Below are 53,565 nucleotides of genomic sequence, written 5' to 3'. Positions count from 1 at the left end.
TGCAAGGGGGTGGCGAGAATATTCCTCACTTCCGGGTAAGAGCCTCCAACGGCACCGCATTCGCCATCGCCGCGTAGCCCGCGTCGCTTGGGTGGATGTGGTCGCCGCTGTCATAGCCGGAGCGCAGTCGCGCCGGATCAGCCGGGTCCCGCAGCGCCGCGTCGAAGTCGACCACGCCGTCAAACGCCCCGCTCGTCCGGATCCACTGGTTCACCGCCGTGCGGATCGCCTCGCGCTCCGGCGGCAGCGAAGCCGGCGTGAGCGTCGCGCCGAGAATGCGTACGCCGCGCCCATGCGCCTGCGCGATCACGCGGCGGTACCCGGCGATCAGGTCGTTCGCGTCGACGTGGGTATGAGGAAAGTCGCAGTCGAGGCCCGATCGCACCGGCATCGCCTGGAAGTTGATGTCGTTGATGCCGATGAGCAGCACCACGGTCTTCACGCCTGGGTGGCCGAGCGCGTCGCGGCCGAAGCGCCGCTCGAGCGCCTCGCCGTAGCAAGGCGAATCGCTCAGCAGCCGGTTGCCGCTAATCCCGAGATCGATCACGGCGAGATCGGTGCGCTGCGACTGCGCAAGGCGGCGCGCCAACGCGTCCGGCCAGCGACGGTTCTGATTGAGCGAGGAGCGCATGCCATCGGTAATGGAGTCGCCGATCGCCGCGACTGTCGACGCCCCCGGCGCCTCGACCGCCAGCCCCGTTACCCACGCGTACTGCGTAAAACGCTCGGTGAATGCGCCAATCGACGGATCCGCAACGTGATTGCCCGGACGCGAGACGTAATTCACCTGATTCGCCACGCGGTGCCAAGCGACCATCTTTTGCTCGGGTCCCATATAGGAACTGATGGCGTAGGGCGCGTGCGCCTTTAGCTCGACCTGCACCGGGTCGCTATCGAGTGCAGCGCCCGGGGGCACCGACACCGACGCCCGCCCACCGAAGGTCACACGCGCCATACCCGGCTCACTCGCCGCCGCGCCACCCGCCGACGGCGCAATCGCCATCGCCTCGATCACGAGCGGCGTGCGCCCATAGAGGTTGCTCACATGCACTCGCGCAACCGTGCCGCCCAGCGTCGGATATACGATCTGCCGAACGGTACGCCCGCCGACCTCGGGCGCGCGGTACAGCGCCGGGAGTGCGTCGCGCTCGGGAATCGACTGCAGCGCTGTCGCCCAGTTCGTGACCCAGGGGCCCGAAGCTTGATCTGCGAATGCCGAAGGCGCGGCGCCAAGTGAAATGAACACTGCGGCCGCAGCCGCGAGAGGAGCAAAAGAAATTTTCATCCGGAAACGAGGGCGCAGGTAAAGGCGCATTGTGCCCCATGGCCCGGTGCGCAGCCTTCCATCCGCCTGACAGTCCAGTGCACTAATCCACGCAAAAGCTCCCCCCAAGCCGCCCACGCGTATCAATCCCAGGTAATCCCGCTTCCGCCCCACTAAAACCTGGCTGTAGGCTCAAATTTCTTTGCCCTACCTCAAAAAATTCATTTACCGACCGGTCGGTTGATTTATACTGCACACCGTACCCAAACCCGATATCCAACTTCGACGAGAGCGTCTCCATGTACACGCAATCCCTCGACATCCCCGGCAACGTGGCTCCGCTCGACGCGGACGCGACCTCACCGGAGCAGGCGCAGTTCGACGCCATCATGGCCGCCGACGGCAAGATCGAGCCGCAGGACTGGATGCCCGAAGCCTATCGCAAGACGCTCGTGCGCCAGATTTCGCAGCATGCGCACTCGGAAGTCGTCGGCATGCTGCCGGAAGGCAACTGGATCTCGCGCGCGCCGAGCCTCAAGCGCAAGGCGATCCTGCTCGCCAAGGTGCAGGACGAAGCGGGCCACGGCCTCTATCTCTATAGCGCGGCGGAAACGCTCGGCGTTTCGCGAGAGCAGCTCATCGACGCCCTGCACGCCGGCAAGGCCAAGTATTCGAGCATCTTCAATTACCCGACGCCCACGTGGGCCGATGTCGGCGTGATCGGCTGGCTCGTGGACGGCGCGGCGATCATGAACCAGATCCCGCTGTGCCGCTGCACGTACGGCCCGTACGCGCGCGCCATGATCCGCATCTGCAAGGAAGAGTCGTTCCACCAGCGCCAGGGCTTCGACGCCCTGCTCGCCATGATGAGCGGCACCGAAGCGCAGCGCGAACTCGTTCAGCAAGCCGTGAACCGCTGGTGGTGGCCGGTGCTGATGATGTTCGGCCCGAGCGATGCCGATTCGGTCCACAGCAACCAGTCGGCCAAATGGGGCATCAAGCGCATCTCGAACGACGATCTGCGCCAGAAGTTCGTCGATGCCACGGTCGAGCAGGCGAAGGTGCTGGGCGTGACGCTGCCCGATCCCGATCTGAAGTGGAACGAAGCGCGCGGCCACTACGACTACGGCACGATCGACTGGGAAGAATTCTGGCGCGTCGTGAACGGCGACGGCCCGTGCAACCGCGAGCGTCTCGGCACGCGCGTGAAAGCGCACAACGAAGGCGCATGGGTGCGCGAAGCCGCCCTCGCGCACGCCGGGAAGCAGCGTCAGCGCGCCGAAAAGCACGCAGCTTGAGCGCACCTCACACATGAATCAGGAAGGAAGGAGATCCACGATGAACAAGGAATGGCCGATCTGGGAAGTGTTCGTGCGCAGCAAACAGGGCCTCGACCACAAGCACTGTGGCAGCCTGCACGCCTCCGACGCTTCGATGGCGCTGCGCATGGCGCGCGACGTCTACACGCGCCGTCAGGAAGGCGTGAGCATCTGGGTGGTGCCCTCGTCGGCAATCACGGCATCGGATCCGAACGAAAAGGCTGAGCTCTTCGAGCCGGCCGGCGACAAGATCTATCGCCACCCGACGTTCTACACGCTGCCCGACGAAGTCAACCACATGTAAGAGCGCACATGAAGCCCACGCCTGAACAACTCGCTTACGTGCTGCGCCTCGCCGATACGGCGCTGATCCTCGGTCAGCGCAATACGCAATGGTGCGGCCACGGCCCGATCCTCGAAGAAGACATCGCGCTCGCCAACATGAGCCTGGACCTGATCGGTCAGGCGCGCCTGCTTTACACGCACGCCGCCACGCTCGAGAAGGCGCTCACCGGGCGCGAGCGCACCGAGGACGACTACGCCTACTTCCGCGCCGAGCGCGAGTTCGCGAATTACACGCTCGCGGAGCTGCCGCATTTCGGCCCGCTCGCCGGCACGACGCATTCGGCCAACGACTACGCCGTGACGATCGTGCGCAACTTCCTCTACGCCACGCTGATGGAGCATCTGTGGACCGCGCTGCTGCGCTCCGCCGATCCGCAGCTGGCCGCGATCGCCGAGCGCTCGGTCAAGGAAACACGCTATCACGTGCACCATGCGCGCGAGTGGCTGATCCGCTTCGGCGACGGCACCGACGAATCGCACCGCCGCGCCCAGGCAGCCATCGACTGGCTGATGCCGTACACGCGCGAGTTCTTCAGCACCGACGCCGTGGAAACGGCCGTGGCAGAAGCCGGCATCGCGCCGCTCGCCGCACAGCTCGAAGCCGCATGGCGCACCGACGTGCAAGCCGCGTTCGACGAAGCCACGCTCGCCATGCCCGCGCCGGTGTTGCACGTCACGACCGGCAAGCACGGCGAGCACTCGGAGCACATGGGGTTCGTGCTGGCCGAGATGCAGAGCCTCGCGCGCCAGCATCCGGACGCGCGCTGGTAAGCCGCCCCCGCAGGAACAGAGGAAGTCACGATGCAAGCAACGGCAGATCACGCGCTCGAGCGCGCCTGGGAAGTGCTGGAATCGGTGCCCGATCCGGAGATTCCGGTCGTGTCGATTCGCGAACTGGGCATCCTGCGCGACGTGCGCCGCGCCGGCGACGGCCAGATCGAAGTGGTCATCACGCCCACCTACTCCGGCTGCCCGGCAATGTCGCAGATCGCGGAGGACGTCGCGCGCGCACTCGACGCCGCCGCGCTCGCGCCCTACCGCATCGCGACGACCCTCACGCCCGCGTGGACCACCGACTGGATCACCGACGAAGCGCGCGAAAAGCTGCGCGCCTATGGCATCGCGCCTCCCGCTGTCGACCACTGCGGCAACTGCGGCTCCCCCCCTCGATCGGCCGAACAGCCGATCACCTTCGTCGCGAAACCGAAGCCGTTGCCCGCGCCGGCCTGCCCGCATTGCGGCTCGAAGCATACCGAACGCCTCGCGCAGTTCGGCTCGACCGCGTGCAAGGCGCTCTACCGCTGCATCGACTGCCGCGAACCCTTCGATTACTTCAAACCGTACTGATATGGCCACTCCGCAATTCCATTCGCTGCGCATCCGCGAAGTGCGGCCCGAAACCGCGGACGCAGTGTCCGTCGCTTTCGAAGTCCCGCCCGAGCTGCGCGAGGCGTTTCGCTTCACCCAGGGACAGTTCGTCACGCTCAAGACGCACATCGACGGCGAAGAAACGCGCCGTTCGTACTCGATCTGCGTGGGCGTGACCGACTACGACCGCGATGGCGAGCTGCGCATCGGCATCAAGCGCGTGCGCGGCGGGCGTTTTTCGAACTTCGCGTTCGAGCAGCTCGCGCCCGGTCACGAGATCGACGTGATGACGCCCGATGGCCGCTTCTTCACGCACCTGAACGCCGGGCACGGCAAGCACTACGTGGCGTTCGCGGGCGGCTCGGGCATCACGCCCGTGCTCGCGATCATCAAGACGACGCTCGAAACGGAGCCGCGCAGCGCGTTCACGCTCGTCTACGGCAACCGCAGCGTCGACGCGATCATGTTCGCCGAGGAGCTGGAAGACCTGAAGAACCGCTTCATGAGCCGCCTGCGCCTCTATCACGTGCTTTCGGACGACCTGCAGGACGTCGAGCTCTTCAACGGCGTGCTCGATCAGGCCAAGTGCGCGGCGTTTCTCGACACGCTGCTGCCAGCCGACGAGATCGACGAAGCCTTCATCTGCGGCCCCGGCCCGATGATGGACGCCGCCGAAGCCGCGCTCAAGGACGCGGGCGTGCCGCCGCAGAAGGTGCACGTGGAACGCTTCGGCTCGCCGCTGCCGCAGGCGGGCGTGCCGAACGTCGAGATCACCGAAAACACGCCGGCCGCCGACCTCGAAATTGTCATCGACGGCAAAAAGCGCAAGATGCGCCTGCCGTACGAGGGCGTGAGCCTGCTCGACGTCGGCCTGAAGGCCGGTCTGGCGCTGCCTTACGCGTGCAAGGGCGGCGTGTGCTGCACCTGCCGCGCCAAGGTGCTCGAAGGCGAGGTGAAGATGGACAAGAACTACACGCTCGAGGAGCAGGAGGTGAAGGACGGCTTCGTGCTCACCTGCCAGTGCCACCCGGTGAGCGAGCGTGTAGTCGTGAGTTTCGACGAACGCTAAGGCGTTAACGCAACAGCACGCTTTCGGCCTGCAGGCGATCCGCCTACACTAGGGGCCGCCCGTCGGTGTTGCAGCGCAGCGCTGCGACACCCGCGGGCGGCTCCTTTTGTCATTTGCGTGCTTTCGGGCTTACAGGGCGTTCAGCATGAACGCAACGAGTTGTCGATGACCACGATTCACCTCATTTACGGCGAGCCGGCCCCGCTACGTCAGGCTCTCGAAGCGGCGGGGCGTTCGGACCGCGTGATCGCCCTGCGCGATGATCTGACGGTAGGCCCGTTGCGCGACATCGATGTGGCGGGCGACCCGGGCGTCGCGCAACGCGCCGCCTTCTGGGAGCGCCTTGGCGATGCGCCGCCGGCCGTCGCCCACGACGACTGCGCGGCACTGAATGCACTCGATGCCGACGACTCCCACGTGGTGATCTGGCACACGCATGACGCCGCACATCAGCTCGCGCTGCGGCGTATCTGCTACCGCTTGCGCGATGTCCCGCAGCGCCTGAACGAAGTGCGCCTGGCTACCGACGAAATTTCGGGTCCGAACGCCGCAACCCGCATCGAGGCACGCTTGCCCGACGCCGCGCCGATTTCGGTGCTGCGCATCACGCGTCTCGCTCTGGAGTGGCAGGAAGCCAAGTTCGCCAACGGCGAGACGCGCCGCTGGCACGACAACACATTTACAAGCGGTACCTGGAACGACCTCGACGCCATGATTCTCCACGTGCTCGACGCCCATGAAGATCGCCCGGCGGGCGCATCGTGGCTCCCCAGCGACGCACTCGGCGCGGCGCTCACGCGTGGCGGTGCCGGCTTCACGGTTGGCGAGCCGGTCGTGCTGTGGCGCCTGCGCGAACTGTGCGCAGCACAAGAGCTGCGCCTGCGCGACGATATGTGCGCCGCCTGCGCCCCGCTCGCCGCTGCCGCGCGCGCCGCGCGTCCGCCCCTGCCGCAGACTGCCGCGCATCTTTCCCTCCCCCGCTGAATTCCCATGGCACGCACAAGAGCGCCCGACCACGAAACCCAACGCGACCAGATCCTCGAACTCGCCGCCGCCAAATTCGCGCAGACGAGCTACCCGAGCACCTCGATGTCGGACCTCGCGGCCGCCAGCGGCACTTCGAAGGCGCGGCTTTACCACTATTACGAGAGCAAGGAGGCGATCCTCTTCGACCTGCTCGACCGGTACACCAAGCGCCTCATGCTGATCATCGCGGAGGTCGAAGGCGCGAGCCAGCGGCGCGGTCACGACGAGCGCGAGAGCTTCGCGGAGCTGATTCGCGCGTTTCTCGCCGAATACGAAACCTCGCACAGCCGCCACGTGGCGCTCCTGAACGACGTCAAATACCTCGTCGACGCCCAGCGCGAGATCATCCTGAACCGCCAGCGCGACGTGGTCGCCGCTTTTACGCGCCAACTCGCGCGCGCGTACCCCGGCCAGGTCACGAGCGAAAACCAGACCGCGCTGACGATGATGGTGTTCGGCATGATCAACTGGACGTTCACATGGCTCAAGCCCGGCGGCCGCATGGGCTATCGCGATTTCGCCGAGCAGGTGATCGCCATGGTCGATCACGGTCTGAAGGGCGCCTGAAGGTGGCCCGGATGGCGTCCGGGCGGTATAAATTTTCGGGCCGGATTGCTGCGATGCGACATGATGCATCAAGACAACAGTTGACGCGTCAAACGACCCGTTTTTAATAAACGTTAATAATCAATTGCTTATCGGCACATTTTTATTAATTAGGCACAACACTCAAATTTTCACTCCGGGTTTTCCCTAGAGTGCATCCAGGGTTTCCGCTAGAATGCGTTTTGCGCTGCATCATGCGGCATGCATTTTAAGGAGAACCCACCATGAACCCGCTTTCGACCCAAGCCAACGTGCCGATCATGTCGTCCGCTCGCGCGCTGACGTTCGGTCATGCGCCCGTCATGGTGCGAGTGCTCACCTCGGCAGACCGCGAACGCCTGCTCGCGCACTTTCTCTCGCTCGACACCGATGACCGCCTGCTGCGCTTCGGGCAGGCTGCACCAGACCACGTGATCGAAAAGTACGTGCGCTCGATGGACTTCACGCGCGACACCGTGTTCGGAGTGTTCGACCATCAGCTGCAACTCGTGGGCGTGGGCCATCTGGCCTACCTGCCGGCGGACGGCAACGGCCGCACGGCCGAGTTCGGCGTGTCCGTGCTGGAAAGCGCGCGCGGCCAGGGCATTGGCTCGAAGCTGTTCGAGCGCGCCGCCATCCGCAGCCGCAACACGCACGTCACCACGCTTTACATGCATTGCCTGTCGCGCAACTCGACGATGATGCACATCGCGAAGAAGTCGGGCATGAAGATCGAATACGCCTACGGCGAAGCCGATGCCTATCTCTCGCTCGAGCCGGCCGACCAGAGCAGCATCATCGCCGAAATGCTCCAGGAGCAAGCCGCCGTGTTCGACTACGCGCTCAAGCGTCAGGCGCGTCAGGCCAGCGAGCTGATGGAAACGATCCTGCCGCAAGCTGTCGCGGCGTGACTCCTGCCCTTCGGGACAGACTGATGCACTGAAAAAGCGGCTTCGGCCGCTTTTTTTACGCCTGCTGCACGCAGGCGCGCGCTCAGCGGATCGGCAAAGCCGTCGTTTCCTTGAACGTGTCGAGCGAAAAACTGGACTTCACGTCGATCACCGAAGGATGGTGCAGCAACTGGTCCTGCACGAAGCGCGAGAAGTGCGCCATGTCCTCCACCTGCACGCGCAGCAGGAAGTCCATGTCGCCCGTCATCGCGTGACAGGCCACCACCTCCGGCCAGGTCTGCACCGCCGCACGAAACAGCTCGGCGTGCGTCACGCCCTCGCGCCCCGCCGCCGTCGGCCCGCGCTTTTCCAGCCGCACATTCACGTAGGCAAGCAGGTCGAGCCCCAGCTTCTGCGCATCGAGCAGCGCCACGTAGCTGCGAATCACGCCGCTTTCCTCCAGCCGCCGGATGCGCCGCAAACACGGGCTCGGCGAGAGATTCACGCGCTCGGCGATCTCCTGGTTCGAGAGTCGGCCATTCTCCTGAAGGATCGCCAGAATGCGCCTGTCGATTGCGTCCAATTCGATGCCTGCCATTTTCTGCCTTCCAGACACTCAATCAAGGCAGTTTATAGCGCATATCGACGGCAATGCGACCCAACTCGCAAGTTTTCTCCCAATACGGCCGACTACACTGTGCAGCACGAAATCTGATCTACATCAGCCAGGAGACAACCATGCAGGTCCCCAACTGGGAGAACCCCGTCGGCACCGACGGCTTCGAATTCATTGAATACACCGCGCCGGACCCCAAGGCGCTCGGCAAGCTGTTCGAGCGCATGGGCTTCACGGCCATCGCCCGCCATCGCCATAAGGATGTGACGCTCTACCGCCAGGGCGACATCAACTTCATCGTCAACGGCGAACCCGATTCGTTCGCCCAGCGCTTCGCGCGCCTGCACGGTCCGTCGATCTGCGCGATCGCCTTCCGCGTGCAGGACGCCGCCAAGGCCTACAAGCACGCGCTCGAACTCGGCGCGTGGGGCTTCGACAACAAGACGGGCCCGATGGAGCTGAACATTCCGGCCATCAAGGGCATTGGCGACTCGCTGATCTATTTCGTCGACCGCTGGCGCGGCAAGAACGGCGCGGCGCCGGGAAGCATTGGCGACATCGGCATCTATGACGTCGACTTCGAGCCGATCGCGGGCGCCGAGCAGAACCCGGTCGGCCACGGCCTCACCTATATCGACCACCTCACGCACAACGTCCACCGCGGCCGGATGGCCGAATGGGCGGAATTTTATGAGCGCCTCTTCAACTTCCGTGAAATCCGCTACTTCGACATCGAAGGCAAGGTCACCGGCGTGAAGTCGAAGGCGATGACATCGCCCTGCGGCAAGATCCGCATCCCGATCAACGAGGAAGGCGGCGAGACGGCGGGCCAGATCCAGGAATACCTCGACGCCTATCACGGCGAGGGCATCCAGCACATCGCGCTCGGCACGAACGACATCTACCGCACCGTGGACGGCCTGCGCGCGTCGAACATCGCGCTGCTCGACACGATCGACACGTACTATGAGCTCGTGAACCGCCGCATTCCGGGCCACACCGAGCCGCTCGACGAACTGAAGAAGCGCAAGATCCTGATCGACGGCATGCCCGAAGACCTGCTGCTGCAGATCTTCACGGAGAACCAGATCGGCCCGATCTTCTTCGAGATCATTCAGCGCAAGGGCAACCAGGGCTTCGGCGAGGGCAACTTCAAGGCGCTGTTCGAGTCGATCGAGCTCGATCAGATCCGCCGTGGCGTGGTGCAGGACAAGGCCTGACGTACCCGCGCCGGTAATTTCGGCCCAAGCCAGACAAAAAGGGCGAAGATCGCACGATCTTCGCCCTTTTTGACTTTTGAATCCGCCGCCGCACACCCCGGCGCCGGATTCGGGTGAATGGAATGCTGCGCGGATCAGCGCGGCATCAGGACTTGCGTTCGGCCTTCGCGGCTGGCATGGCGTTCGTATCCGCCTTCATGCTCAGTGTGTACTGGGCGCATCGGGTCGTCGCGCTCTCGCCGCCCTTTGTGCTGGCGTTGGAATGCAACGGCGCGCTCATGGCGAAGAACGCGGCCGAGACCGTCAGGAAGGTCTGGATATGTCGATTATTCATGCTGGACTCCTTTTTTTGGACTGCCTTTCGCAGTAGTGCCCCTTTTAATAACTGTTAACAGCCAGGGAAGCTGCGCGGTTCGCACAGGTGAGGGAGTTAGACAGGATATTCAAGACCGGTTCCCAGGTAGTGCAAGTTTTACAGGTTGTTACTCCTCAGAGGAATTCGACACATCCCTTATTACACAGCGGTTTCAGGCCGCTTGCGTGACACGGCGCCACGGGCCCGAAACATGCAGCGCAGTGCGGCGCGGCGCTCCGAGGCCCGAAGCGGCGGGTTTATCCGAGTGCTACTATCGAAAAAAAGAAGCCAATATGGCGACCCCGGCCAGAGCATTCACAAGATGCCGAGGCCCTGAAGTTCTGGCGATCCCACAACGGATTGGTTGGATGGAGGAAGACACATAATGAATGCCCCGCTAGACGCAGGTCAGCGCGCAACGCTTACAGCCGCACTCGCTTCCGTCACGCTCGACGACAAATACACCCTCGAACGCGGCCGCGCGTACATGAGCGGCATTCAGGCGCTGGTCCGCCTGCCGATGCTGCAGCAGGAGCGCGACAAGGCCGCCGGTCTCAATACCGCGGGGTTCATCTCGGGCTATCGTGGCTCGCCGCTCGGCGGTCTCGATCAGTCCCTCTGGAAGGCGAAGCAGCATCTCGCCGCGCATCAGATCGTCTTTCAGCCCGGTGTGAACGAAGACCTCGCCGCGACCGCCGTGTGGGGCTCGCAGCAGGTGAACCTGTACCCGTCCGCGAAATACGATGGCGTGTTTTCGATGTGGTACGGCAAGGGCCCGGGCGTCGACCGCAGCGGCGACGTGTTCAAGCACGGTAATTCAGCCGGCTCGTCGCGGCACGGCGGCGTGCTCGTGCTCGCCGGCGACGACCATGCGGCCAAATCGTCCACGCTCGCCCACCAGTCGGAGCACGTCTTCAAGGCCTGCGGCCTGCCGGTGCTGTTCCCCTCGAACGTGCAGGAATACCTCGACTTCGGCCTGCACGGCTGGGCGATGAGCCGTTACTCGGGCCTCTGGGTCGCGATGAAATGCGTGACCGACGTGGTCGAATCGTCGGCTTCGGTCGAGCTCGACCCGCATCGCACGAACATCATCCTTCCCGAAGACTTCGCGATGCCCGAGGGCGGGCTGAACATCCGCTGGCCAGACCCGCCGCTCGTGCAGGAGGCGCGGCTGCTCGACTACAAGTGGTACGCGGGGCTCGCCTACGTGCGCGCCAACAAGCTCGACCGCATCGAGATCGATTCGCCGCATGCGCGCTTTGGCATCATCACGGGCGGCAAGGCGTATCTGGACGTGCGCCAGGCGCTCACCGACCTCGGCCTCGACGACGAAACCTGCTCGCGCATCGGTATCCGGCTCTACAAGGTCGGCTGCGTGTGGCCGCTCGAAGCGCAGGGCGCGCACGCTTTCGCGCGCGGCCTCGAAGAGATTCTCGTGGTCGAGGAAAAGCGTCAGATTCTCGAATACGCGATCAAGGAAGAGTTGTACAACTGGCCCGACGCCCAGCGTCCGCGCGTGTACGGCAAGTTCGACGAGAAGGACGGCGCGGGCGGCGAATGGTCGGTGCCGATGGGCAACTGGCTTCTGCCCGCGCACTACGAGCTTTCGCCCGCGATCATCGCCCGGGCCATCTCCACGCGGCTCGACAAGTTCGAATTGCCCTCGGACGTGCGCGCGCGCATCGCCGCGCGCATGACGGTGATCGAGGCCAAGGAAAAGGCGCTCGCGAAGCCGCGCGTTCAGGCGGAGCGCAAGCCGTGGTTCTGCTCGGGCTGCCCGCACAATACCTCGACGAACGTGCCCGAGGGCTCGCGCGCGATGGCCGGCATCGGCTGCCACTACATGACGGTATGGATGGACCGCAACACGAGCACCTTCAGCCAGATGGGCGGCGAAGGCGTGGCGTGGGTCGGCCAGGCGCCGTTCACGAACGACAAGCACGTGTTCGCCAACCTCGGCGACGGCACCTACTTCCACTCGGGCCTGCTCGCCATCCGCGCGGCGATCGCCTCGAAGGCGAACATCACCTACAAGATTCTCTACAACGATGCGGTCGCGATGACGGGCGGCCAGCCTGTCGACGGCACGCTCACCGTGCCGCAGATCACGCATCAGGTCGCCGCCGAAGGCGCGGCGAAGATCGCGATCGTCACCGACGAACCCGGGAAGTACGAAGGTGAACCCGCCACGAAGCTCGCGCCGGGCGTGACGATCCACCACCGCGACCAGCTCGATGCGATCCAGCGCGAACTGCGCGAGATTCCCGGCACGACGATCCTGATCTACGACCAGACCTGCGCCACCGAAAAGCGGCGCCGCCGCAAGCGCGGCACGTATCCGGACCCGGCGAAGCGCGTGGTCATCAACGAGGCGGTGTGCGAAGGCTGCGGCGATTGCTCGGTGCAGTCGAATTGCCTGAGCGTCGAGCCGCTCGATACGGAATACGGCACGAAGCGCCAGATCAACCAGTCCACCTGCAACAAGGACTTCTCCTGCCTGAAGGGCTTCTGCCCGAGCTTCGTGACGGTGGAAGGCGGCCAGCTGCGCAAGCCGAAGACGAGCAGCGTGGCCAACGATGCGATGCCAACCGTCCCGACGCCCGACGTCCCCGCCATCGACCGCCCCTACGGCGTGCTCGTGACGGGCGTGGGCGGCACCGGCGTGGTGACGATCGGCGCGCTGCTCGGCATGGCCGCGCACCTCGAAGCCAAGGGCGTGACCGTGCTCGACGTGACGGGCCTCGCGCAAAAGGGCGGCGCGGTGATGAGCCACGTGCAGATCGCCAACCGGCCCGCCGACATCCACGCGACGCGCATCGCCATGGGCGAGGCGAACCTCGTGATCGGCTGCGACGCCATCGTGACGGCCGGCGACGACTGCGTCTCGCGCATGCAGGAAGGCATGACGCACGTGGTGCTCAACAGCGCGCCCACGCCGACCGCCGAGTTCATCAAGAATCCGCAGTGGCAGTTCCCGGGCGCCAACACCGAGGCTGACGTGCGCGCCGCGGCGGGCACGGACAACGTCGCGACGGTCGATGCGAACCGCTACGCGCTCGCGCTGCTCGGCGACGCGATCTACACGAACCCGTTCGTGCTCGGCTACGCGTGGCAAAAGGGCTGGCTGCCGCTCACGCACGAGTCGCTCGTGCGTGCGATCGAGTTGAACGCGGTGCAGGTCGAGAAGAATCTCGCGGCGTTCGAATGGGGCCGCCGCGTGGCGCACGATCGCGCCGCCGTGGATCAGCTCGTGAAGAAGCCGGTGCCCGAGCCGAACGCCGCGGGCCTGGAAACCGCCGCCGGCGCGAAGATCGTCTCGCTGCACACGCCCAGGGCACTCGACACGCTCATCGAAAAGCGCGCGCAATATCTCGCCGCGTATCAGAACGAGGCTTACGCGCGGCGCTATCGTGCGTTCGTCGAAAGCGTGCGCCAGGCCGAAGCGAAGCTCGAGCACGTGGACGGCCAGTCTGCGCTCACCGAAGCGGTGGCGAAGAACCTGCACAAGCTGATGGCGTACAAGGACGAATACGAGGTCGCGCGCCTCTACGCGGATCCGGCGTTCATCGAGAAGATCAAGGCGAGCTTCGAAGGCGACTGGAAGGTGAACTTCCATCTCGCTCCGCCCTCCTTCGCGAAGCATGACGACAAAGGCCAGCTCGTGAAGAAGCGGTATGGCCCGCGCATGCTCACGGCCATGCGCGTACTCGCGAAATTCAGGTTCCTGCGCGGCACGGCGCTCGACCCGTTCGGCCGCACCGAGGAACGCCGTCACGAACGCGCATTGATCGGCGAGTACGAGACGCTGATGCGCGAAGTGGCCGACGGTTTGAGCGAGGGGAATCTGCCGCTCGCGGTGGAACTCGCGAACCTGCCCGACGCGATTCGCGGTTACGGCCACATCAAGGAGAACAACCTCAAGGCCACGCGCGCCAAGTGGGCCACGCTGCTCGCGAAGTGGCGCTCGCCGGAAAACGCAGCGGCGCGGCACGCGGCTTGACGCTCGCTTGAATTGGAGGCCGTAAAAACGAAGGGCGCTCCGTGCCGCTCTGTGCAATCCGGAGCGCCCTTTTTACATCAGGCGATTCAAGCCGATTCGATTGACTTCGCCGCCGCCTTCGCGACCGTGGCGTTCGCCGAAGCCACCGCCGTCATGTTGATGATGCGTCGCACGGTTGCCGCCGGCGTGAGGATGTGCACCGGCTTGGACGCGCCCAGCAGGAACGGGCCGACCGTCACGCCTTCGCCGCCGATCACCTTCAGCAGGTTGTAGGCGATGTTGGCCGCTTCCACGTTCGGCATGATCAGCAGGTTCGCTTCGCCCGTGAGCGTCGTGCCCGGGAACGACTGCTTGCGGATCAGCTCGGAAAGCGCCGCGTCGCCGTGCATTTCGCCGTCCACTTCGAGCTGCGGATCGCGCGCGGCGATCAGCTCGCGTGCAGCCTGCATGCGCTGCGAGGTCGACGAACGCACGCTGCCGAAGTTCGACGAAGAAAGCAGCGCGACCTTCGGCGTGATGCCGAACTTCTCGATTTCGCGCGAGGCGAGGATCGTCATGTCGGCGAGCTGCTCGGCGCTCGGCACCTCGTTCACGTAGGTGTCGCTGATGAAGATGTTGCGGCCCGGCAGCATCAGCAGGTTCATCGCCGCGTAGTTCTGGGCTTCCTTCGCCTTGCCGAACACCTGATCGATGAACTTGAGGTGATAGTCGAAGCTGTTCAGCAGGCCGCAGATCATGCCGTCGGCGTCGCCCAGATGCACGAGGATCGCGCCGATCAGCGTGTTGAACTTGCGCACCGAAGCCTTCGCCACGTCAGGCGTGATGCCCTGGCGCGCGCCGAGTTCGTGGTACGCCTGCCAGCTCTTCTGGAAGCGCGGATCGTCTTCGGGATCGACGATCTCGAAGTCGGTGCCCGGACGCAGCTTCGAGCCCATCTTCTTCAGGCGCATTTCCACGACCGACGGACGGCCCACGATGATCGGCTTGGCGATCTTCTCGTTGAGCACGAACTGCGCGGCGCGCAGCACGCGCTCGTCTTCGCCCTCGGCGAACACGATGCGCGCGCAATTGGCCTTCGCCGCCGCGAACACAGGGCGCATCACCATGCCCGAGCGGTAGACCGTCGCGCCAAGCTGCTCGCGGTAGGCTTCCATGTCCTGGATCGGACGCGTCGCCACGCCCGAATCCATCGCGGCCTGCGCCACGGCCGGCGCGATCTTGATGATGAGGCGCGGGTCGAACGGCTTCGGAATCAGGTATTCCGGGCCGAATTCGAGCGTATGGCCTTCGTAGGCCTTCGCCACTTCGTCGCCCTGATCGGTTTCCTCGGCGAGTTCCGCGATCGCGCGCACGCACGCAAGCTTCATCTCTTCCGTGATGGTCGTCGCGCCCACGTCCAGCGCGCCGCGGAAGATGAACGGGAAGCACAGCACGTTGTTGACCTGGTTCGGATAGTCCGAACGGCCCGTGGCGATGATCGCGTCCGGGCGCACCTTCTTCGCGTCTTCCGGGCGGATTTCCGGCTCGGGGTTCGCGAGTGCGAGGATCAGCGGCTTGTCGCCCATGTCCTTGACCATTTCGGGCTTGAGCACGCCCGCGCTCGAACAGCCGAGGAACACGTCGGCGGCCTGGATCGCGTCGCCGAGCGTGCGCGCTTGCGTGTTGGCCGCGTAACGCGCCTTCGACGGATCGAGATTGCCGCGGCCCTCGTAGATCACGCCCTTCGAGTCGGTGACGAGGATGTTCTCTTTCTTCAGACCGAGCTTCACGAGCAGGTCCAGGCACGCGATGGCCGCCGCGCCCGCGCCCGAGCACACGAGCTTCACGCTGTTCAGATCCTTGCCCACGACCTTCAGGCCGTTGAGGATCGCAGCGGAGGCGATGATGGCCGTGCCGTGCTGGTCGTCGTGGAAAACCGGAATCTTCATGCGCTCGCGCAGCTTCTGCTCGATGTAGAAGCACTCGGGCGCCTTGATGTCTTCGAGGTTGATGCCGCCTAGCGTCGGCTCGAGCATGGCGACGGCGTCGACGAGCTTGTCCGGGTCCAGCTCGTCGAGTTCGATGTCGAACACGTCGATGCCGGCGAACTTCTTGAAGAGGCAGCCCTTGCCTTCCATGACTGGCTTGGCCGCGAGCGGGCCGATGTGGCCGAGGCCAAGCACGGCCGTGCCGTTCGTCACGACGCCGACGAGGTTGGCGCGCGAGGTGTACTTCTGTGCGTCGAGCGGCTCTTCGTGAATCGCCATGCATGCGGCCGCCACGCCGGGCGAATACGCGAGCGAGAGGTCGAGCTGGTTCGAGAGCGGTTTGGTCGGTGTGACCGAGATCTTGCCGGGCCTCGGATTCTGGTGATACGCGAGCGCGCTTTGCTTCAGTTGTTCATCCATTTTCAGGCCTGCCTGGACGTGAGAGACGTAAGAGAGAGAATCTTTTATGGTCGTAGGCCCGCCGGTTCGCACGGCACGAGCGCTCCAGCAGGGCCGATCAGTGTACACCTGGCGCCGTTCGCATCCACGTGGGTCAAAGACTGATACCGGGAATTCGCAGGGCCGATAGTGCGGGATAGTGCGGGCGCTTTCGTCTGACCGATGCACGCGGCTCATTCGAGCGCCGCGCCGCGGCGTTCGGGAATCAGGAAGAGGGTCGCGAGGATGTCGAGCACGTAGATGGCGGCGAGCATGCCGAGCGCCGCCGTGAAGGAATAGCGCGCGGCCAGCGCGCCCACGGCGAGCGGCCCGAAGCCGCCCACGGCGCGGCCGATGTTGAACAGCACGTTCTGCGCGCTCGCGCGGGCCGCAGTGGGATACAGCTCGGAGATGAGCGCGCCATAGCCGCCGATCATGCCGTTGACGAACACGCCCATGGCCGCGCCGCCAATCAGCAGCGCGAACGGCGTCGAAAGCTGCGCGTAGACGAACACCATCACTACGGCGCCCGCCTGATAGAACAGGAACGCCGGCCGGCGCCCGAACCGGTCGGCCGCGACGCCGAAAAGCCAGATGCCGAGCGCCATGCCGGCCACCGTCGCGGCGGTCCACAGGCCCGACTTCGTGAGCGAATAGCCGAACGACTTCGAAAGGTACGCGGGCAGCCAGATCATGAGGCCGTAATAGCCGAAGTTCTGCACCGAGCACAGCACGGCCACACCGAGGCTCGCGCGCGCGGTGCGCGCATCGGCCACGAGCAGGCGCAGGGCGCGCGGACGCTCGGCCCTGGCGGCGGCAGCCATGCGCCGCGCGTGCGCGAGGAAAAGCTCGGGCTCCTCCACGCGCCGCCGCACCGCGAACGAAACGACCGCCGGCAGCAGCCCGATGGCGAACATGCCGCGCCAGCCGATCAACGGGAGCAGCAGCGGCGTGAGCAGCGCCGCGGCCAGCACGCCCAGTTGCCAGCCGAGCCCGACGTACGACGACGCCCGCGCGCGCAGGGCCGCGGGCCACGCCTCGGCAACGAGCGCCATGCCAATGCCGAACTCGCCGCCCAGCCCGATGCCCGCGATGGTGCGGTAGACGAGCAGGTCGCCGTAGCCGCGCGCCAGCGCGCACATGCCGGTGAAGACGGCGAACAGCAGAATGGTCCACGTGAGCACGCGCACGCGGCCGTAGCGGTCGCTCAACAGCCCGAACCCGATACCGCCCGCTACCGCGCCGACGAGCGTCCATGTGACGAGCGCGCCCGCCTGCGCGCCGGACAGATGCAAATCGGCGCCGATCGCGGGCAGCATGAAGCCGAGCATCAGCAGATCGAAGCCGTCCATGGCGTAGCCGAGCACCGAGGCAACGAGTGCACGCAGGGCGTGGCCGCGCGTGGCGGCGGGGTTGGCAGAAACGGCGGTCATGTGGGCAATCCTGAAAGACGTGCGCGTACGGGAAGCGCAAACCGGCGTGAGTGTAAAGGCGCGGCCGGACCGTCACAACCGCGCCGCAAATCGCGCGCAACGCGCGACCGCCGGCGGTCGCGCGCCACATCGCTGCCGGTCGTTGCCAGCGGTTGCCCGCGGGTTGCCCGTGCAACTCGTCGGCGGTCGTCAAGTCGGGTAAAATACCGGCCTACGCGCGCAAGAGAAGCCGTCCGGAACGGGCGAGTCGCCTTGACCCCATGCAGTGACGCAGTCGAAAAACGGGGCAGACGATCCACGCCTGCCGGCCGCGCACCGCAGACACCGAAGCCACGCTTCGCGCCCGCCGTGCCAGCGCCACCGGGCCATGCGCCCACCCTCCTCCCGCACTCATATCCAAGGATTCGCCCATGACAGGCTACGATCGCCAGACGATCTCGGACGCAACCGCGAAAATGCTGCTCGAAGTGAAGGCCGTGCACTTCAACGCCGAAAAGCCCTTCATCTTCACTTCCGGCTGGGCAAGCCCGGTCTATATCGACTGCCGCAAGCTGATCTCGTATCCGCGCGTGCGCCGCGGCCTGATGGAAATGGCCGAAGCCACGATCCTGCGCGACGTCGGCTACGAGCAGATCGACGCCGTGGCCGGCGGCGAAACCGCGGGTATCCCGTTCGCGGCCTGGCTTTCCGACCGCCTGATGGTGCCCATGCAGTACGTGCGCAAGAAGCCGAAGGGTTTCGGCCGCAATGCGCAGATCGAGGGTCTGCTCACGGAAGGCCAGCGCGTGCTGCTCGTCGAAGACCTGACCACCGACAGCCGCAGCAAGATCAACTTCATCAACGCGCTACGCACGGCCGGCGCGCAGGTGAACCACTGCTTCGTGCTGTTCCACTACAACATCTTCAAGGAAAGCGTCTCGGTCCTGAAGGACATCGACGTCGACCTGCATGCGCTCGCCACCTGGTGGGACGTGCTGCGTGTCGCCAAGGAATCGGGCTACTTCGAAACGAAGACGCTCGACGAAGTCGAGAAATTCCTGCACGCACCGGCCGAGTGGTCGGCGGCGCACGGCGGCGCGACGTCGGCACCGCAGTAAGCGCGCACGAGCCGCGCAAGCGCGGGTATATAGCAAAAAGGGCCATCTGCCTCCTGGGGCAGATGGCCTTTTTTCTGGCCGGCGCAAAGCGGCGGGCTCAATGCGCCACTTGTGCCTCATTGTCCTCGTCAGGCACATTGGGCGCGTGCGAAGACAGATTAAGCAAGCCATTGCTCTGCGCGTACTGGAAAAGTCCGGAGTCTCGATCGAGTCCGAGCTTGCGCATCGCCGTGTTCTTTTGAGTACTAATCGTCTTGATGCTCCGGTTCAACTTCTCGGATATTTCTTTAATCGTCATGCCCGAAACAAAGAGTCGCACGACTTCGAGTTCCCGCTTTGAGAGAATCACCTCGTCGGTTTTCCCGCCGCTGTTGATGCGCAATTGATCGAGCGCAATCTTCACTTGTGGGCTCATGTATTCGAAATTGCGGCTCACACGCTGTACCGCGAGGCCGATGTGGCTCAGGTCGTCGGATTTGTGCACTACCGCGAACACGCCAAGTTCGCCCAGGCGTTTGAGCAGCGCGGGATTCTCGAGCATCGTGAGGACAACGATGGGAACGTTCGGGAAGTTGCGCCGCAGGTAGCCGATGAGCGGCAGACCATCGCCATATTGGCCGCCCGGCATGGCAAGGTCGGTCACCAGCACGTCGCAGGGGCCCGTTTGCAACGCCTTGACGAGTTCGGTGGACTGGCGGGCGCGGCCAACGACCTGGATCCCGGGAAAGTTGAGCAGTGCATGTTCCGCACCAAACAAGATCACCGGATGATCGTCGGCAACTACGACCCTGATTGGTTGATGCATTAGCCCTCCCTGTAGGCAATCCTGCTTCTCTCTGCGGCGCGAGGCCATCCGCTATTTCGCTTCTTGTTTCTGGCGCCCGGCGGCTTCGCGTGCCCGAACAGGAGAATGTATGACTATAGCGGAATCTTTCCGCTCATTCTGTACGTGTGCAGGCCAAGGCTCGCTCGCTTATACCGCTATATTGAAGCTTGAAGCAAATTCGGACCAGGGAACCCATCAAACCCTTCCTTCATGACCGCGTGACCCGAATTTCGCAAACATACAGGAGAACTCGCTGATGCGTACTCCCTACGACTTTGAGCCAGGTCGCATACGCCGTGTGAGCGCACTGGCGTGGCTCGCCATGACGAGCATGGTGATGACCGCCAACCTGGCCTGCGCAGATGAAAATTTCACGGTATCGAGCGCCGACTTGAGTGACGGCGGAAAAGTCGGACCACGCCAGATCTTCAACGATGCAGGCTGCAAGGGGCCTAACCAATCGCCAAGCTTGACGTGGCGCAATGTTCCTGCAAATACGCGCAGTTTCGCCATTACGATCTTCGATCGCGACGCGCCGGGGCGCGGCTGGTGGCACTGGGCCGTCGCGAATATTCCCGCGAGCGTGAAGAGCCTGCCGGAGAACGCCAGCGCTTCGGGCGCGCTGCGCAAGCTCGGCGCGATCGAGGCGCGCAACGATTTCGACATCGACGGCTATGGGGGGCCATGTCCGCCGCCGGGCAATCCGCATCGCTACGTCATCACCGTCTACGCGCTGAACGTCGATACGCTCCCGCTCGCGCAAGGTCGCCCCGCCGCGCTGTTCGATCGCGAGATCAGCGGCTCGACGCTCGGAAGCGCGCAAATCACCGTGACATACGGCCGCTGACCGGGAGCGGTTGCGCACGGCTCGCTGCCGATGCGCCACGCGGCGCATGCTGCAGCACGGAAAAGTTTAAGATGATGCGTCCCGTTGCTGCGACGCGCGGGTAGCGACGCAGCGCCTCGTCCCCCTTGAATGGAGTTGTCCATGTCCCGGATCGTCATTGCGTATCACAGCGGCTACGGCCATACGAAGAAGCTTGCGGAGAGCGTCCTGGCGGGGCTCGAGGGCGCGGGCGCCGACGCGAGGATGATCGCCGTGAACGAGATCGACGATGCGGGTTGGGCGGCGCTCGATGCCGCCGACGCCATCGTATTCGGCGCGCCCACTTACATGGGCGGGCCGTCCGCCGACTTCAAGAAGTTCGCGGACGCGAGTTCGAAGGCGTGGTTCACGCAAAAGTGGAAGGACAAGATCGCCGCCGGCTTCACCAACTCGGCGACCATGAATGGCGACAAGTTTTCGACCATCCAGTATTTCGTCACGCTGTCGATGCAGCATGGCATGGTCTGGACCGGCACCGGCATGCTGCCCGCGAACACGAAGGCCGCCACGCGCAACGACGTGAACTTCGTGGGCGGCTTCACCGGGCTGCTCGCGCAGTCGCCGGCCGACGCCACGCCCGAAGAAGCGCCGCCTGCGGGCGACCTCGAAACGGCGCGCGCCTTCGGCGTGCGCGTTGCGGCCGTCACCGACCGGTGGCTGGCCGGCCGCGCGGCGAGCGCCTGAGCCCACGGCCTTATGGGCTTGCCCCGGGGTGAGCCACGGGTAAGCCCCCGATTTTTTCCAGGCGCGTTCACACGTGTGCCGGTATGACGTCTTAAAATACCGTTCCAGCGCCGCCCTGGGTGATGGCGCCCCGCAATCCCCCCGCGTTCAGAGAGACTGAGATGAGCACGAAAGTTTTTGTCGACGGACAGGAAGGCACAACCGGCCTGAAGATTTTTGAATACCTGTCGCCGCGCACCGACGTCGAGATCCTGCGTATCGACGACGCGAAGCGCAAGGACGTCGAGGAACGCCGCCGTCTCATCAACGCTTCGGACGTAACGTTCCTGTGCCTGCCCGATGTCGCCTCGCGCGAATCGGCCTCGCTCGTCGAAAACGACCGCACCGTCCTCATCGACGCTAGCACGGCGTTTCGCACCCAGGCCGACTGGGCCTACGGCCTGCCCGAGCTGACCCAAGCCCAACGCGACAAGGTGCGCAAGTCGAAGCGCATCGCGGTGCCCGGCTGTCACGCTTCGGCGTTCATTCTCGCCATGCGTCCGCTCGTCGAAGCGGGCCTCGTCGCGCCGGATTTCGCCGCGCACAGCTACTCGCTCACTGGCTATAGCGGCGGCGGCAAGAAGATGATTGCGGAGTACGAAGCGGGCGGCAACGCGAAGCTCGCGAGCCCGCGCCCGTACGCGCTCGGCCTCACCCACAAGCATTTGCCGGAAATGGCGGTGCACGGCGGCCTGAAGTCGGCGCCGGTGTTCACGCCGATTGTCGGGCCGTTCTACAAGGGCCTCGCGGTCACGACCTATTTTTCGCCGAAGCAGCTCACGCGCGGCGCAAAACCGCGGGACGTGCAGGCGCTCTTCGCCGAGTACTACGCGGGCGAGCCATTCGTGCGCGTGGCGCCTTTCAATGCCGATGAAAACCTCGACGCCGGCATGTTCGACGTTCAGGCGAACAACGACACGAACCGTGTCGACCTGTTCGTGTTCGGCAACGACGAGCAGTTCGTCACCGTCGCGCGCCTCGACAACCTCGGCAAGGGCGCTTCGGGCGCGGCGATCCAGTGCATGAATCTCGCGATTGGCACGGCTGAAAACACCGGCCTGCATGCCTGAAGCATGCGCAGTTGCCGCGCAAACAAAAAACCGGCTCGCTGAGCCGGTTTTTTTTTCGCCCCTCCGGGCCTGCCTTGCGCCGATGCAAAATCTCCAGACGAAAAAAAGCCCGCCAATGATTGGCGGGCTGAATCCATATCAGAGGAGACATGGAGGAGACAAGAGGAAGTATATCGACTAGCGTGATGCAATGCAACATGTAAAGTAGTGCGCACCCTGAATGTTGCGCCACAACAACACATTCGTCATTGCCCTGTCATCGACAGGATGAACATCAGCTGATCGAGCCCCACCGGCCGCACGAGATGCACATCGAAGCCCGCTGCCAGCGCCTCGTCGCGGTGGCGCGATTCGCCCCAGCCGGCGAGCGCGATCAGGAGCGGCGCACGCTCGCCGCCGACCGCCCGCAATTGCCGCACGATCGTTGCGGGCTCGTCCTGCGCGAGCGAAAGCGCCACGATCGCCACATCGGGCGCGCCGCGCGCGGCGAGATCGAGCGCCTCGCCGAGCGTGCGGGCCACCGATACGCCGTAACCGAGATCGGTCAGCAAGGTGCTGAGCCCGTCCAGCGACTTTTCGTCGTTATCGGCGATCAGGATGCGCGTCTCCATCCGCCGTTCTCCTACCCTGAAATGGCTTGCAACCGGAGTTCCCGGTGGATCCGTTGCGGGCCCTGTCGTCGTCATCGGTTCCCCGTCCCCACGTAGCGGGCGGCGCCGCAAAACCGGCCGCCGTCCGTCGAGATGCGTCATATTGTGCTCAACCGCCAGCTGGGTCTTTGTGCGTCACCGAGCGGTCGTCTGAAGATTTTGATCGCCAAACGCCCGCGAACGTTCGCCGCGCCTCATTGCGCCCCTTCATTTCACGCAGACCCGTCAGCCGCGGCCCGCGCGCCGCGCGGCCACCTTGCCGAGCACGGCGAAATCGCGCTCGCCGTCGCCGTGCGCCACGGCTTCGAGCAGGCTGTCGCGCAGCACGCTCGCGAGCGGCATCGGCGTCGCGGCGGCGTCGGCCGCGGCCAGCGCGAGCCGCACGTCCTTCAGGCCGAGGCGCGCCTTGAAGAGCGCGGGCTCGTAGCGCCGCTGCGCGATCATGCCGCCGTAGCCCGCATACACCGGGCCCGGGAACGGTCCGCCCGTCACGACGTCGAGGAACTCGCGCATCGCGACGCCGTAGCCGTCGAGCAGCGCCGCGGCCTCGCCGAGCGACTCGACAGCCGCAGCCAGCATGAAGTTCGCAGCGAGTTTCATCACGTTCGCCTGCTGCGGCACCGTGCCCACGCGCCACGTTTTCTGGCCGATCACGTCGAACAGCGGTTGCACGCGATCGATCGCCTCGATCGCCCCTGCCGCCATGATCGTGAGTTTCGCCGCCTGCGCGGCGTCCGGGCGCCCGAGCACCGGCGCCGCCACGTAGTGCAGGCCGCGCCCGGCATGGGCATGCGCAAGCGCTTCGGCCAGTGCGACGGAAATGGTCGCCATGTTCACGTGCACGAGGCCTTGTGGCGCATGGTCGAGCAACGTCGCGTCGATGACCTCGCGCAGCGCAGCGTCGTCGGCAAGCATCGAGACCACGGCGTCGCCCGCGAACGCCTCGCCCGGCGTGCCGACGATGCGCGCGCCAGCGTCGGCAAGCGCCTGCGCCTTCGCGGCCGTGCGGTTCCACACGCGCACCGTGTGGCCCGCCTTCAGCAGATTGCCGACCATCGCGCCGCCCATTTCGCCAAGACCGATAAATCCGATGTCCATCGCCTGCTCCTTCCATGAAAAACGAGGGGAAACCCGGAGGAAAGGTGCAGTACAGCACAAGACAGGCCGGGCTGCAGGCAGACGCTCACGCCGCGCGAACGCACGCGCGCGCTGGCGGGCGGTGCGATACTGCTTTGCATGGTCACCGCCACCTTCCGCTTCTACGAGGAGCTGAACGACTTTCTTGCGCGGCCGCTGCGCCGGCGTGCGTTCAGTTGCGCCTGCGCGCGCAACGCCACGGCGAAACACATGATCGAAGCGCTCGGTGTGCCGCACACGGAAGTCGAGCTGATCCTCGTGAATGGCGAATCGGCCGGTTTCGATCATCCACTCGCGGACGGCGACCGCGTGGCCGTTTACCCGAAGTTCGAGGCGCTCGACATCCGGCCGCTGCTGCGCGTGCGCGACACGCCGCTGCGTGAACCGCGCTTCGTCGCCGACGCGCATCTGGGCGGCCTCGCGCAACTCCTTCGGCTAGCCGGTTTCGATACGCTCTACGACAACCATTTCCCCGACGACGAAATCGAGGCACTCGCCGCCGCCGAGCACCGCATCGTCCTCACGCGCGACCGCGAGCTGCTCAAGCGGCGCAGCATCACGCACGGCTGCTACGTGCGCGCGCTCAAGCCGCGCGCCCAGGTTCACGAGATTTTCGAGCGGCTCGATCTCGCGTCGAGCGCGCGGCCGTTCCGGCTCTGCCTCATGTGCAACGCGCCGCTGCGGCCGATCGAGCGCGCCGCGGTGCGCGAGCGTGTGCCCGCCGGCGTCTACGACCGGCAGACGCGCTTCGTGACCTGCGACGTCTGCCGGCGGGTGTTCTGGGAAGGCTCGCACTGGCAGCGCATGCGCACGCTGATCGACGGCCTCACAAGCCCGGCGGACGAAGCGCATGCGGCCCATAACCGGCGCGAGCGGCGCAACGGCCATGAGGGGCCAGACCGCGGAGGCGGCGCGTAGCGGAATTCACGGATGATCGATGCGGCTGAATGCGTTCGAGAGGCACATCGCCGCGATGGACGCACGCAGGCGTTTGCGTACAATGCGCGCCACCGCCCAACACGGAGCACGACATATGGCCATGAAGAAAACCGACCTTGAGAAGAACAAGGCACTGAAACTGATGCAAGCGACGCACAAGAGCGGGCCCGAGCGTTTCGGCAAGGGTTCGGTGCAACCGGCGCTGGACCGCCGCGAACAACGCAAGCTGGACCAGGCACAAGGGCTCGTGCCCTTCGCGTGCAAGCTCAACGCCGATCTCGTCGAGAAGCTGAAGGCCCGCGCCGAGGACCACCCAGGCGGGGTGAATGGCCTGCTCGCGGAATTGCTGGAGGCTGGGCTCGCGCGCGACGCGTCCTGAGCACACAGCCGCCGCGAGTGCGCAAAAAAAAAGCCAGAGCGGACGCTCTGGCTTTTTTACGGCTGAAGGGCGTTTAGTTAGCCTGGCCCTTGTCCGCCGTACCGGAGGCCGATGCGCCTTCCGACACAGCGGCGCGCTTGCCGTGGTGCTTGAGTTGCTTGTGTTGCTTCTTGGCCTTGGCCGGTGCGCTGGCTGCCGGTGCGGTTGCAGCGGGAGCCGAAGCGTCTTGGGCGAATGCGTGAGCCGTGACCAGTGCGAACGATGCTGCGATAAGCGAGGCGAGAATCTTTTTCATCTGTTGTTCCCCAAAACCTGACAAATAATGACCGGCACGTTGTGAATTAGGACAGCGTGAAACCGCGAAACGGTCCGCTTGCCGATCTGGGCGGGCGTTTCGCGCGAAGCAGTATTACGCAGCGTAGGGCATTTGTCATCCGCTAATGCCCGGGTGTATTTTCCGGGAGACAATTCCCTTTCAATTCGGATACGATCGGCATTTACGCGTTCGTTTTCCGGAAGTTCGTTGTTTTTTCACGTAATACGCTGAATCGGCCTGCCTCGCGCGAATTCGGGCCAGATTGATACCCGATTCAGATGCAATCGCGAAAAAAGGGCAACCCAAGCGGGCAACCGCCCCTTGCGCAACAGGACATCAGGCCGGCCACCGCGCGCCGCGCGCCAACCGTCGAAAACGCTGTCGCGCCCGTTCCCCGCGAAAAGAGATCTCCGCTTGCAATCCGCCACCCGCCGCCACCTGCGCGCCAATCTGCTGATGCTGACCGCCGCCCTCATCTGGGGCTCGGCGTTCGTCGCCCAGCGACTGAGCCTCGACGCCATCGGCCCGTTCCTGTTCACCGGCCTGCGCTTCCTGCTGGGCGCCGGCGTCGTCTCGGTCTTTCTGCTTGCACGCCGCGGCGCCAGCGAACGCGGCGCCGCGGACAGCGGTAACGCCGCGGCGCCAGCGCTGTTCGACGGCACGCTGCTGCGCTCGGGCACCGTGCTCGGCCTCGTGCTGGCCGTCGCCATCTCGCTTCAGCAGATCGGGCTCGGCTACACGAAGATCGCCAATGCCGGCTTCATCAGCTCGCTCTACGTCGTGATCGTGCCGATGCTCGGCGTGCTGCTGCGCCATCGCACGGGCGTCGGCACATGGCTCGGCGCCGCGCTCGCTGCGGTTGGGCTCTACTTCCTCAGCATCAACGAACACTTTTCGGTGATGTACGGCGACTGGTACCAGCTCGGCTGCGCGCTCGTCATTTCGATCCAGGTCATGCTCGTGGGCCATTACGCGCCGCGCCACGATCCGCTCGCGCTGTCGATCGTGCAGTTCGTTGCCTGCGGCGTAGTGTGCCTCGCGATCGGGCTCGCGTGCGAACCGCTGCGCGCGGCCGACATCGCGCGTGCCGCGCCCACCATTCTGTATGGCGGCGCGCTTTCGGTGGGCATCGGTTATACGCTGCAGGTCGTCGCGCAGCGCGACGCCGCGCCCGCGCACGCCGCGGTGATCTTCAGCATGGAAGGCGTGTTCGCCGCACTCGCGGGCTGGGTCGCACTCGGCGAAACGCTCATGCCGCGCGCACTCGCGGGCTGCGCGCTCATGCTCGCCGGCCTGCTCGCCTGCCAACTTCTGCCGGCCTGGCAAGCGCGCACGCTCGCGAAGCAGCGCGCCGCGACGCAACCTGCCGAAACGGCATAAACGCGCGCCAGGATTTCCCTCGCGTTGATATCGTGCTCTTCACTGTTTCGATAAATGGCGTCGCTCGAGAGCGACGCCATTTTTTTCGCGTGGATAACGCGTGATGGCGCCGCGCCGAACCAGGTTATCCACGCCCGCCTCTGGACAACCTGGGGACGACCCGGCGAACGACCTGTGGACCACTTCTTGATAACTACGCACCTGGCGTTGCGGTCCGAAAAGTTATCCCGCCAGCTCGCAACGCGTACAAGCTTTGTCCGCATGGCTATCCGTTTTGCATCGGTATGAGCCATCAGGCAATTTTCGCGTTGTCCACAGTTAATGCCAGGACTTGTTAACTGTTATTACTTATTAATATAAATACTGAAAAGACTATGGGGAAAATCGCGACGCTCGCTGCGCTCGCGTGCTGCGCATTCGCGCAACGCCATTGCATGCTGTGTTTAATCGCGCGCATGCGCACATGAAAAAGGGCGTGCCTCCCGAGGAAGCACGCCCTTGCTCAATGCATCGCGCGAGAACACCGTGGAACTAATCGCCCGCCATCATCCGCTCGATCGTCGGCTCGAGATCGAGCAAACCGATGGTCGCGGGCTTGGCCTCGACGACGCCGAAGCATTCCGTGCGCCGAGGCGCCGGATCGACGAGGAAATTGCGCGCGTAATGTCCGCAACGCGCAGACGGCAGAAGCCGCTCGGGCGGGACCACCTCGAATGCCGTCCCCACGGCGATAAAGAGATCGTCAGGCGACATGTCGCACTGAATGCGCCAGAGCGTCTCGTACTCGGGCGCGGCCTCGTTGAAGAACACCACGCCGGGTTTGACGCCCTCCACCTGGCCGCACGACGGACAAGCGGCTTGCGGATCGAGCGCGCGGCCGGAGGCTGGAAAGCGATAGTCGCAGTCGGTGCACAGAAGCGAAATCATGTCGCCGTGCAGATGCGTCACCTGGCGCGCGCCGGCCTGCTCGAGCATGTCGTCGATGTTCTGCGTGACGAGATGCACGCGCTCCGTGCCCCAGGCGTCCTGCCACTTCGCGAGCCGTTCGTGGGCGGCGTTCGGGCGCGCGTCGCCGCATTCGGCGATACGCTGGTTGTAGAAACGGAACACCGCGGGCCGGTTGCGGCGCCACGTGAGGTAATTGCAGACTTCGTCGATGCTCGCGTGCGACCAGATGCCGTCGCCGGTGCGGAACGTCGAAATGCCGCTTTCCGCTGACAGCCCAGCACCGGAAAACACGAACAGGCGGGGGAGTCTGCCGGACTGCGCCGGTTGCCGGGATTGCGCCACGTTTGCCACTTTCGCCTCCTTGCTCGAACGGCGACATTATGACCTTCCAGCGGCGTTTCGGCAGAGGTTCGCCATGGCGGAACGGCGCAGGGTCCCGACGAGCGCGTTGCGCGCCCTCAGAGGCGGTGCAGCGCGTGTGGCCTGCCCGGCCCACGCACGGAACCACGGCAGCCCGCTGAGCGGCCTTTGAACGCCTCCTGCTGCGTTCGATCCAATAAAAAAGGGATGCCGCAATGGCATCCCCTCTTTTCAATCGGCGCAATCAGCGCAAACCGCGCGCGACAACCTCACTCCACCGTCACCGACTTCGCGAGATTGCGCGGCTTGTCCACATCGGTACCGCGCGCGCACGCCGTGTGATACGCGAGCAGTTGCAGCGGCACGACGTGCAGGATCGGCGAGAGCAGCCCGTAATGCTCCGGCATGCGGATCACGTGGATGCCGTCTTCGCTCGTGATGTGCGTATCGGCATCGGCGAACACGTACAGCTGGCCGCCGCGCGCGCGCACTTCCTGCATGTTCGACTTGAGCTTTTCGAGCAGCGCGTCGTTGGGCGCCACCGTCACCACAGGCATCGCCTCGGTCACGAGGGCAAGCGGACCGTGCTTGAGTTCGCCCGCCGGATACGCCTCGGCGTGGATGTACGAGATTTCCTTGAGCTTGAGCGCGCCTTCGAGCGCGATCGGGTAATGCAGGCCGCGCCCGAGGAACAGCGCGTTTTCCTTGCGCGCGAACTCCTGCGACCACGCGATGATCTGCGGCTCCAGCGCCAGCACGCCGTTGAGCGCCGCCGGCAGGTGGCGCAGCTCCGTCAGGTACGTCGCTTCCTGTCCGGCGTTCACATGGCCGCGCAGCTTGCCGAGCGTGACGGCGAGAATGAACAGGCCGACGAGCTGCGTCGTGAACGCCTTCGTCGACGCCACACCAATCTCGCGCCCGGCGTGCGTGAGGAACTTGAGTGCGGTGAGCCGCACCATCGCGCTCGTCGCCACATTGCACACCGCGAGCGTGTGCGCCATGCCGAGCGACTGCGCGTGCTTGAGCGCGGCGAGCGTGTCGGCGGTTTCGCCCGACTGCGAGATCGTCACGACAAGCGCGCGCGGATTCGGTACCGACTCGCGATAGCGGTATTCGCTCGCGATTTCGACATCGGTGCGGATCTTCGCCACCGATTCGAGCCAGTACTTCGCGGTGAGGCCCGCGTAGTAGCTCGTGCCGCACGCGAGAATGAGGATGCTGTCGATGCCCTTGAACACTTCGAGCGCGTTCTCGCCGAACTGCACGGGGTCGAAGGCGAGATCGGCGGGAATCGTGTCGGAGATCGCGCGCGGCTGCTCGAAGATTTCCTTCTGCATGTAGTGGCGATACGGGCCGAGATCGACCGCGCCGCCGTAAGCGCCATAGGCCTGCACGTCACGCACTTCGCGCGTCACGAGGTTGCCGGCCCGATCGGCAATGCGCACGCCTTCCAGCGTGATCTCGCACACATCGCCTTCTTCCAGGTAGCTGATGTGCTCCGCGCTGCCCGCAATGGCCAGGCCGTCCGACGCGATGAAATTCTCACCCTTGCCATAACCCACCACGAGCGGCGAACCGGCGCGCGCGCCGACCACCGTATGCGGCTGGCTCTTGTGCACCACGCCGATCGCATACGCGCCCGCGAGCTGCTGCACGGCGGCGCGCACGGCGGCGAACAGGTCGCCTTGATAAAGGCTGTGGATCAGATGGGCGATGACTTCGGTGTCGGTCTGCGAAACGAATTCGTAGCCCTTCGCCCGCAGCATGTCGCGCAGCGACTCGTAATTCTCGATGATGCCGTTATGCACGATCGCGAGCGTGTCGCGCGAGAAGATCGGGTGCGCGTTGTTCACCGTGGGTGCGCCGTGCGTGGCCCAGCGCGTATGCGCGATACCGGTCACGCCTTCGAAGCGCGCCTCGCGCACCTGCTCGTCGAGCTCGGCCACGCGCGCGACGCTGCGCACGCGCTGCGGGCCGTCGGCCGTCACGACGGCCACGCCGCACGAGTCGTAGCCGCGATATTCGAGGCGCCGCAGTCCTTCGATCAGGACGGGAACGATATTACGAAGCGCAACCGCGCCGACAATGCCGCACATGGATTCGATCCTTTGCAATGAGAGGCGTGGGCGCCGCGCGCGCTTTCACTTTCACGCGAGCGGCGCCGGGTTTCAACCGTTCAGTTCTTTTTCTTCACCGGCCGAACGTAGCCGGTCTTCACAATCTGCGTCTTCTCGTTGAGCACGAGCGTGGCTTGCGGCACGTCCTTCCACACCGTCGTACCCGCCGCGATGGTCACGCCGCGGCCCACGCGCACGGGCGCGACGAGCTGCGTATCCGAGCCCACGAACACGTTGTCCTCGATGATCGTGCGGTGCTTGTTCGCGCCGTCGTAGTTGCAGGTGATGGTGCCCGCGCCGATGTTCACGCCCGCGCCGACATCCGCGTCGCCCACGTAGCTCAGGTGATTCGCCTTCGAGCCCACGCCGATGTTCGCGTTCTTCACTTCGACGAAGTTGCCCACATGCACGTCGTCGGCGAGCTTCGCGCCGGGACGCAGACGCGCATAGGGCCCCAGCACCGCGTTCGCGCCGACCGCCGCGTTTTCGATATGCGTGTAGGCGTCCACGCGCGTGCCCGCGCCGATCGACGCGCTGCGAATCACGCAGTTCGGGCCCACGCTCACGTTGTCCGCCAGCGTCACCTCGCCTTCGAACACGCAGTTCACGTCGATGAACACGTCGCGCCCGCAGGTGAGCGAGCCGCGCACGTCGATGCGCGCCGGGTCCGCGAGCGTCACGCCCGCCACGAGCAGCGCCCCGGCCACGTTGTGCTGATGCACGCGCTCGAGTTCGGCGAGCTGCTGCTTGCTGTTCACGCCGAGCGTTTCCCACGCTGCGTCGGGCTGCGCGGTCACGGCCGGATGACCGGCGGCGATCGCGGCTTGCACCACGTCGGTGAGGTAATACTCGCCCTGCGCGTTGTCGTTCCTCAGCGCGGCGAGCCAGCCCGCGAGCGGCGCGGTTGGCGTCACGACGATGCCCGTGTTGATCTCGGCGATCTTGCGCTCGGCATCGTTGGCGTCCTTCTGCTCGACGATGCGCTCCACCTGGCCCGCCGCGCCGCGCACGATGCGGCCGTACCCGGTCGGGTCGTCGAGCGTGACGGTGAGGATGCCGTAGCCGTTCTGGCCGGCGGTATCGACAAGACGCCTGAGCGTGGAAGCGCGCGTGAGCGGCACGTCGCCGTAGAGCACGAGCGTGGGCACGTTCGCGTCGAGCAGCGGCAGCGCCTGCGCGAGCGCGTGGCCCGTGCCGAGCTGCTGCGCCTGCAGCGCGAACTGGACGTCGGGCGCGCCGACGGCTTCGCGCACGGCCTCGCCGCCATGGCCGACCACGACGACGAGCCGCCTGGGCGACAGCGTGCGGGCAGTATCGATGACGTGCGAGAGGAGCGGCTTGCCGGCGAGCGGATGGAGCACTTTCGGCAGCGCGGAGTGCATGCGTTTGCCCATGCCTGCCGCGAGGATCACGATGTTCATTGCATCGGTGACTGGATGAGGAATGAAGCGGCAGATTTTAGCATGCGGGATATCCCCGACACGCGGGCCAGGCGGGCCCTCGTGGCCCGGAAAACATTGTTTTACAACTGCTTTTCTTCGGACCGGCGGCCAGAAGCAAAAAAACGCTCCGATGCGGGGTCGGAGCGTTTGGAACAAACCGCGGGGCCGGCTTGAAACGCGCGGCTTTAGAGATCGTCGAACGGCGTGAACCTGATCGCCGTGCCTTGCGCAAGCGCCGGGTCGGTTGCGCACGGTTCCTCGTCGAACGCGATATCGCCGGCCGGATCGGCCACGCCCGTCGCGCGCAGGTCCGCGAAGTTGAACAAGTCCGTGTCCATGAGGTGCGAGGGCACGACGTTGCCGAGCGCGTTGAACATGTTCTCCACGCGGCCCGGGAAGCGCTTGTCCCACTCGCGGATCAGCGCCTTCATCTCCGCGCGCTTCAGGTTCGGCTGGCTGCCGCACAGGTTGCACGGAATGATCGGGAATTCGCGCAGCACCGCGTACTTCTCGAGATCGGTTTCCTTCACGTAGGCAAGCGGCCGGATCACGACATTCTTGCCGTCGTCCGACTGCAGCTTGGGCGGCATGCCCTTGAGCTTGCCGCCGTAGAACAGGTTCAGCAGCAGCGTCTGAAGCATGTCGTCGCGATGATGGCCGAGCGCAATCTTGGTCGCGCCCAGTTCGCCCGCCACGCGGTACAGAATGCCGCGGCGCAGGCGCGAGCACAGCGAACATGTCGTCTTGCCCTCGGGCACGAGGCGCTTGACGATGCTGTACGTGTCCTGATTCTCGATGTGGTACGGCACGCCCACACGGTCGAGGTACTCCGGCAGCACGTGCTCCGGAAAGCCCGGCTGCTTCTGGTCGAGGTTCACGGCCACGATGTCGAAGTCGATCGGCGCGCGCTCGCGCAGACGCATCAGCACGTCGAGCATCGCGTAGCTGTCCTTGCCACCCGACAGGCAGACCATGACCTTGTCGCCGTTCTCGATCATGTTGTAGTCGCCGATCGCCTGGCCGACCTGACGCACGATGCGCTTGAACAGCTTGTTGTTTTCGTAGGCTTCCTTCTGCTCGCGGCGCGTGAGCGCCTGGCGGCCCGTCTCTGCGGTCGCGGCGTCCTCGCCGACGGGGAGCGTTTCGGGGGCGTTCATGAATCAGTCCTCTTTGATGCGAAAGACCTCGACGCCCACCGCGTCGCAGTCCGGATAAACGTCGGGCTTCTCGGTCGAGACGCGCACCGCGCGCACGAGTTCATGCGAAAGCAGCGCCGCGGCGAGATCGTCGCAGAGCGTCTCCTGCAGATGGATATGGCCGCGGCCCACACGCTGCGCAACGGTCGAGCGCATGAAGTCGTAATCCACGACTTCGCGCAGCTTGTCCTCGTGCGGCGTGGTCGAAGCGAGCGGCACGAACAGATCGATATTGATGACGACGCGTTGTTCGCCGCGCTTCTCGAAGTCATGCACGCCGATGTTGATGTGCACTTCGTAGTCGCGCAGGAAAAGCCGGCGGCAATCGGCGAGCCGGGGGTGAAGCAAAACGGTGGACATACAGGTTCCAGTCGATAAAAGCGTGCGTTCTCCCGCACGTAGGCCGGCGCGGCGCGCCCGGCGGGTCGTTCAGCCGGTCTGCAAAACCGCTCGTGCGCGGCGGCTTGCGTTCCTTTGTCTTCGTCAGCACCGCGGGCTCGTTCTCTTGCGCTCGGCGGGCTATGCATTTAGTTGCAAATCTCGATGCAACTCGCGTTTGGGCGTCAGCCGCCCGTCAAAAACATCACGTCGCGCGGCAGCGGGACGAGGTGCTGGCCGCCGTCCACGACGAGCGTCGTGCCGGTGACGCCGGTCGCCCGCGCGAGATACAGCGCGGCTTCCACGAGATCGGCGGGGCGCGACGCACGCTTGAGCGGCGTGACCCGGTGCGCGGCGGCGAAGCTCTCCGGCGTCTGGTCGCCCGACTGCAGCGTGAGGCCGGGCGCGAGCCCCACCACGCGCACCTTCGGCGCGAGCGCCTGGGCAAGCGCGACGGTGGCGTTTTGCAACGCGGCCTTCGTCAGCGTGTACGACAGATAGTCGGGATTCATGTTGTACAGCTTCTGGTCGAGCACGTTGATCACACACGGGCGCAGCGTCTCGTCGTCCACCGCCGCCTCGGGCGTTGCCTCGTACAGCACGCGCGAGAGCACGAGCGGCGCGCCCACGTTGATCGCCATGAGCTGCAGCAGTTTCGTGTAGCCCACATCCTGCGCCGTGTCCTCGCTAAAGCGCGAGGCATTGTTGAGCACGCACGCAGGACGACCGAGCGCCGCCGCACAATCCGGCACGAGCCGCGCCACCTGGGCTTCGTCGCCGAGATCGGCGTGCAGCGCCACGGCCCGGCGGCCCAGGGCCGCGATCTGCGCGACGACTTCGTCGGCGGCCTCGCGCGACTCGCCGTAATGGACCGCGACGTCCCAGCCGCGCGCCGCAAAGCCGAGCGAGAACTCGCGGCCAATGCGGCGCGCGCCGCCCGTCACCAGCACGACGGGCGCCTCTGCCTCAGAATCGGGGCGCGATCCTTCGCCGGATGCGCTCATGTCGGCGTCAGCCGGGCGGATGCCGGAAGTTGCGCTCATTTACAATGCCGGGATGAATCCGAAAGCTCACGAACCCGATAGTTTACCTGTTCCCGAGCCGATCGCGCTCGCGCAGTCGGAGGCGCTCGCGGCCACCTTGCGCGCCGAGATCGCGGCGGCGGGCGGCTGGCTCCCATTCGACCGCTACATGGAGCGCGCACTCTACGCGCCGGGACTCGGCTACTACGGCGGCGGGGCACGCAAGTTCGGCCTCTTCGCCGATGACGGCAGCGACTTCGTGACCGCACCCGAGCTTTCGCCGCTCTTTGCCGCGACGCTCGCGCGCGCCGTGGGCGAAGCGCTCGCCGCCAGCGGCACGCGCCGTCTGATGGAATTCGGCGCGGGCACGGGCCGCCTCGCGGCGGGCGTGATGCTCGCACTCGACGCCGCAGGCGTGCCGTTCGACGCCTACGCCATCGTCGACCTGTCGGGCGAGCTGCGCGAGCGCCAGCGCAAGACCCTCGCGGCGCTCGCGCCGGCGCTGCCCGATCGCGTGACGTGGCTCGATGCGCTGCCCGCGCAGTTCGAAGGCGTCGTGATCGGCAACGAAGTGCTCGACGCGATGCCGGTGCGTCTTTTCGCGCGCAAGGACGCCGTCTGGCACGAGCGCGGCGTGAGCGCAAACGCAGCAGGCGCCTTCGTTTTCTCCGATCAGCCGGCGAACTCGGGGCGCGACGCAAACTGGCCCGAGAGCGTGCTCGCGGGCGTGGAAGGCAGCGAAGACTACGTGACCGAAACGCACGAAGCTGCACTCGCCTTCACGCGCACGGTTTGCGCGATGCTCCAGCGCGGCGCGGCGTTCTTCATCGACTACGGATTTCCGCGCCACGAGTACTACCATGCGCAGCGCGTGCAAGGCACGCTCATGTGCCACTACCGGCACCGCGCACATGGCGACCCGTTCCTTTATCCCGGCTTGCAGGACATCACCGCGCACGTGGAATTCACAGGCATTGCCGAAGCGGGCGTCGAAGCGGGCGCGGACCTGCTCGGCTACACCACGCAGGCGCGCTTTCTGATGAACGCGGGCATTACCGAGGTGCTGGGCGAGATCGATCCGCGCGATGCGCAGCGCTTCCTGCCCGCCGCGAATGCGGTGCAGAAACTCGTTTCGGAAAGCGAGATGGGCGAACTGTTCAAGGTGATCGCGTTTTCGCGCGGCATCGGCGAGACCATCGCGGCGTTCGCGCGCGGCGACCGCAGCCACACCCTCTGACGCTCACGCCACGCGACCATGATCCGCTGGTTCCTCACCACCTTCATCGCCGTGGCGATTCTCTCGAGCGCCCAGCCGTGGCTCAAAAAGCTCGGCATCGGGCGGCTGCCCGGCGACATCACCCTGCGCATTTTCGGCCGCGAATATCCGCTGCCGTTCATGTCGACGCTGGTGCTTTCGATGGCGCTTTCGTTGATCGTGCGCGCGCTGTGAGCGGGCGCGCGCAACGGATCACGCCGTAGCGAGCGCGCCTTCCACCGCCGCCACGCGCGCCTCGTGCACCGCTTCCTTGATCTTCCCGGCGCCGCCGCGTTCGATCGAGCGCGCAATCGCCCCCGCATCCACGCCGCGCGCGGCCACGAGCGCCACGCGCAGGCGCTCCGCTTGCGGATAAGGCGCGTTCTCCCAGTTCAGCCGCCCGCGCAAATCCGCTTCGCAGGCCTGCAGCGCCTCGGCAAAACGCGCGGGTTTGCGCAGCGCGTCGCAACGTTCGAGCATGCGCACGACCGCCGCCGCGCCCATCTCCATCACGCGATGCACGTTGCCGTGCTCGCGCGCGACCAGCACCGCCAGCTCGCGGCAGTCGTTGGGCACGCGCAGGCGGTCGCACAGCGGCTTGAGCAGCTCCACACTGCGCCCTTCGTGGCCGATGTGACGCGGCAGCACCTCCTCGGGCGTCGTGCCCTTGCCGAGATCGTGCGTGAGCGCGGCGAACCGTACCGGCAGCGTGTAGCCCTGCGCGGCCGCATGGTCGATCACCATCATCACGTGCACGCCCGTGTCGATTTCCGGGTGATAGTCGGCGCGCTGCGGCACGCCCCACAGCGCGTCGACCTCGGGCAGCACGCGCGCGAGCGCGCCGCAATCGCGCAGCACCTCGAACATGCGCGAAGGCCGGGCTTCCATGAGACCGCGGGCGATTTCCTGCCACACGCGCTCGGGCACGAGTGCGTCGACCTCGCCCGAAGCGACCATCTCGCGCATGAGTTCGAGCGTTTCGGGCGCGACGGTGAAATCGGCGAAACGCGCGGCAAAGCGCGCGATGCGCAGAATGCGTACAGGGTCTTCGAGAAACGCCTCGCTCACGTGGCGAAACACGCGCGCTTCGAGGTCGCGCGCGCCGCCGAACGGATCGACGACGTCTCCCGTGAGCACGCCGCCCGGCTGCATTTCCTGCGCCATCGCATTGATGGTGAGATCGCGCCGGGCAAGGTCTTCCTCGAGTGTCACGTCGGGCGAGTAGTAGAACTGGAAGCCGTGGTAGCCCGCCGCCGTCTTGCGCTCCGTGCGCGCAAGCGCGTACTCCTCGTGCGTGTCGGGATGCAGAAAAACCGGAAAGTCCTTGCCCACCGGACGATAGCCCTGCGCGGCCATCTGCTCGGGCGTCGCCCCCACCACGACATAGTCGCGGTCGCGCACGGGCAGCCCGAGCATCGCGTCGCGGATCGCTCCGCCTACGACATAGATCTTCATTCGTCGTCGCGTTCGTCGTCGGCGACGATGTGCGTTTCACGGCGCGCCGCCTCGACCCACTCGGCCACCGCGGGCAGTGCGCTCACGCGCTGCGCGTACGCCGCCGCTTCGGGCGAGAGCTTCGGCTGGTAGCTGTTCAGGCGCATGACGACCGGCGCGTACATCGCGTCGGCGATGCCGAATTCGCCGAACAGGAACGGCCCGCCGCTCGCGGCGAGGCACTCGCGCCAGAGCGCGTCGATGCGCGCGACGTCGGCGAGCGCCCCCGGCGTCGCTCCCGCGCCCGGCTTCACTTTGCGGATGTTCATCGGCATGTGGTTGCGCAGCTCGCCGAAACCCGCATGCATCTCCGCGCTCACGCTGCGGGCGCGGGCGCGCGCGTTGGCGTCGCGCGGCCACAGCGCGTGCTGTGCGAAGCGCTCGGCGAGCGTTTCCGCGATCGCGAGCGAATCCCACACGGCAAAGCCGTCGTCGCCAACGAGGCACGGCACTTTGCCCGAGGCCGAGAACGCAAGGATCGAGGACTTGGTGGCCGGCTCGTCGAGCTCGATCAACACCTCCTCGAACGCAATGCCGAAATGCCTGAGCAGCACCCACGGGCGCATCGACCACGACGAATAGTTCTTGTCTCCGATTACGAGCTTCATTGTTCAATTGACCGTTGTGAGTTGAAAGAGCGCGGGCCGATCGTCCGCTTTTGGGCTATCGGCCGGCACTGGCGCGAAAGATGTTCAGCCGCGAGCGCAGCGAGGCGTCGGCGAGATAGAGCGGCGCGATCGTCTCGATGCTCGCGGGCTCGATATCGAGCTCGGGTGCGAGCGGCCCGGTCAGCACGCTGTCCACCTTCATCGAATCGAGATTATCGCGCGTGAGCACCGGCGCGCCCGGCGCCATCTCGAACGAGAGCGCCTGCAAACGCCCGAACGCGTCGGGCAGCCGCATGATGCGCGCGTGCCGCCCCACCACTTCGCCGCAATACTGCAACAACTGTTCGAGCGTGTAGACGGTCGGGCCGCCGAGTTCGTAAGTGTGCCCGCTCGCGGCGTCGAGATCGAGCACGTTGACGATCGCCTTCGACACGTCGCCCACGAACACGGGCTGGAACTTCGCGTCGGGCATGGCGAGCGGAATCATCGGAAAGAGCCGCTGCAGGAGCGCAAAACGGTTGAGGAAGGTGTCCTCGGGACCGAACACGACGGATGGCCGGAAGATCGTCGTGGCGAGTGCCGTGGCCGCGTGCACGGCTTTTTCGCCGTCGCCCTTCGAGCGCAGGTACATGCTCGGCCCGCGCGGGTCGGCGCCGAGCGAACTCATGTGAATGAGGCGATGCACGCCCTTGCCCTCGCAGGCGGCGACGATCTTCGTGGGCAGGTCGACGTGCAGCTTCGCGAAGCCCGGCCCGTAGGGATCGCCGCGCCCGCCGTTGAGCGTGCCGACGAGATTGATGACCGCGTCAGCATTTTCGACGAAAGCCGCGAGCGCGACCGGATCGGACACATCGGCCTCGATCACGTCGACGGGCAGCAGGGTGAGATGGCGGGCGTTGTAGCGGCGGCGGGTGGCGACGCGCACGTCCTTGCCCGCCTCGACGAGCGCGTTGACGAGATGGCTGCCGATGAATCCCGAACCGCCGATGACCGCAATGGCTTGATGTCGCATCTCCGACCTCCTCGGGCAGACGGCGCCGCCGCGTACGAGGTCCGGTTCGTCCCGCAGCGCGCCAGCCAGAAAGCGGAGCACGCGGCGTGCCGTCGTGCCGCGCGCGTTTCCGTATGAAGGGAAGCGACGCGGCGTGACGGCGAGGCGCTTACGGCGAGATATAGCCGAGACGCGCCTTCAGCGATTGCGGACGGCCCTCGAACAGCGCCGCATAGTAGACCGTGTTCGACAACACGTTTTTCACGTAGTCGCGGGTTTCCTGGAACGGGATGGTTTCCGCGAAGATGGCGCCCTCGACGCCGCCCTGCAAAGTCTGGCGCCATGCGCGCGGGCGGCCCGGCCCGGCGTTGTAGCCCGCGGTGGCGAGCACGGCGGAGCCGTCGAACTGATTGTAGATCATCGACAAATAGTTCGTTCCGAGCAGGATGTTGGTGTCGAGATCGTTGAGCTGATCGCGCGAGAGAGGCCCGAGGCCGATCTTCTTCGCCACCATCTGAGCCGTGGCCGGCATGATCTGCATGAGACCGCTCGCGCCCACGCCCGACTTCGCGTTGAGAATGAAACGCGATTCCTGGCGAATGAGGCCGTAGGCCCATTCGACGTCGAGGCCGTTGGTTTGCGCGTCGCGCTCCACGACGTCGCGGAACGGGGCGAGATAGCGCAGCGAGAAGTCGTGCTCCGTTTGCGTGCGGTCGGCCGTGTTGACGGTGCGGTCGAGCAGCTGGATGCGCTTCGCGTATTCGGCGACGGCGAGCAGTTGCCGGTCGCTCATGCCGCGCAGCGGCCAGTTCCATTCGCGATTGCCTTCGAGGCGCAGATTCAGCGCGTAAAAGCGCTGCGCGAGCGCGAAGCCCGGCGTTTGCGCAACCTGGGCTATTTCGGCGTCGCTCACCGTGGTCTTCGGCGGGATGGTGATCTTCTGGCCGAGTTCTTCGGTGGCGAGCTGGCCATAGAAGTTATAGCCCTGCGAGATCGACGCGAACTCCTGGTTCGCCTGCCCCGTTTCGCCGGCCTGCTTGAGCGCGCGCGCGTGCCAGTAGATCCACGACGGTTGCGCGCGCAGCGCGGCCGGCATCTGTTCGATCGACCAGCGCACCATGGTCCAGTCGCCGCCCAGCAGCGCGGCGCGCGTGCGCCACTCGTAAGCCGGGTTCGAGAGCGGCGCGTTGGCCGAGAGGCGGTACCAGTCGAGCGCGGCGGGCAGACGCTTCAATGCGCCCTGATAGCCGATCGTGCCCCAGCCGATCGCCCGCTCCGGCGAGGTGAGCTGCGGCGCGACGGCGGCGAACGTGGCCGCGGCCATGGCCGGGTCGTTGCGCGCCATCACGGTGACGGCCAGCAGTGCGAGCTGATGCGACTGCGGATTGCCGGAAACGCCTTGCGCGAGCGTGAGCGGCGGCGTGCTCACGGCCTGGCTGAACGCGCTGGGGTCGGGACGCTGCGAAAGGCCGTCGAGCAGCCTTGCGCCGGTCGAAGTCTGGTTCTGCTCGTAGGCGAGGCGGATCTGCTGCCAGACGTCGTCGCTCGAGAACTGGCCTTTGATGGCGAGCGCGGTGATGAGATCGACGCAGCCGTCGCCGTAATAGCGCGGCTCGGTGAGGAGCGCACGCGCGTCGTTCGCGACGTTCTCGCCGCGCGACGCACGCGACTCCAGCGCGTAGCACTTCACCTGCGTGTCGTCGTTGAGCACGAAGCGCGCATATTGCTGGTCGAAGTTCGCCCAGTCGTGGCGCGCGCCGAGCACGGTCAGATAATCGTTGCGCATGCGGTCGGCGATCGCCTGGCCATCGTAGCGCTGCAGGAACGACAGCACCGGCGCGTCAGGCGCGTCGATGCGCGCGTGGCCCTGCGAATCGAACAGCTGTGGCTTGAGCTGGAAGTATTCGAGGTACGACGGCGCCGGGTAATCGGGAATCATCGCAGCGAGTTGCGCGGCGCGCGCGGGATCGTTGTTGCGCGCGGCTTCGCGAAGCTGGATGAAAGTCTGGTCGTCGCTGGAAAGGACTGCGCCTACGGGCAGTGCGACGGGGCGCACGGCGTCCGCCGTGCTGCATGCTACGAGTGCCGCGGCAGTCAGTGCGAGACCGACCACGCGATATACTCGGACAAGGCGTTTGGACATCGTTATTTCTGGAGCGCGAGGTGAACCCAAGCATAGCACGCAACCCTCACACGGAATCCAAAAAGGACTGGCGTGCAAGGCTGCAACCCCTGCGAATCGAGGCGGCCTCCAACGTGGCAACCGGTGCGGCACTCGCGGCTCGTCTCGATGCGCTCGTGGCGCAATTTTCGCCGCTCTCGATCGGGTTCTACTGGCCCCTGCGCGGCGAGTTCGATGCGCGCGCCTGGATCGCCGCCTGGCTCGCCGCCGACGCGTCACGCCGCGCCGCCCTGCCCGCCATTGCCGAACGCCACACGCCGCTCGTCTTTCACGCCTGGACGCCCGGCGCACCGATGCGCGAAGGCCATCACGGGATCCTCGAACCGCAATCGCAGGAAGCGATCGTGCCCGATCTTCTCTTTGTGCCCTGCGTGGGTTTCGATCGCGACGGCTATCGCCTCGGTTACGGCGGCGGCTACTATGACCGCACGCTGGCCGCCTGGCCAGGCGTTGCGTTGCCCGTCACGGTCGGCATTGCGTATGAGGCATGCCGTATCGATGACGGCGTGCTCGCGCGCGAGGCGCATGACCTGCCGCTCGACGCCGTGGTGACCGAAGCCGCCACGCATCGTTGCCGACGTTCACGCGAGCGCTGAGCGCCCTGTTCGCTCAGAGCGAAGCCGCCGCGCGCGCGGCCGTGTCGTAGAGCCCGGAGGCGTTGCGCATGAGTTGCGCGGATTCGCCGATCTGCTGGTTCGTGAGGCCGCTTTCCTTGAGCGTCGCGATGAGGCAGCTCTCGCGCACGTCGCGGTAGCGCAGGCACAGTTGCTGGCCTTCCGGCGTGATCGAAAAAAAGACTTCCTTGCCGGTCTTTTCGCTTTTTACATACCCTCTGGAGACGAGCTTCTTCAACGCATACGTGGCCACGTGCGTGTCCTCGATGTTGAGCACGAAGCAGATATCCGCGAGCTTTTTGCGCCGCTCGCGATGGCCGACGTGATGGAGCAGCGACACCTCGATCGGCGTCATGTCCTTCACGCCCGCCGCCGACATGCAGCGCACCATCCAGCGGTTGAACGCGTTGCTCGCCATGATGAGCGCGTACTCGAACTCGGAAAGCTCGGCGCTCGACTCGGAGACGAGATGTTCGGACGAAACGATCTTGGTCGGCTGGCGCGACATGGCAGATAACCCGGTAGTCGGTATTCGAAAAGGCAAAGCGGCGTGGCGTGAGTGTAATGGCAGCGCGTTTGCCGTGCGCCTGGCGAAAACGCTTATTGATAATTTGTAGATAATTTATCGACAATGTACGCTAGAAAGGAACGGCACCGCCCCCGCCTGGGCATCTCCATGCGCGAATTTTCGACCGGTCGAACCGTCCCTTAACCGATCCAACATGCCGAATTCTGACCCTCGTATTTTTCCTCTCGGTGACGAAGCGCTCGTCTGCGAAGCGCCGCCGCCCGCCACGCTCGAGGTCCAGCGCCGCGTCTGGGCCGTCGCCGCGCTCGCGCGCGGCTGGGTGCCGGTGCGCGAAGTCGTGCCCGGCATGAACAATCTGACGATCACCTTCGATCCGCTCGCGGCCGACGCCGCGGCGCTCGCCGGTGCGCTTCGGGACGCGTGGCGCGACGCCGAAGACGCAAGCGAAGCCGGCCGCGAAGTCGAGATCCCCGTGGTCTACGGCGGCGCGGACGGCCCCGACCTCGAAGCCGTCGCGCAGCATTGCGCGCTCGCTGCCGCCGATGTCGCCGCGCGCCATGCCGCGGGCGTCTACACGGTGTTCTTCCTCGGCTTCCAGCCCGGCTTCGCCTATCTCGGCGGCCTCGAACCCCAGCTGCACACGCCGCGCCGCCACGAGCCGCGCCTTGCCGTCCCCGCCGGCTCGGTGGGCATCGGCGGCGAGCAGACAGGCATTTATCCGGCCGCCTCGCCCGGCGGCTGGCAATTGATCGGCCGCACCGCCGCGAAGCTGTTCGACCCTTCGCGCAATCCGCCAACGCTGCTCATGCCTGGCGACCGCGTGCGTTTCACCATCGCGGAGCTCCACGCATGATCGAAGTATTACGCGCGGGCCTGCTCACCACGGTCCAGGATCTCGGCCGCCCCGGCTACCGGCATCTGGGCGTCGCCACCGGCGGCGCGCTCGATACGCTCGCACTCGAAGTGGGCAACCGCCTCGTCGGCAACCGCCCCGACGCCGCCGGCCTGGAAATCACCTTCGGTCCCGTCGCGCTGCGCTTCGCACGCGCCACGCGCATCGCCATCACCGGCACGGACTTCGGCGCGACGCTCGGCGGCCGCCCGGTCTGGTCGTGGTGGAGCCTGCCCGTGGCCGCCGGCGAGGAACTCGTGCTGAACGGCGCGAAGCGCGGCATGCGCGCCTACGTGTGCGCGGCCGGCGGCATCGACGTACTGCCCATGCTCGGCTCGCGCAGCACCGACCTCGCGGCAGGCTTCGGCGGCCTCGCGGGCCGCGCGCTCAAGGACGGCGACCGGCTCGCCACGGGCGCCTCGTTCGCGCCCGGGCGCGAGCGCGCGGCACTCGACCCGGGCGCGCCGGCCTTCGGCGTGAAGGCGCCCGTGTGGTGCAACTTCGCACTGGCGGACGAGCCCCATCAGCGGCGCTCACGCCATCCCGACGGCATGGCGCGGGCCGTGCCTGTGCGCGTGCTGCGCGGCCCCGAGTACGACAGCTTCACACCCGAGGCGCAGCGCGCGCTCTGGTCCGATGAATGGCAGATCACGCCCAACAGCAACCGCATGGGCTTTCGGCTCACGGGCACGCCGCTCGCGCGCGCGAGCGGCGCGGACCTGCTCTCGCACGCCGTGCTGCCCGGCACGATCCAGGTGCCGCCGAGCGGCCAGCCCATCGTGCTGATGGCCGACGCGCAGACCACGGGCGGCTACCCGAAGATCGGCTCCGTGATTCGCGCCGACTGGTGGAAGCTTGCCCAGGTGCGGCTCACCGCTGGCGTGCGTTTCGTGGAAGCGACGCCGGCCGCCGCGCGCGCGGCGCTGCAAGAGGAACGGGCGTATTTGCGGCAGATCGACGCCGCGATCGCCATGCACGACGAGCGCCTTGCAAGCCGCCGCGCGAATGCGGTGTCGAGCGCGGCCGCAAGCGCCTGATTTTCAGGCCCCATCGGTAAGACGAGCAGTAAGAGGAAGACATCATGACCACCATCGATCTGAACGCCGATCTCGGCGAAGGCTGCGGCTCCGACGAGGCGCTGCTCGACCTCGTGAGCTCCGCCAACATCGCGTGCGGCTGGCACGCCGGCGGCGCCAATGCCATGCGCGAATGCGTGCGCTGGGCCGTGGAGAAAGGCGTGTCGATCGGCGCGCATCCGAGCTTCAACGACCCCGAGAACTTCGGCCGCAAGGAGATGAACCTGCCGCCCGAGGACATCTACGCGGGCGTGCTGTATCAGCTCGGCGCGCTCTCGGCGATCGCCCAGGCCGAAGGCGGACGCATCGCCCACGTGAAGCCGCACGGTGCGCTCTACAACCAGGCTGCGCGCGACCCGCAGATCGCCGAGGCCATCGTCAGCGCCGTGCACGACTTCGATCCGTCCGTGACGGTGTTCGCGCTCGCCGGCAGCGGGCTCGTTGCGGCGGCGCGCGAGGCGGGGCTCGTGGCGATCGAGGAAGTGTTCGCCGACCGCGGTTATCGCGCGGACGGCTCGCTCGTGCCGCGCAGCGAGCCGGGCGCGCTGCTCGACGACGAAAACACCGTGCTCGCGCGCACGCTCGCGATGATCCGCGAGCAGCGCGTGCAGGCCGTAAACGGCGCCTGGGTGCCGCTCAACGCGCAGACCATTTGCCTGCACGGCGACGGCCCGCACGCGCTCGCGTTCGCGCGGCGCATCCGCACGGCGCTCGACGACGCGGGCATCGGCGTGCGCGCGGCCGGGGCCGGCGCAGCCTGACGCACGCTTTCATGCAGCAAAGCGCGCGGCATGCGCCGCGCGCGGCTCGAGCCGTATCACCGAAGGTTTTCACAAGGCAATCCCCCGGCAGCGCAAGCTGCGCCAGGTGTAGTTGTACCCAGCAGGTTCGTAGTTGCACGAACGGCCATCAGAGCCGCGAAGTCAACGCCGCTACCCGCGGCAATCAACGACAAGCCAATACGTTTGGAGATCTACATGCAGAGCACTGTCAACTTATGGCCGCTGATCGGCGTGGCCGTCATCATCGCCGGCTTCCTGTTACGCTTCAATCCGATGCTGATCGTCGCCGCGGCGGCCGTCGTCACCGGCTTCGCCGGAGGCTTTCCGGTTGCGAAGATTCTCGCCGCCATCGGCACCGGCTTCATCAAGACCCGCAACATTCCCCTCATCATCCTGCTGCCGCTCGCCGTGATCGGGCTGCTGGAGCGCCACGGCCTGCGCGAGCGCGCGCAGATCTGGATCGGCAGCATCAAGGCGGCGACCGCCGGGCGCCTGCTCATCGTCTATCTGCTCGTGCGCGAGCTGACCGCCGCCGTCGGCCTGACGGGTCTCGGCGGCCATCCGCAGATGGTGCGCCCGCTCATCGCGCCGATGGCCGAAGGCGCCACCGAAAACCGCTTCGGCAAGCTCTCCAATGCCGTGCGCTACAAGCTGCGCGCCTACTCGGCCGCAACCGACAACGTGGGCCTCTTCTTCGGCGAGGACATCTTCGTCGCGTTCGGTGCGATCGTGCTGATGGTCACGCTGCTCAAGGAAGCGGGCGTGTCGGTCGAGCCGATTCATGTGGCTTTCTGGGGCATCCCCACGGCGATCTGCGCGTTTCTGATTCACGGCGCGCGGCTCTGGCTGCTCGACCGCCAGCTCGAACGCGAACTGGGCGCCATGCGCGGCGCGAGCGGCGCCAAGGCTGCGCCTGCAGACCGTGCACAGGGAGACGAAGCATGACACTCACCCTCAACTGGCTCTTCTGGCTGCTCGGCATCGTGCTGCTCATCGTCGGCGGCATGATCGTGATGGACCGCGAGCATCCGCGCCGCTTCACGGCGGGCGGCTTCTGGCTGCTCTACGCGCTCATCTTTCTCGTCGGCGACCTGCTGCCCGCCGAAGTCGTGGGCGTGCTCGTGCTCGCCATGGCGCTGATCGCGGGTCTTGGCGGCGTGACGGCCGCCAATCCCAAGGTGCTCGCGCTCGAAACGCGCATGGCGAGCGCGAAACGGCTGGGCAACAAGCTCTTCGTGCCCGCGCTCACCATTCCCGTCATCACCGTCGTGCTCACGCTCGCGGCCAGCCATCTCGTATTCGGCGGCACGCCGCTCATCGACCCGAAGAACGTCACGCTGATCGGCTTCGGCATTGGCTGCGTGATCGCGCTCGTCATTGCCTGCCTCATCACGCGCGACAGCGTCGGCCAGTCGATGAAGGAAACGCGCCGCCTCGTCGACGCGCTCTCGTGGGCCGCCGTCCTGCCGCAGATGCTCGGCATGCTCGGCCTCGTGTTCTCGGACGCGGGCGTGGGCAAGGCCGTGGCGCACGTCACGACGTCGTACATCAACATGGACGTGCGCTTCGTCGCCGTCGTGGTGTATTGCGTGGGCATGGCGCTCTTCACGATCATCATGGGCAACGGCTTCGCCGCCTTCCCGGTGATGACGGGCGGCGTGGGCGTGCCGGTGCTGGTGGGCGTGTTCCACGTCAATCCGGCGATGATGGCCGCCATCGGCATGTTCTCCGGCTACTGCGGCACGCTCATGACGCCGATGGCCGCGAACTTCAACATGGTGCCCGCGGCTCTGCTGGAGCTGCCCGACAAGAACGCGGTGATCCGCGTGCAGGTGCCCACGGCGCTGGGCATCCTCGCGGCGAATATCGTGCTGCTGAACGTGTTCGGGTTTTGACCACGCGTACGCATGCAGACCGCGCGCGGGCGCGCATGGCCCAAACCCGGCCCAACCCGGTTCAGCCCGGTTCAGCCCGGGTCGACGTTGAACCCGCGCTGGCGCAGCAGCTGGAGCACGCCTTTAGGGCCGCCCAGGTGCAGCGCGCCGACGGCAACGAAGAGCGGCTTGTTGGGCGCCACGTATTGCTGCATGCGCGAAACGAAGCGTCGGTTGCGTTCGTAGACGATGCGGTTGTCGACCGACGCCGCCACCCGTGCGTCGTGCGAGAGCTTTTCGGTGCGCGCCGATTCCCATGCGGCGATCGCGTCCGCGTCGCCCACGCGCCACAGGTGCAGGAGCGTCTGCACGTCGGACACGTTTTGCGCCGGCGTCTGCGCCAGGTCCTGCGCGAGCATCTCGCGCTGCTGCGCGAGGCTCAGGTTCGTGAAGGCGCGCATCTGCTCGGCGAGCGTCTCCAGCCCGACGATGCGGCGGCCCTTCCAGCGCAGGAACACGTTCTGCAGCTGCGCCTCCGTGCCGTACTCGGTCTGCAGGCCGGCGCTCAGCGAATCGTAGGTTTCCACGAGCAGCGAAGCGAGCCACGGCCGCATCTTGCGGATCTCGGCGAGCGCCTCCGGATTGCCGCGCATGCGCGCCTCGAGCTTCTGCCAGAGCGGTTCGGGCAACAGGCCCGGCAGGCAGGGCCGTCTGCACACCCCGTATTTCGAGACGTCGTCCTGGGAAACGAGCAGATCGTCGGGGGAAAGCTCGAGCGCGAGAATGGGCGACGCGGCGAGCGCCGCGAGAATCTGCGGGCGAAACGGCTGGCCGGGCGGGTAGTCGGCCGGGTCGCCCACATGCAGCGTGCCGAGCAGATAGATTGTGAGATTGCCGCGCGTGGCGACGTAGAACGGCATGCGCGCAGGCTGGGTGCGCACCGGGCCGCCAGCTGTGGTTCCCGATGCGTAGCTCGGCACAGCGGGCGCGGCGTGAAAGCCGGGAATGCCGCCGTTGGCGCCGCGCGCAGCGCCTGGCGGCATGGGCACGGCCGGGTGCACCCCGGGCGTGTTGGCGACGGCGCCGCCAGCGAATGCCGGGCCCGAGCCGCCTGCGAGAACGCCGAGCGCGAGCGCCAGCGCCAGCAAGTGCGGCGCTGCGCGCAGCGCCCCGCCCGACACTGTCTGCCACGCCGCACGCAACGCCACAACAGCAACTGCCACCGCGAATGCCAAGCCCGAAGCTACACCGAATGTCACACGACCAGCCGTATACAGCCCGGCAACCACGGCTGCCGGAACGATGGAAAGAGCGGCGGAGAAACCGGTGGAAAAATCAGTGAAAAAGGCGGCGCGACGGCCGCCCGTCAACTGGCGGCGCGCAGCAATCAAACGACGCGCCGCCGTCGCTTCAGGCCGGCATGGGCCGCCCATCCTCTTCCCCCACCTCCTCTGCACGATGGCAGGATACCTGACGGCCGTCCACTTCGCGAAGGGCAGGCACTTCCTTACGACACCTGTCGATCGCGTATGGACAACGTTGGTGGAACGTGCAACCAGACGGCGGGTTGAGCGGCGAAGGCAATTCGCCCTCGAGCTTGATCTTCACGCGGCGGTCCGCTTCGAAGATCGCGGGCGTGGCCGAGAGCAGCGAGCGCGTGTACGGATGGCGCGGCCGCGAGATGACCGTGTGCTTGTCGCCCAGTTCCGCCACGCCGCCGAGATACATCACCATCACGTCGTCGGCAATGTGCTCGACCACGGCCAGGTTATGCGAGATGAACACGTAGCTCGTACGGAACTGCTCCTGCAAGTCCATGAACAGATTCAGAATCTGCGCCTGGATCGAGACGTCGAGCGCGGAAACCGGCTCGTCGGCCACGACGATCTGCGGGTCGAGAATCATGGCGCGCGCGATCGCCACGCGCTGGCGCTGGCCGCCCGAGAACATGTGCGGATAGCGCTTGGCGTGCTCGGGCCGCAGGCCGACGATGCGCATCATGTGCGCAATGCGGTCCGCGCGCTCGCTCGCCGTGAGCCGTGTGTTGATGGCGAGCGGCTCGCCGAGCGTCTGCTCCACGGTCTTGCGCGGATTGAGCGAGGCGAACGGGTTCTGGAACACCATCTGCACGCGGCGGCGCAGCGCGGCGATCTTCGCGGCGTTTGCGTGCGCAACGTCCTCGCCGTCGATGGTCAGCTTGCCCGCGGTGGGCGGCTCGATCATCGTGAGCTGGCGCGCGAGCGTCGATTTGCCGCAGCCGGACTCGCCCACCACGGCGAGCGTGCGCCCGCGCGTGAGCGAGAACGACACGCCATTGAGCGCCTTCACGGTGCCCGAGCCGAACATGCCGCGCTTGACGGTGTAATGCTTCTTGAGATCGTCGGCGATGAGAACCTTATCGTCCTGATGGTCCTGATGGTCCTGATGAGCCGCGTGTTGCTGGACTGCGTTCATCGCGCGCCTCCGCTGGATTGAGTCAGTGCCGCATTCAGCGGCTTGATGCAGCGCACTTGCGCATGGCCGTCGCCCGGGTCGCGGGGATCGGTCACCGCGTCGAGCGCGGGCCGCGCCTTCATGCAGTCGTCCACCACATACTTGCAGCGCGGCGCGAAGAGACAGCCGCCCGGCCGGTCGTCGCGGCCGGGCACCATGCCGGGCAGCGCCGCAAGACGCATCGCCCCCTTGTTGTGCTCGGGAATCGCCGCGAGCAGCGCTTCCGTGTACGGATGATGCGGACGCGAAAAGATCTCCGGCACGCGGTTCGTTTCGATGATCTCGCCCGCGTACATCACGGCCACGCGTTGCGCGACTTCGGACACCACGGCCAGATCGTGCGAGATCAGGACGAGCGCCATGCCGCGCTCCTTCTGCAGACGCACGAGCAGCTCCATGATCTGCGCCTGGATCGTCACGTCGAGCGCCGTGGTGGGCTCGTCGGCGATCAGCAGCTTCGGGTTGCAGGCCACGGCCATCGCGATCATCACGCGCTGGTTCATGCCGCCCGACATCTGGTGCGGGAAGTTGTCGATGCGGTTCTTCGCGTCGGGAATGCCGACCTGGTCGAGCAGCTCCAGCGCGCGCGCGTTGAGCGCCGAGCCGCGCAGGCCTTCGTGCAGCTTCAGCACTTCCTTGATCTGATAGCCGATGGTGTAGCTCGGGTTCAGGCTCGTGAGCGCGTCCTGGAACACCATGGCGATGTCCTTGCCGACGATGCGGCGGCGCTCCTTGCCGGTGGCGCCCAGCAGATCGCGGCCGTCGAACGTGATCGAATCCGCGCTCACCTTGCCGGGGGCGTCGATGAGGCCCATCAGCGCCATCATCGTCACGCTCTTGCCCGAGCCCGATTCGCCGACGATGCCGAGCACTTCGCCCGGCGCGACCGACAGATTCACGCGGTCCACGGCGGGCAGGCCGTTGAAGTTCACCGCCAGATTGCGAATGCTCAAAAGTTCTTGGTTCATGTCAGGCCATCCGCTTGAGCTTGGGATCGAGCGCGTCGCGCAGCCCGTCGCCGAGCAGGTTGATCGCGAGCACCGAAATGAGGATGGACAGACCCGGCATCGTGACGATCCACCATGCGCTGTCGATATAGTCGCGCGCCGAGGCGAGCATCGCGCCCCACTCCGCTCGCGGCGGCTGCACGCCGAGGCCGAGGAAGCCGAGGGCGGCGGCGTCGAGAATCGCCGACGAAAAGCCGAGCGTCGCCTGCACGATGAGCGGGGCCGTACAGTTGGGCAGCACCTGCGAGAACATCAGGCGCAGCGTGCCGGCACCGGCCACCCGCGAAGCGGTCACGTACTCCTTGTGCAGCTCGCCCAGCGCCGAACCGCGCGTGAGACGCACGTAGCCGGGCAGCGCCACGATCGCGATGGCGAGCATGGTGTTCGTGAGACCCGGACCGATGATCGCGACCACGGCCACCGCGAGCAGCAGCGAGGGCAGCGCGAGCAGCACGTCCATGAGACGCATGATGGGCGTATCGGCCCACTTCTCGAAGAACGCAGCCACGAGTCCGAGCACGATGCCCGGAATCAGCGCGAGCAGCACCGAAACGCAGCCGATCCACAGCGAGAGCCGCGCGCCGTACATGAGACGCGAGAGGATGTCGCGGCCCGCTTCGTCGGTGCCGAGAATGAACTTCCAGTTGCCGCCGTCGAGCCACGCGGGCGGAATCTTCACGTAGTCGCGATATTGCTCGATGGGGCTGTGCGGCGCGATCAAGGGCGCTGCGATCGCGATGAAGACGAGCGCGAGCACGATCACGCCGGCACCGACGGCGCCCCTGTTGCGCGAGAAGTTCGCCCAGAATTCGCGCAGCACGAGCGCGCGGCCCGAAGGCGGCGTGACGGCGCGAGGCACGGTGTTCTGAATGTCAGCCATCACGCCTCCTCGTTTTGAATGTTGTGTTGCGGGGTTTGCATGGTCATGGCTCGCTTACCTCGTATGTCGAATGCGCGGGTTGAGCACGCCGTACAGCAGATCGACGAACAGGTTCACGACGATCACGAGCGTCGCGATCATGAGAATGCCGCCTTGCACCACCGGATAGTCGCGCCGGCTGATCGCGTCGATCAGCCATTTACCGATGCCGGGCCAGGAGAACAGCGTTTCGGTGAGCACCGCGCCCGCGAGCAGCGTGCCGACCTGCAGGCCGATCACGGTCACCACGGGAATGAGCGCGTTGCGCAGCGCATGCACGACGATCACGCGCACGGGCGACAGACCCTTGGCGCGCGCCGTGCGGATATAGTCCTCGCGCAGCACTTCGAGCATGGAAGAGCGCGTCATGCGCGCAACGACGGCGAGCGGAATCGTGCCGAGCACGATGGCCGGCAGGATCAGGTGGCTCAGCACCGACCTGAACGCGCCTTCGTCGGTGCCGGGCAGGAGCGAGTCGATCAGCATGAAGCCGGTCACGTGCGGAATGTCGAATTCCACCGCGATGCGGCCCGACACCGGCGTCCAGCCGAGCTTCGACGAGAACACCATGATGAGGATGAGCCCCCACCAGAAGATCGGCATGGAGTAGCCGGTGAGCGCGGTGCCCATGACGCCGTGATCGACGACGGTGCCGCGCCGCAGCGCCGCGAACACGCCGGCGGGCAAGCCGATCGCGAGCGCGAAAATGAGCGCGCAGATCGACAGCTCGACGGTGGCGGGAAAGCGCGCGAGAAACTCGCCCATCACGCTCGTGTTGGTGATGATCGAGGTGCCGAGGTTGCCGTGAATGGCGTGCCAGACGTAGTGGACATACTGCATCGGCAGGGGCTCGTCGAGCCCCAGGCGGTGCATCGCCTCGGCGTGCATTTGCGGATCGACGCCGCGCTCGCCCATCATCACTTCGATGGGGTCGCCCGGAATCAGGTGGATGAGTGCGAACGCAAGGACGGTGATACCGATGAACGTGGGTATGACCATGCCGATGCGGCGCAATACGAAGCGGAACATGTGGTGTTCCCCCAAAAGCTTGAAATGAAACGCAACCGGCGACAGGGGCTCGTGACCCCGGTCGCCGGACCATTTTCCGCCGGTCCTGGCTGATGGGCGGACCGAGCGGAAAGTCTTACCCGATTATCGTTACTGCATGCCCACGCCGTCGAAGCGCGCGTAGCCGAGCGGTTCGATGCGCATGTCGATCACCTTCTTGCTGACCGGCTGGTAGACGGTCGAGTGAGCGATCGGCGAGAACGGCAGTTGCTGCGCGAAAATCTGCTGCGCCTGCTGGTAGTACTTCGTGCGCTGCGCCACGTCCGAGGTCTGACGGCCCTTCTGGATCAGGTCGTCGAACGGCTTGTAGCACCACTTGCCGAAGTTGTTGCCGTTCACGGCTTCGCAGCCGAGCAGCGTGCCGAGCCAGTTGTCGGGGTCGCCGTTGTCGCCCGTCCAGCCGATCAGCATCGAATCGTCTTCGCCGGCGTGGGCGCGCTTGATGTACTCGCCCCACTCATACGTGACGATCTTCGCCTTCACGCCGATCTTCGCCCAGTCGGCCTGGATCATTTCGGCCATCAGGCGTGCGTTCGGGTTGTAGGCGCGCTGCACGGGCATGGCCCACAGCGTGATTTCGAAGCCGTTCGAGAGACCGGCCTTGGCGAGCAGCGCCTTGGCCTTTTCCGGATCGTACGCATTGGCCGGCAGGTTCTTGTAGTAGGACCACTGGGTCGGCGGCATCGGGTTGGTCGCGAGCTGGCCCGCGCCCTGGTACACCGAGTCGATGATCGCCTTCTTGTTGATCGCCATGTCGAGGGCGTGGCGCACATCGACGTTGTCGAGCGGCTTATGCGTGACGTTGTACGACAGGTAGCCCAGGTTGAAGCCCGGCTGCGACGGCATCGCGATATTCGGCTCGGCCTTCAGCGGCGCGATGTCGGCGGGACGCGGATAGCTCATCACCTGGCATTCGTCGCGCTTGATCTTCTGCACGCGCACGCTGGCGTCCGGCGTGATCGAGAAGATCAGCCTGGAAAGCTTCACGGCGCCCGGCTTCCAGTAGTCGGGATTGCCGTC

At 65.9% G+C, this 53,565-nt stretch carries 51 protein-coding genes (1 of these 51 cut by a window edge); 25 read left to right on the top strand and 26 right to left on the bottom strand.

Annotated features, from left to right (window positions below):
- Positions 1-25: 25 nt before the first annotated feature.
- Positions 26-1,285 (bottom strand): SGNH/GDSL hydrolase family protein, encoded by a 1,260-nt coding sequence (locus BHE01S_RS26840; protein WP_084069260.1) that lies wholly within the window; start codon positions 1,283-1,285, stop codon positions 26-28.
- A gap of 278 nt (positions 1,286-1,563) precedes the next feature.
- Here BHE01S_RS26840 and paaA point away from each other — a divergent pair, with 278 nt between their 5' ends.
- From paaA to BHE01S_RS26800, 8 genes are all read left to right on the top strand, one after another.
- A complete protein-coding gene (gene paaA, locus BHE01S_RS26835) occupies positions 1,564-2,562 on the top strand; it encodes a 1,2-phenylacetyl-CoA epoxidase subunit PaaA (RefSeq protein WP_042269167.1) in 999 nt (332 codons plus the stop codon).
- Between the two features lie 40 nt (positions 2,563-2,602).
- A complete protein-coding gene (paaB, locus tag BHE01S_RS26830; protein WP_028203445.1) occupies positions 2,603-2,887 on the top strand; it encodes a 1,2-phenylacetyl-CoA epoxidase subunit PaaB in 285 nt (94 codons plus the stop codon).
- A gap of 8 nt (positions 2,888-2,895) precedes the next feature.
- Complete coding sequence (paaC, locus tag BHE01S_RS26825) at positions 2,896-3,699, top strand: 1,2-phenylacetyl-CoA epoxidase subunit PaaC (RefSeq protein WP_042269165.1); 804 nt, start codon at positions 2,896-2,898, stop codon at positions 3,697-3,699.
- Positions 3,700-3,729: 30 nt separating this feature from the next.
- The gene (gene paaD, locus BHE01S_RS26820) at positions 3,730-4,275 is read left to right on the top strand and encodes a 1,2-phenylacetyl-CoA epoxidase subunit PaaD (RefSeq protein WP_042269163.1); all 546 of its coding nucleotides are present in this window, start codon (positions 3,730-3,732) and stop codon (positions 4,273-4,275) included.
- A 1-nt stretch (position 4,276) separates the two neighbouring features.
- Positions 4,277-5,365 (top strand): 1,2-phenylacetyl-CoA epoxidase subunit PaaE, encoded by a 1,089-nt coding sequence (gene paaE, locus BHE01S_RS26815; RefSeq protein ID WP_042269161.1) that lies wholly within the window; start codon positions 4,277-4,279, stop codon positions 5,363-5,365.
- Between the two features lie 165 nt (positions 5,366-5,530).
- Positions 5,531-6,349, top strand: a complete 819-nt coding sequence (locus BHE01S_RS26810) for a DUF1835 domain-containing protein (RefSeq protein ID WP_084069270.1) — start codon at positions 5,531-5,533, stop codon at positions 6,347-6,349.
- A 6-nt stretch (positions 6,350-6,355) separates the two neighbouring features.
- Positions 6,356-6,958 carry a TetR/AcrR family transcriptional regulator gene (locus tag BHE01S_RS26805; RefSeq protein WP_042269159.1) on the top strand — a complete coding sequence of 201 codons (603 nt, stop codon included), beginning with the start codon at positions 6,356-6,358 and terminating at the stop codon, positions 6,956-6,958.
- 263 nt (positions 6,959-7,221) lie between these two features.
- Positions 7,222-7,887 (top strand): GNAT family N-acetyltransferase, encoded by a 666-nt coding sequence (locus BHE01S_RS26800; protein ID WP_042269157.1) that lies wholly within the window; start codon positions 7,222-7,224, stop codon positions 7,885-7,887.
- 82 nt (positions 7,888-7,969) lie between these two features.
- Here BHE01S_RS26800 and BHE01S_RS26795 read toward each other — a convergent pair whose 3' ends face one another.
- Complete coding sequence (locus BHE01S_RS26795; protein ID WP_042269155.1) at positions 7,970-8,464, bottom strand: Lrp/AsnC family transcriptional regulator; 495 nt, start codon at positions 8,462-8,464, stop codon at positions 7,970-7,972.
- Positions 8,465-8,604: 140 nt separating this feature from the next.
- Here BHE01S_RS26795 and hppD point away from each other — a divergent pair, with 140 nt between their 5' ends.
- Positions 8,605-9,702: a 4-hydroxyphenylpyruvate dioxygenase gene (hppD, locus tag BHE01S_RS26790; protein WP_042269153.1), complete on the top strand. Its 1,098-nt coding sequence runs from the start codon at positions 8,605-8,607 to the stop codon at positions 9,700-9,702.
- 145 nt (positions 9,703-9,847) lie between these two features.
- Here the strand turns inward: hppD and BHE01S_RS37140 are convergent, their stop codons facing one another.
- Positions 9,848-10,036 (bottom strand): hypothetical protein, encoded by a 189-nt coding sequence (locus BHE01S_RS37140; RefSeq protein WP_084069258.1) that lies wholly within the window; start codon positions 10,034-10,036, stop codon positions 9,848-9,850.
- A gap of 406 nt (positions 10,037-10,442) precedes the next feature.
- Between BHE01S_RS37140 and BHE01S_RS26780 the strand changes: the two genes are divergently transcribed.
- Entirely contained in the window at positions 10,443-14,057 is a 3,615-nt protein-coding gene (locus BHE01S_RS26780; protein ID WP_042269148.1) for an indolepyruvate ferredoxin oxidoreductase family protein, read from the top strand.
- An 86-nt stretch (positions 14,058-14,143) separates the two neighbouring features.
- Here BHE01S_RS26780 and BHE01S_RS26775 read toward each other — a convergent pair whose 3' ends face one another.
- Entirely contained in the window at positions 14,144-16,444 is a 2,301-nt protein-coding gene (locus BHE01S_RS26775; protein ID WP_042269146.1) for an NADP-dependent malic enzyme, read from the bottom strand.
- A 212-nt stretch (positions 16,445-16,656) separates the two neighbouring features.
- A complete protein-coding gene (locus tag BHE01S_RS26770; RefSeq protein WP_042269144.1) occupies positions 16,657-17,895 on the bottom strand; it encodes an MFS transporter in 1,239 nt (412 codons plus the stop codon).
- Between the two features lie 410 nt (positions 17,896-18,305).
- On the opposite strand from BHE01S_RS26770, the gene BHE01S_RS26765 reads away from it, so the two are divergent.
- Positions 18,306-18,992 (top strand): orotate phosphoribosyltransferase, encoded by a 687-nt coding sequence (locus tag BHE01S_RS26765; protein WP_028203433.1) that lies wholly within the window; start codon positions 18,306-18,308, stop codon positions 18,990-18,992.
- Positions 18,993-19,089: 97 nt separating this feature from the next.
- On the opposite strand, the gene BHE01S_RS26760 is transcribed toward BHE01S_RS26765, so the two are convergent.
- A complete protein-coding gene (locus BHE01S_RS26760; protein WP_042269141.1) occupies positions 19,090-19,797 on the bottom strand; it encodes a response regulator in 708 nt (235 codons plus the stop codon).
- A gap of 343 nt (positions 19,798-20,140) precedes the next feature.
- Between BHE01S_RS26760 and BHE01S_RS26755 the strand changes: the two genes are divergently transcribed.
- The 3 genes from BHE01S_RS26755 to argC all read left to right on the top strand — a co-directional run bounded on the left by BHE01S_RS26755 (position 20,141) and on the right by argC (position 22,497).
- Complete coding sequence (locus BHE01S_RS26755) at positions 20,141-20,665, top strand: YbhB/YbcL family Raf kinase inhibitor-like protein (protein WP_245639874.1); 525 nt, start codon at positions 20,141-20,143, stop codon at positions 20,663-20,665.
- A 141-nt stretch (positions 20,666-20,806) separates the two neighbouring features.
- Entirely contained in the window at positions 20,807-21,388 is a 582-nt protein-coding gene (locus BHE01S_RS26750; RefSeq protein ID WP_042269136.1) for a flavodoxin family protein, read from the top strand.
- A gap of 161 nt (positions 21,389-21,549) precedes the next feature.
- Complete coding sequence (gene argC / locus BHE01S_RS26745; protein WP_042269134.1) at positions 21,550-22,497, top strand: N-acetyl-gamma-glutamyl-phosphate reductase; 948 nt, start codon at positions 21,550-21,552, stop codon at positions 22,495-22,497.
- Between the two features lie 245 nt (positions 22,498-22,742).
- Here argC and BHE01S_RS26740 read toward each other — a convergent pair whose 3' ends face one another.
- Both BHE01S_RS26740 and BHE01S_RS26735 read right to left on the bottom strand, forming a co-directional pair.
- Positions 22,743-23,108, bottom strand: coding sequence for a response regulator (locus BHE01S_RS26740; RefSeq protein WP_042269132.1), 366 nt, complete (start codon positions 23,106-23,108; stop codon positions 22,743-22,745).
- Between the two features lie 264 nt (positions 23,109-23,372).
- A complete protein-coding gene (locus tag BHE01S_RS26735) occupies positions 23,373-24,245 on the bottom strand; it encodes an NAD(P)-dependent oxidoreductase (RefSeq protein WP_042269130.1) in 873 nt (290 codons plus the stop codon).
- Between the two features lie 138 nt (positions 24,246-24,383).
- On the opposite strand from BHE01S_RS26735, the gene BHE01S_RS26730 reads away from it, so the two are divergent.
- Complete coding sequence (locus BHE01S_RS26730; RefSeq protein WP_042269128.1) at positions 24,384-25,202, top strand: Mut7-C RNAse domain-containing protein; 819 nt, start codon at positions 24,384-24,386, stop codon at positions 25,200-25,202.
- Between the two features lie 115 nt (positions 25,203-25,317).
- Positions 25,318-25,602 carry a hypothetical protein gene (locus tag BHE01S_RS26725; protein WP_042269125.1) on the top strand — a complete coding sequence of 95 codons (285 nt, stop codon included), beginning with the start codon at positions 25,318-25,320 and terminating at the stop codon, positions 25,600-25,602.
- Positions 25,603-25,675: 73 nt separating this feature from the next.
- Here the strand turns inward: BHE01S_RS26725 and BHE01S_RS26720 are convergent, their stop codons facing one another.
- Positions 25,676-25,897, bottom strand: a complete 222-nt coding sequence (locus tag BHE01S_RS26720) for a hypothetical protein (RefSeq protein ID WP_042269123.1) — start codon at positions 25,895-25,897, stop codon at positions 25,676-25,678.
- 477 nt (positions 25,898-26,374) lie between these two features.
- Between BHE01S_RS26720 and BHE01S_RS26715 the strand changes: the two genes are divergently transcribed.
- Positions 26,375-27,298 carry a DMT family transporter gene (locus BHE01S_RS26715; RefSeq protein ID WP_407669557.1) on the top strand — a complete coding sequence of 308 codons (924 nt, stop codon included), beginning with the start codon at positions 26,375-26,377 and terminating at the stop codon, positions 27,296-27,298.
- A 531-nt stretch (positions 27,299-27,829) separates the two neighbouring features.
- Here the strand turns inward: BHE01S_RS26715 and BHE01S_RS26705 are convergent.
- The 6 genes from BHE01S_RS26705 to BHE01S_RS26680 all read right to left on the bottom strand — a co-directional run bounded on the left by BHE01S_RS26705 (position 27,830) and on the right by BHE01S_RS26680 (position 34,743).
- Positions 27,830-28,597 carry an SIR2 family NAD-dependent protein deacylase gene (locus tag BHE01S_RS26705; protein WP_245639869.1) on the bottom strand — a complete coding sequence of 256 codons (768 nt, stop codon included), beginning with the start codon at positions 28,595-28,597 and terminating at the stop codon, positions 27,830-27,832.
- Between the two features lie 278 nt (positions 28,598-28,875).
- Positions 28,876-30,702, bottom strand: coding sequence for a glutamine--fructose-6-phosphate transaminase (isomerizing) (gene glmS / locus BHE01S_RS26700; RefSeq protein ID WP_042269118.1), 1,827 nt, complete (start codon positions 30,700-30,702; stop codon positions 28,876-28,878).
- A gap of 80 nt (positions 30,703-30,782) precedes the next feature.
- Positions 30,783-32,144: a bifunctional UDP-N-acetylglucosamine diphosphorylase/glucosamine-1-phosphate N-acetyltransferase GlmU gene (gene glmU, locus BHE01S_RS26695; protein WP_042269116.1), complete on the bottom strand. Its 1,362-nt coding sequence runs from the start codon at positions 32,142-32,144 to the stop codon at positions 30,783-30,785.
- A 206-nt stretch (positions 32,145-32,350) separates the two neighbouring features.
- Complete coding sequence (ttcA, locus tag BHE01S_RS26690) at positions 32,351-33,322, bottom strand: tRNA 2-thiocytidine(32) synthetase TtcA (RefSeq protein ID WP_042269115.1); 972 nt, start codon at positions 33,320-33,322, stop codon at positions 32,351-32,353.
- A gap of 3 nt (positions 33,323-33,325) precedes the next feature.
- Positions 33,326-33,721, bottom strand: coding sequence for a dihydroneopterin aldolase (locus BHE01S_RS26685; RefSeq protein WP_042269113.1), 396 nt, complete (start codon positions 33,719-33,721; stop codon positions 33,326-33,328).
- Between the two features lie 203 nt (positions 33,722-33,924).
- Positions 33,925-34,743, bottom strand: a complete 819-nt coding sequence (locus BHE01S_RS26680; RefSeq protein WP_042269202.1) for an SDR family oxidoreductase — start codon at positions 34,741-34,743, stop codon at positions 33,925-33,927.
- A 52-nt stretch (positions 34,744-34,795) separates the two neighbouring features.
- Here BHE01S_RS26680 and BHE01S_RS26675 point away from each other — a divergent pair, with 52 nt between their 5' ends.
- Entirely contained in the window at positions 34,796-35,998 is a 1,203-nt protein-coding gene (locus BHE01S_RS26675; RefSeq protein WP_042269200.1) for a class I SAM-dependent methyltransferase, read from the top strand.
- A gap of 18 nt (positions 35,999-36,016) precedes the next feature.
- Entirely contained in the window at positions 36,017-36,211 is a 195-nt protein-coding gene (locus tag BHE01S_RS26670) for a DUF2905 domain-containing protein (protein WP_042269111.1), read from the top strand.
- 18 nt (positions 36,212-36,229) lie between these two features.
- Here the strand turns inward: BHE01S_RS26670 and BHE01S_RS26665 are convergent, their stop codons facing one another.
- From BHE01S_RS26665 to BHE01S_RS26650, 4 genes are all read right to left on the bottom strand, one after another.
- Positions 36,230-37,471, bottom strand: a complete 1,242-nt coding sequence (locus BHE01S_RS26665) for a multifunctional CCA addition/repair protein (RefSeq protein ID WP_042269109.1) — start codon at positions 37,469-37,471, stop codon at positions 36,230-36,232.
- Positions 37,468-38,118 (bottom strand): glutathione S-transferase family protein, encoded by a 651-nt coding sequence (locus BHE01S_RS26660; RefSeq protein ID WP_042269106.1) that lies wholly within the window; start codon positions 38,116-38,118, stop codon positions 37,468-37,470. The genes BHE01S_RS26665 and BHE01S_RS26660 overlap by 4 nt, the downstream gene beginning before the upstream one ends.
- 55 nt (positions 38,119-38,173) lie before the next feature.
- A complete protein-coding gene (locus tag BHE01S_RS26655; RefSeq protein WP_042269197.1) occupies positions 38,174-39,130 on the bottom strand; it encodes a complex I NDUFA9 subunit family protein in 957 nt (318 codons plus the stop codon).
- A gap of 148 nt (positions 39,131-39,278) precedes the next feature.
- Positions 39,279-41,252, bottom strand: coding sequence for a lytic transglycosylase domain-containing protein (locus BHE01S_RS26650; protein WP_042269103.1), 1,974 nt, complete (start codon positions 41,250-41,252; stop codon positions 39,279-39,281).
- 8 nt (positions 41,253-41,260) lie between these two features.
- On the opposite strand from BHE01S_RS26650, the gene BHE01S_RS26645 reads away from it, so the two are divergent.
- Entirely contained in the window at positions 41,261-41,887 is a 627-nt protein-coding gene (locus tag BHE01S_RS26645; protein ID WP_245639873.1) for a 5-formyltetrahydrofolate cyclo-ligase, read from the top strand.
- Positions 41,888-41,900: 13 nt separating this feature from the next.
- Here BHE01S_RS26645 and BHE01S_RS26640 read toward each other — a convergent pair whose 3' ends face one another.
- Positions 41,901-42,413: a winged helix DNA-binding protein gene (locus tag BHE01S_RS26640; RefSeq protein WP_042269100.1), complete on the bottom strand. Its 513-nt coding sequence runs from the start codon at positions 42,411-42,413 to the stop codon at positions 41,901-41,903.
- Positions 42,414-42,627: 214 nt separating this feature from the next.
- Here BHE01S_RS26640 and pxpB point away from each other — a divergent pair, with 214 nt between their 5' ends.
- From pxpB to BHE01S_RS26615, 5 genes are all read left to right on the top strand, one after another.
- On the top strand, positions 42,628-43,287 hold the full coding sequence (pxpB, locus tag BHE01S_RS26635) for a 5-oxoprolinase subunit PxpB (protein ID WP_042269098.1): 660 nt from the start codon (positions 42,628-42,630) through the stop codon (positions 43,285-43,287).
- Positions 43,284-44,363: a 5-oxoprolinase subunit C family protein gene (locus BHE01S_RS26630; protein ID WP_042269095.1), complete on the top strand. Its 1,080-nt coding sequence runs from the start codon at positions 43,284-43,286 to the stop codon at positions 44,361-44,363. The genes pxpB and BHE01S_RS26630 overlap by 4 nt, the downstream gene beginning before the upstream one ends.
- Before the next feature lie 44 nt (positions 44,364-44,407).
- A complete protein-coding gene (pxpA, locus tag BHE01S_RS26625; protein ID WP_042269094.1) occupies positions 44,408-45,163 on the top strand; it encodes a 5-oxoprolinase subunit PxpA in 756 nt (251 codons plus the stop codon).
- Positions 45,164-45,379: 216 nt separating this feature from the next.
- A complete protein-coding gene (locus BHE01S_RS26620) occupies positions 45,380-46,129 on the top strand; it encodes a DUF969 domain-containing protein (protein WP_042269194.1) in 750 nt (249 codons plus the stop codon).
- Entirely contained in the window at positions 46,126-47,079 is a 954-nt protein-coding gene (locus BHE01S_RS26615; RefSeq protein ID WP_042269092.1) for a DUF979 domain-containing protein, read from the top strand. Before BHE01S_RS26620 ends, BHE01S_RS26615 begins: the two co-directional genes overlap by 4 nt.
- Before the next feature lie 71 nt (positions 47,080-47,150).
- On the opposite strand, the gene BHE01S_RS26610 is transcribed toward BHE01S_RS26615, so the two are convergent.
- From BHE01S_RS26610 to BHE01S_RS26585, 6 genes are all read right to left on the bottom strand, one after another.
- Positions 47,151-48,266, bottom strand: a complete 1,116-nt coding sequence (locus BHE01S_RS26610) for a TraB/GumN family protein (protein WP_407669555.1) — start codon at positions 48,264-48,266, stop codon at positions 47,151-47,153.
- Positions 48,267-48,468: 202 nt separating this feature from the next.
- A complete protein-coding gene (locus BHE01S_RS26605; protein WP_042269090.1) occupies positions 48,469-49,512 on the bottom strand; it encodes a peptide ABC transporter ATP-binding protein in 1,044 nt (347 codons plus the stop codon).
- Entirely contained in the window at positions 49,509-50,519 is a 1,011-nt protein-coding gene (locus tag BHE01S_RS26600) for an ABC transporter ATP-binding protein (protein ID WP_042269088.1), read from the bottom strand. The genes BHE01S_RS26605 and BHE01S_RS26600 overlap by 4 nt, the downstream gene beginning before the upstream one ends.
- A 1-nt stretch (position 50,520) precedes the next feature.
- A complete protein-coding gene (locus tag BHE01S_RS26595) occupies positions 50,521-51,438 on the bottom strand; it encodes an ABC transporter permease subunit (RefSeq protein ID WP_042269085.1) in 918 nt (305 codons plus the stop codon).
- Between the two features lie 54 nt (positions 51,439-51,492).
- Positions 51,493-52,506 (bottom strand): ABC transporter permease subunit, encoded by a 1,014-nt coding sequence (locus BHE01S_RS26590; protein ID WP_042269083.1) that lies wholly within the window; start codon positions 52,504-52,506, stop codon positions 51,493-51,495.
- 129 nt (positions 52,507-52,635) lie between these two features.
- Positions 52,636-53,565: the 3' portion of an ABC transporter substrate-binding protein gene (locus tag BHE01S_RS26585; protein ID WP_042269081.1), read on the bottom strand. The gene runs 705 nt beyond the window's last position; the window shows 930 of its 1,635 coding nt (coding positions 706-1,635); the start codon falls outside the window, past its right edge; the stop codon is at positions 52,636-52,638.

The organism is Paraburkholderia heleia NBRC 101817 (genome assembly GCF_000739775.1).
GTDB lineage: Bacteria > Pseudomonadota > Gammaproteobacteria > Burkholderiales > Burkholderiaceae > Paraburkholderia > Paraburkholderia heleia.
This window is presented reverse-complemented; position numbering and strand designations above follow the sequence as displayed.

Coding starts and splice junctions, on each gene's coding strand:
- hppD (WP_042269153.1), top strand. CDS start 8,605: ATGCAGGTCCCCAACTGGGAGAACCCCGTCGGCACCGACGGCTTCGAA.
- BHE01S_RS26755 (WP_245639874.1), top strand. CDS start 20,141: ATGACGAGCATGGTGATGACCGCCAACCTGGCCTGCGCAGATGAAAAT.
- BHE01S_RS26640 (WP_042269100.1), bottom strand. CDS start 42,413: ATGTCGCGCCAGCCGACCAAGATCGTTTCGTCCGAACATCTCGTCTCC.
- paaA (WP_042269167.1), top strand. CDS start 1,564: ATGTACACGCAATCCCTCGACATCCCCGGCAACGTGGCTCCGCTCGAC.
- BHE01S_RS26675 (WP_042269200.1), top strand. CDS start 34,796: ATGAATCCGAAAGCTCACGAACCCGATAGTTTACCTGTTCCCGAGCCG.
- BHE01S_RS26775 (WP_042269146.1), bottom strand. CDS start 16,444: ATGGATGAACAACTGAAGCAAAGCGCGCTCGCGTATCACCAGAATCCG.
- BHE01S_RS26800 (WP_042269157.1), top strand. CDS start 7,222: ATGAACCCGCTTTCGACCCAAGCCAACGTGCCGATCATGTCGTCCGCT.
- BHE01S_RS26595 (WP_042269085.1), bottom strand. CDS start 51,438: ATGGCTGACATTCAGAACACCGTGCCTCGCGCCGTCACGCCGCCTTCG.
- paaE (WP_042269161.1), top strand. CDS start 4,277: ATGGCCACTCCGCAATTCCATTCGCTGCGCATCCGCGAAGTGCGGCCC.
- argC (WP_042269134.1), top strand. CDS start 21,550: ATGAGCACGAAAGTTTTTGTCGACGGACAGGAAGGCACAACCGGCCTG.
- paaC (WP_042269165.1), top strand. CDS start 2,896: ATGAAGCCCACGCCTGAACAACTCGCTTACGTGCTGCGCCTCGCCGAT.
- pxpB (WP_042269098.1), top strand. CDS start 42,628: ATGCCGAATTCTGACCCTCGTATTTTTCCTCTCGGTGACGAAGCGCTC.
- BHE01S_RS26740 (WP_042269132.1), bottom strand. CDS start 23,108: ATGGAGACGCGCATCCTGATCGCCGATAACGACGAAAAGTCGCTGGAC.
- BHE01S_RS26605 (WP_042269090.1), bottom strand. CDS start 49,512: ATGAACGCAGTCCAGCAACACGCGGCTCATCAGGACCATCAGGACCAT.
- BHE01S_RS26655 (WP_042269197.1), bottom strand. CDS start 39,130: ATGCGACATCAAGCCATTGCGGTCATCGGCGGTTCGGGATTCATCGGC.
- BHE01S_RS26750 (WP_042269136.1), top strand. CDS start 20,807: ATGTCCCGGATCGTCATTGCGTATCACAGCGGCTACGGCCATACGAAG.
- pxpA (WP_042269094.1), top strand. CDS start 44,408: ATGACCACCATCGATCTGAACGCCGATCTCGGCGAAGGCTGCGGCTCC.
- BHE01S_RS26590 (WP_042269083.1), bottom strand. CDS start 52,506: ATGTTCCGCTTCGTATTGCGCCGCATCGGCATGGTCATACCCACGTTC.
- BHE01S_RS26685 (WP_042269113.1), bottom strand. CDS start 33,721: ATGTCCACCGTTTTGCTTCACCCCCGGCTCGCCGATTGCCGCCGGCTT.
- BHE01S_RS26840 (WP_084069260.1), bottom strand. CDS start 1,285: ATGAAAATTTCTTTTGCTCCTCTCGCGGCTGCGGCCGCAGTGTTCATT.
- BHE01S_RS26770 (WP_042269144.1), bottom strand. CDS start 17,895: ATGACCGCCGTTTCTGCCAACCCCGCCGCCACGCGCGGCCACGCCCTG.
- paaD (WP_042269163.1), top strand. CDS start 3,730: ATGCAAGCAACGGCAGATCACGCGCTCGAGCGCGCCTGGGAAGTGCTG.
- BHE01S_RS26600 (WP_042269088.1), bottom strand. CDS start 50,519: ATGAACCAAGAACTTTTGAGCATTCGCAATCTGGCGGTGAACTTCAAC.
- BHE01S_RS26670 (WP_042269111.1), top strand. CDS start 36,017: ATGATCCGCTGGTTCCTCACCACCTTCATCGCCGTGGCGATTCTCTCG.
- BHE01S_RS26650 (WP_042269103.1), bottom strand. CDS start 41,252: ATGTCCAAACGCCTTGTCCGAGTATATCGCGTGGTCGGTCTCGCACTG.
- BHE01S_RS26615 (WP_042269092.1), top strand. CDS start 46,126: ATGACACTCACCCTCAACTGGCTCTTCTGGCTGCTCGGCATCGTGCTG.
- BHE01S_RS37140 (WP_084069258.1), bottom strand. CDS start 10,036: ATGAATAATCGACATATCCAGACCTTCCTGACGGTCTCGGCCGCGTTC.
- glmU (WP_042269116.1), bottom strand. CDS start 32,144: ATGAACATCGTGATCCTCGCGGCAGGCATGGGCAAACGCATGCACTCC.
- BHE01S_RS26730 (WP_042269128.1), top strand. CDS start 24,384: ATGGTCACCGCCACCTTCCGCTTCTACGAGGAGCTGAACGACTTTCTT.
- BHE01S_RS26680 (WP_042269202.1), bottom strand. CDS start 34,743: ATGAGCGCATCCGGCGAAGGATCGCGCCCCGATTCTGAGGCAGAGGCG.
- BHE01S_RS26725 (WP_042269125.1), top strand. CDS start 25,318: ATGGCCATGAAGAAAACCGACCTTGAGAAGAACAAGGCACTGAAACTG.
- BHE01S_RS26665 (WP_042269109.1), bottom strand. CDS start 37,471: ATGAAGATCTATGTCGTAGGCGGAGCGATCCGCGACGCGATGCTCGGG.
- BHE01S_RS26630 (WP_042269095.1), top strand. CDS start 43,284: ATGATCGAAGTATTACGCGCGGGCCTGCTCACCACGGTCCAGGATCTC.
- BHE01S_RS26795 (WP_042269155.1), bottom strand. CDS start 8,464: ATGGCAGGCATCGAATTGGACGCAATCGACAGGCGCATTCTGGCGATC.
- BHE01S_RS26620 (WP_042269194.1), top strand. CDS start 45,380: ATGCAGAGCACTGTCAACTTATGGCCGCTGATCGGCGTGGCCGTCATC.
- BHE01S_RS26735 (WP_042269130.1), bottom strand. CDS start 24,245: ATGGACATCGGATTTATCGGTCTTGGCGAAATGGGCGGCGCGATGGTC.
- BHE01S_RS26760 (WP_042269141.1), bottom strand. CDS start 19,797: ATGCATCAACCAATCAGGGTCGTAGTTGCCGACGATCATCCGGTGATC.
- paaB (WP_028203445.1), top strand. CDS start 2,603: ATGAACAAGGAATGGCCGATCTGGGAAGTGTTCGTGCGCAGCAAACAG.
- BHE01S_RS26765 (WP_028203433.1), top strand. CDS start 18,306: ATGACAGGCTACGATCGCCAGACGATCTCGGACGCAACCGCGAAAATG.
- BHE01S_RS26720 (WP_042269123.1), bottom strand. CDS start 25,897: ATGAAAAAGATTCTCGCCTCGCTTATCGCAGCATCGTTCGCACTGGTC.
- BHE01S_RS26660 (WP_042269106.1), bottom strand. CDS start 38,118: ATGAAGCTCGTAATCGGAGACAAGAACTATTCGTCGTGGTCGATGCGC.
- glmS (WP_042269118.1), bottom strand. CDS start 30,702: ATGTGCGGCATTGTCGGCGCGGTTGCGCTTCGTAATATCGTTCCCGTC.
- ttcA (WP_042269115.1), bottom strand. CDS start 33,322: ATGAACGCCCCCGAAACGCTCCCCGTCGGCGAGGACGCCGCGACCGCA.
- BHE01S_RS26805 (WP_042269159.1), top strand. CDS start 6,356: ATGGCACGCACAAGAGCGCCCGACCACGAAACCCAACGCGACCAGATC.
- BHE01S_RS26715 (WP_407669557.1), top strand. CDS start 26,375: ATGCTGACCGCCGCCCTCATCTGGGGCTCGGCGTTCGTCGCCCAGCGA.
- BHE01S_RS26810 (WP_084069270.1), top strand. CDS start 5,531: ATGACCACGATTCACCTCATTTACGGCGAGCCGGCCCCGCTACGTCAG.
- BHE01S_RS26780 (WP_042269148.1), top strand. CDS start 10,443: ATGAATGCCCCGCTAGACGCAGGTCAGCGCGCAACGCTTACAGCCGCA.